Here is a 56709-nt window from a genome sequence, read left to right as displayed (position 1 = left end):
ACGATGTCCAGCGCCGCGGTCTCCGACGCGACGACCCAGCCGCGCTCCAGGCGGCCCAGGACCAGCGGGCGGACGCCGTGGGAGTCGCGGGCGGCGTAGAGGGTGCGCTCGTCGGCGAAGGTCAGCGAGAACGCGCCGCGCAGCCGCGGCAGCAGCCGCATCGCGGCCTCGTAGACGCCGAGGTCCGCGGCGCCCGCGGCCAGCAGCTCGGTGAGCAGGTCGGAGTCGGTGGTCGCGCGCAGCCCGGACCGCTTGCGGTTCTCCAGCTTCGCGACGTCCTCGCGCAGCTCGGCGGTGTTCACCAGGTTGCCGTTGTGACCCAGCGCCAGACCGGAGCCCGCGGCCGTGGTGCGGAACGTCGGCTGGGCGTTCTCCCAGGTCGTCGCGCCGGTCGTCGAGTAGCGGCAGTGGCCGACGGCGAGGTGCCCGCGCAGCGAGGACAGCGTCTGCTCGTCGAACACCTGGCTGACCAGGCCGAGGTCCTTGAACACCACGGTGCGGCGGCCGTCGGACACGGCGATGCCTGCGGCCTCCTGGCCGCGGTGCTGCAGCGCGTAGAGGCCGTAGTAGGTCATCTTCGCGACGTCCTCGCCGGGGGCCCAGACGCCGAACACACCGCACTCCTCGCGGGGTCCTTGCTCGTCGGGCTCGGCGGCGGGGGGTGCGACGGGGGTGAGGGAGAGGGTTCGTTCAGGGCTGACGTGCTCGTTCCGGACGGAACTCAACGCGGCGCTCCTCGGCTGGCGGCGTACCGGGACCAGGGGACGACTGTACGCCCCGAGATCACGTATCCCCAGGTACGGGGACAGGGGTCACGTCGGGGTCGCACACCGCACCCGTCCGGTCACGGCGTGCGGAGCGGCAGGAACGCGGCGATCTCGCCGGCCCGCGACCCGGACGCCGACACCCGCCCGGCGGCGAGCGCGTCGTCCCAGGTCAGGCGGCCGACGGCGAGCGCGATCCAGGTCCGCGGGTCGACCTCGACGACGTTCGGCGGGGTGCCGCGGGTGTGCCGCGGCCCCTCGACGCACTGCACCGCACCGAACGGCGGGACCCGCACCTCGACGCTGCGGCCCGGCGCGCGCCGGGCCAGCTCGTCGAGCGACGCCTTCACCGCCGACTTCCGTGTCGCCCGGTCCGGCTCGACCCCGTCGTCGACCCAGTCCAGGAGGACGTCGGACATCAGACCGAGACGGCGCCGAACCGCGCCGGGAGCGTGCCCTCCCAGGCGGCGCGCAGCTCGTCGAGCGCCAGCGTGCCGAGGGCGTCGCCCAGGTCGAGGACGTCGCCGCCGGTCTCGCCGAGCCGCAGCGCCGGGACACCGGCCTCGGCGGCGCGGGCCAGGAACGCCTCGGCGCCGTCGGCGGGCACGGTGACCAGCACCCGTCCGGCGGACTCGGCGAACAGCGCGGTGAACGAGTCCTCGTGCACCCCGGCCAGGTCGACGCGGGCGCCCCGGCCCCCGGCGAGCGCGGCCTCGACCAGTCCCTGGGCGAGGCCACCGTCGGACAGGTCGTGGCTGCCGGTCAGCGCCCGGTCCGCGGCCGCGGCGGCGAGGAGCTGCGCGAGGCGCCGCTCGTGCTCCAGGTCGACGGCGGGCGGCCGTCCGCCGAGGTGCCCGTGCACCTCGTGCGCCCACTCCGACCCGCCGAACTCGGCGGCGGTGGTGCCGAGCAGGACGACCGTGTCGCCGTCGGCGCCGGCGAACCCGGACCGGACCGCCGTGGTGACGTCGTCGATCACGCCGAGCACGCCGACCACCGGGGTCGGCAGGATCGCCGTCGTCCCGGTCTGGTTGTAGAAGCTGACGTTGCCACCGGTGACCGGGGTGCCCAGCACCGCGCAGCCGTCGGCGAGACCGCGCACGGCCTGCTCGAACTGCCACATGACGTGCGGGTCCTCCGGAGAGCCGAAGTTCAGGCAGTCGGTGACGGCGAGCGGCACGGCGCCGGAGGTCGCGACGTTGCGGTAGGCCTCGGCCAGCGCGAGCTGCGCGCCGAGGTACGGGTCGAGCGCCACGAAGCGGGCGTTGCAGTCGGTGGCGACGGCGATGCCGCGGCCGGTGGACTCGTCGACCTGCACGACCCCGGAGTCGGCGCCGTGCGCGGCGACGGTGTTGCCGCGCACGTAGCGGTCGTACTGGTCGGTGACCCACGAGCGGGACGCGAGGTTCGGGGCGGCGGCCATCCGCAGGATCTCCGCGCGCAGCTCGGACGGGGTCTCCGGGCGGGGCAGCGCCTCCGGCGAGTCCGCGTTCAGCGCGTCCTGCTTCGCGTCGTCGCGGGTGACCGGGCGGGTGTAGACCGGGCCCTCGTGGGCGACCGTGCGCGGCGGCACGTCGACGACGGTCTCGCCCTGGGAGGTGATCACCAGGCGGTCGCCGTCGGTGACCTCGCCGATCACGGTGGCGATGGTGTCCCACTTGCGGCAGACGGCGAGGAAGGCCTCGACGTTCTCCGGGGTGACGACCGCGCACATCCGCTCCTGGGACTCCGAGGAGAGGATCTCGGCGGCGGTCATGCCGGTGGCGCGCAGCGGGACGGCGTCGAGGTCGACGTGCATGCCGCCGTCACCGGCGGAGGCGAGCTCGGAGGTCGCGCAGGACAGCCCGGCGCCGCCGAGGTCCTGGATGCCGACGACGAGCCCGGCCGCGAACAGCTCCAGGCAGCACTCGATGAGGACCTTCTCGGTGAACGGGTCGCCGACCTGGACGCTCGGGAGCTTCTTCCGCCCGGTGCCGCCGCCGGTGGAGTCGAAGGTCTCCGACGCCAGCACGGACACGCCGCCGATGCCGTCGAGCCCGGTCGTCGCACCGAACAGGATGATCTTGTTGCCGGTGCCGGAGGCGAACGCGAGGTGCAGGTCCTCGGTCTTCAGCGCTCCCACACACAGGGCGTTGACCAGCGGGTTCCCCGCGTAGGACGGGTCGAAGACGACCTCGCCGGCGACGTTCGGCAGGCCGAGGCAGTTCCCGTAGCCGCCGACGCCGGCGACGATGCCGGGCAGCACCCGGCCGGTGTCGTCGGCGTCGAGCGGGCCGAAACGCAGCGGGTCGCCGACCGCGATCGGGCGCGCGCCCATCGCCATGATGTCGCGGACGATGCCGCCGACACCGGTCGCCGCGCCCTGGTAGGGCTCGACGTAGGACGGGTGGTTGTGCGACTCGACCTTGAAGGTGACCGCCCAGCCGTCGCCGACGGACACGACGCCCGCGTTCTCGCCGATCCCGGCGAGCATCGTCGAGCGCATCTGCTCGGTGGTGGTCTCACCGAAGTAGCGCAGGTGGACCTTGGAGGACTTGTAGGAGCAGTGCTCGCTCCACATCACCGAGTACATCGCCAGCTCGGCGTCGGTGGGCCGGCGGCCGAGGATCTCCCGGATACGGGCGTACTCGTCGTCCTTGAGCCCCAGCTCCCGGAAGGGCTGCGGCTGCTCCGGAGTGGCCTCGGCGTGCTTGACGGAATCGACCGGCACCTGGGACTGCGTCACGGGACCAGGGTAGACGGGGCTCCCCCGCCCGCGTCCCCGCACGGTGCCGGGGCCCACAGGCGGGGTTCCCCACAGCAGGTCACGGACCGAGGACGACGACGGCCCGGCCCGCGGTCCACGGGGACCGCCGGCCGGGCCGGACGTCGTGCGCGGGTCAGGCGGTGACCCGGGCGAGCACCGAGGTGAATAGGCCGAGCCCGTCGGCCGACGGGCCGGTCAGCGCACTGGTCGCGTGCTCGGGGTGCGGCATGAGACCGACGACGTTCCCGGCCGCGTTGGTGACGCCGGCGATGCCGCGGGTCGAGCCGTTCGGGGCCGGGTCGCGGTAGCGGAACACCACGCGTCCCTCGCCCTCGAGCTCGTCGAGGGTCGCGGCGTCGGCGACGTAGCGGCCCTCCTGCGACTTGAGCGGGATCAGCAGCTCGTCGCCCGCGGCGTAGTCACGGGTCCAGGCCGTGCCGGCCTTCTCCACCGTGAGCACCAGGTCACGGCACAGGAAGTGCATCCCGGCGTTCGCGACCAGGGCGCCCGGGAGCAGGTGCGCCTCGCAGAGGATCTGGAAGCCGTTGCAGATGCCGAGCACCGGCAGGCCGCGCCCGGCGCCCGCCACGACCTCGGTCATGATCGGCGCCAGGCTCGCGATCGCGCCGGCGCGCAGGTAGTCGCCGTAGGAGAACCCGCCCGGCACGACGACGGCGTCCACGCCCTGCAGGTCGTGGTCGCCGTGCCACAGCGGGACGGCCTCGGCGCCGGCGCGGCGCACCGCGCGGGCGGCGTCGACGTCGTCCAGGGTCCCCGGGAAGGTGATCACACCGACGCGGGTGCTCACAGCCGGGTCACCGTCCAGTCCTCGATCACCGGGTTCGCCAGCAGGGAGCCGGCGAGCCGGTGCAGGGTCTCGTCGTCGATGCCGTCCTCGACCTCGAGCTCGAAGTGCTTGCCCTGCCGCACCCCGCTCACGCCGGACACACCGATCCGACCCAGCGCCCGGGTCACGGCCTGACCCTGCACGTCGAGGATCTCGGGCTTGGGCATCACGTCCACCACCACTCTGGCCACGGGGTCAGCCTACGGTGAACAGGGGCGACGGCTCGACGTGCGTGCCCTCACCATCGGCCCATGCGGATCCTCGTCCTGGGTGGCACGGTCTTCCTCTCCCGCGCGGTCGCCGCGGCCGCGCTCGCTGCGGGCCATCCGGTGACCTGCCTGTCCCGTGGTGTCTCCGGGCCGCCGCCGGACGGCGCGGAGGCGGTGACGGCGGACCGGTCCCGGCCCGGGGCGCTGGCCGCGGCGCTGCACGGGCGCACGTTCGACGCCGTCGTGGACGTCGCGACGATGTCCGCGCCGTGGGTCCGCGACGCCCTCGACGCGCTGCACGGCCGGTTCGGGCACTGGACCTTCGTCTCCTCGATCAACGCCTACGCCGACCCGTCGCTGCGCGGCGGGACCGTGACGCAGCCGACCCTGGCACCGCTGCACGACCAGCCCGACCAGGACCTCACGAACCGGGACCCGGGCGTCTACGGCGCCGCGAAGGTCGCGAGCGAACAGGCCGTGCGGGAGCGGGCGGGCGACCGGGCGCACGTGGTGCGCGGCGGGCTGATGTGCGGGCACGGCGACCTGTCCGACCGCTACGGCTACTGGGCGGACCGGTTCGCCCGCGGCGGCCGGGTGGTCGTCCCGGACGTGCCCGCCCAGCCGATGCAGCTCGTCGACGTGGACGACCTCGCCGCCTGGATCGTGGCCGGCGCCGCCGACGGCACCACCGGCACCCACGACGGCGCAGGACAGCGGTCCACCCTGGACCGGGTGCTCACCGGGACCGCCGACGCCGTGGGCGCCGACGACCTGGAGCTCGTCCGGGTCCCGGAGCGGACGCTGGCCGAGCAGGACGTGGCGTTCTGGGCCGGTCCGCGGTCGCTGCCGCTGTGGCTGCCGGAGTCCCTCTGGGGCATGGTCGACCGGGACGTCACCACGACGTCCACCGCCGGTCCGGCGGCTCGCCCACTCGCCGACACCGCCCGCGCCGCGCTGGCGTGGGAGCGCGGGCTCGGCGCCGGCCGGGGGCGCCGGGCCGGGCTCACCGACGCCGAGGAGCAGGCCGTGCTGCGGGCGCTCGGCTGAGCCGGGACGCCCGCCACCCCCGACCGGGCATGCTGGTCCCATGCACCTGACGCACTACGGCCACGCCTGCGTCCTGGTCGACACCGGGTCGGCCCGGCTCCTGTTCGACCCGGGCGCGTTCTCGACCGGCTTCGAGACCCTGGACGGCCTGGACGCGATCCTGGTCACCCATCAGCACTTCGACCACGTCGACGCCGACGCGCTGCGTACCCTGCTGCGCGCCAACCCCGACGCCGCCCTGGTCACCGACGGCCAGACCGCCGGGCAGCTCGACGGCATCGACGCCCGCACCGCCGCGCCCGGCGACGTGCTGGCCCTCGGCGGCGCCGAGGTGTCCGTCGTCGGGTCCGGGGACCACGCGCAGATCCACCCGGACATCCCGCTGGTCGCGAACAACGGCTACCTCGTCGACGGCGCGCTGCTCCACCCCGGCGACGCGTACGTCCCGCCGGGCGTCGACGAGCTGGCGACGCTGCTGCTCCCCACCGGCGCACCCTGGCTGAAGGTGTCCGAGGCCGTCGACTACCTGCGGTCGGTCGCCCCGCGGACGGTGGTGCCGATCCACGAGGGCACCCTCGCCGACCCCACGCTCCACTACCGGTTCTTCGACAACCTGGGGCCCGACGCCACGACGCTCCTGGTCCCCGACCGGGAGACGGCGGTCGACGTCTGATGGCCCTGCAGTGGGAGCAGGTCGTCGTCGACGCCCGGGACCCGGTCCGGCTCGGCCGCTGGTGGGCCGAGGCCCTGGACTGGACGGTCGTGAACGCCTCGGCGTCGGAGTTCGAGATCCAGCCCGCCGAGGGCGTCGTCCCGGGGCTGATCTTCGTGCCGGTCGCGGAGGGGAAGCGGACCAAGAACCGCCTGCACATCGACCTGCGGCCGGACGGCGTCCGCGACTCCGAGGTCGCCCGGCTGCTGATGCTGGGTGCCACCCGGGTCAACGTGGGCCAGCACCGGGCCCCGGCCGACGAGGTGTCCTGGACGGTGCTCGCCGACCCCGAGGGCAACGAGTTCTGCGTGCTCGGCGAACGGCGGGCCTGACACCTGTCCACAGGTGGCACCGGTTGTCCACAGGAGAGCACACACTGTGGACAACCGGGCCGATCGCCGGGGAGCTCCTAGGCGGCCGGGGCCGCGGCGGGGAACAGCGTGCGGTGCACGGCGCCGACGGCGCCCGCCCCGCGCGCCGCGTCGACGGCGGCCAGCGCGGCCTCGACGCGGTGCTCGCGACGCAGGTCCTTGGCCCGCAGCGCGAGCCGGACGAGCCCGCCGCGCTCGGCGGTGCGCACGGCCTGCTGCTCCAGTGCCCGTCCGCGGCGGCGCTCCCCGGCGCGGCGCCCGCCCCGCCAGGGCTCGGACGCCCGGAAGGTCAGCACGCGCGAGCGCAGCACCGGACCGCCGGTCGCGCGGACGGTCGTCTCGTCGGCGCAGAGGCCGAAGCCGAGGTCGGCGAGCGCGTCGAGGGTGCCCTCGGAGGCGATCCAGCCGGGCGGGGCGAAGCCGTCGGTGGACAGCCCGGTCGCGAGCAGGATCCGCCGGGCGCCGGTCAGCCGCAGGCCCGCCTCGTGCCGGGGCAGCGCCCCGAACTCGGTGCGGCGCCCGATCCGCGGCACGGAGCCGTTCTGCCAGGCGCCCACCGGGTCGCTCGTGTGGTCGAAACCGTGCAGGAGCAGGTCGTCCCCGGCGCGGACGCGGCCGGCGATCCAGCGGACCAGGTCGTCGCCGCGGCGCAGCGGCCCGTCGGGCCCCTTGGGCTGCACGAGGTGGGTCAGCGGCACAGCGCGCCGGTCCAGCTCCGCGGCGAACGCGGCGGCGCGGGCGCGGTCGGCGTCGTCGGAGTCGGTCAGGCCGGACAGCGAGACCAGCAGCGTGCTCATGGCCCCCATCCGACCCGACCGAGGTGAACCCCGCGTGGAGCCGCCGGATCGCGCGGACGACGATCGGCGGGCGTTCTCGGCAGCCGACCTCAGCGGGCCGTGAACCCGCCGTCGACCCGCAGCTCGGCGCCGTTGACCATCGCGGCCTCGGCCGAGGCCAGGTAGACCACGGCCGCGGCGATCTCCGACGGCTCCGCGAACCGCCGCGCCGGGATCTCGGCGCGGTGGGCGTCCCCGGCCGGGTTGTCCCACGCCGCCCGACCCAGGTCGGTGAGCACGACCGTCGGCGACACCGCGTTCACCGTCACCCCGTCCGGCCCCCACTCGACGGCGAGGGTGCGGGTCAGCCCGGTGATCCCCGCCTTGGACGCGCAGTAGGCCGCGTGCTGCTCCAGCCCGCTGCTCGCCGCCTGCGAGGCGAGGTTCACGATCCGCCCGTACCCGCGCTCCACCATGACCCGGCCCGCGGCCCGCGCCATCAGCCAGGACCCGGTGAGGTTGACGTCCAGGGTGCGGCGCCAGTCGTCGACCCCCAGCTCCAGCGCCGGGGCGAGCAGCGCGATCCCGGCCGAGTTGACCAGCACGTCGACCCGGCCGTGCCGGGCGACGACCTCGTCGACGCAGGCCTGGGCCGCGTCGGGGTCCGCGACGTCGACGACGTGCGCGGACGCGCAGACCTCCGGGACGCCGTCGGTGCGCAGGTCCGCGCCGGCGACCACGGCGCCCTGCCCGGCGAGTGCCCGGGCCGCCTCGGCGCCGATGCCCGACGCCGCGCCGGTGACCAGTGCGACCGAACCGGTGAGATCGAACATCAGCAGTCCGTCCCGACCGTGCCCGCCTCGGCGAGCCGGTCGTCGTCGCGGCGGTCGTAGGAGTCCAGCGCGGCGACCTTCTCCGCCGAGGCGCTGCCCGGGTCGAAGCGGTGGTCGAGCCAGCCGTCGACGAGCGTGCGGGCCAGCTCCAGCCCGACCACGCGCTGGCCCATGCAGAGGACCTGCGCGTTGTTGGACTTCACCGAGCGCTCGACGGAGAACGGGTCGTGCGCGGTGACCGCGCGGACACCCGGCACCTTGTTCGCCGAGATCGCGACGCCCAGCCCGGTCCCGCAGATGAGCAGGCCGCGGTCGGCCTGCCCGTCGGCGACCCTGCGTGCCGCGGCGACGCCGATGTGCGGGTAGGCGGTGTGCCCGTCCGCGCCGACGCCGACGTCGACGACCTCGGCGACGCGGTCGTCGGCCTCCAGGTCGGCCTTCAGCGCCTCCTTGTACTCGTACCCGGCGTCGTCCGCGCCGACGACGATGCGGAGCTTCTCGCTCACGTCTGCTCCTCCTGCGGTGTCAGGACGTCGGCGACGGCCGTGACGATCAGGCCGAGGCTGACCGCCCCGGCGTCGGGTGTGCCCACGCTCTTCTCGGCCAGCGGGCGGGCCCGGCCGATCCGGGGCCGCAGGTCGGCGGTGTCCCGCGCCCGGGCCGTGGCGACCTCGGCGGCCGCGGCCCACGCCCCGGCGAGCGGATCGCCGTCGCCGACCCGGCGCTCCAGCTCGTCGACGAAGGGCAGCAGCGCGTCGAGCAGGGTCTTGTCCCCCGCCCGTGCGCCGCCGAGCTGCTCGATGGTCGTCGCGAACCCGCGGACGCCGGCGGCGACGGTCGCGGCCGGGTAGCCGTCGGCGGTGTCATCGAGGTGCCGCCCGAACGCCTCGAGCGCGGCGCCCCACAGCACCCCGGAGGTGCCGCCGGCGCGCTCGGCCCAGGCCTGCCCGGCCTGCTGGAGCACCCAGCCGCCGCCGACGTCGTCGCCGAGCTCGCCGGCCCGGGCGGTGGCGGCGGTGATCCCCTTGAGCATGCCGCGGCCGTGGTCGCCGTCGCCCGCGACGGCGTCGATCCGGCCCAGCTCGTGCTCGTGGGAGCGGATCGTCGACTCCGCCGCCGCCAGCGCGGCGCGGACGGTGCCGGCGACGTCCCGGGCCGCGTCGCTCGCCGCGGGCGCGGTGACGACGGCGTCGGCCTCGGCGAGCTCGTCGGCGGTCGGCTCGCGCAGCGCCGCCAGCGGTGCGGCGGTCTTGCGGTAGGCGGGGGTGTAGGCGTCCGCCCGCCACAGCGGTTCCAGCTCGTCGTCGAGCCACATCAGGGTGAGCGAACAGCCACCCATGTCGAGGCTGGTCACGAGCTCGCCGACCTCCGGGTCGACGATCTCGTACCCGGCGTCGCGCAGCCGCGGCGCGACGTGACGCCACAGCAGGAACAGCTCCTCGTACTTCGTGGTGCCCAGCCCGTTGAGGATCGCCCCGACCCGGCCGGGCGCTCCCGTGGGCGCGTGCTTCAGCACGTCGTCGACCAGCAGCTCCGCCAGCTCGCGGGCGGGCAGCATCGGGACGTCGCGGATGCCGGGCTCGCCGTGGATGCCCAGGCCGAGCCCGAGATGTCCCTCGGGCACCGAGAACAGCGGCTCGTCCTCGCCGGGCATCGTGCAGCCGGTGAACGCGACGCCGAGGCTGCGGGTGGCCGCGTTGGCGGCCCGGCCGAGCCGCTCGACCTCGTCGAGGTCCGCACCGCGCGCGGCGGCGGCGCCCATCGCCTTGAACACGGTGAAGTCGCCGGCGATCCCGCGGCGCCGCGACTCCTCGTCGGCGGAGGCGACGTCGTCGGTGACGACCACGATGCGGGTGTCGATGCCCTCCTCGCGCAGCCGGTCGGCCGCGATCCCGAAGTTGATCGTGTCGCCGGCGTAGTTGCCGAAGCTGAAGACCACACCGCGGCCCTGGTCGGCGGCCTTCGCGACCGAGTACGCCTGGGCCGCCGACGGCGAGGTGAAGATGTTGCCGACGACGGCGCCGTGCGCCATCCCCGGCCCGACCGTCCCGCAGAACGCCGGGTAGTGGCCGGACCCGCCCCCGATGACGACGGCGACCTGCGGGCCGCCGTCGCCCCGGTGGGCGACCACGCCGCCGTGCACCCCTCGGACACGGTCGGCGTAGAGGTCGAGGAAGCCGTCGAGCTGGTCGTCGGCGAACGTGGCGGGGTCGTCGTAGATCCTGGTCACGAGGTCTCCTTCACCGGGGTCGCGACGGCGGCGCGCGGCTCGGGGGCGTCCTGCGGGACGTTCAGGAACGAGACCATCACGAAGGCGGCCGCGTAGAGGGCGACGAAGGCCCACACGACACCGACGTTCCCGGCCCCGACCCCGAGCATCAGCGCGACGACACCGGACCCGAGGAACGCGGCCCCGCCCGCGGCGGTCGTGTACATGGCCATCGCGGCGCCCTTGTGGTCGGGTGCGAGCGCGGGCATGATCGCGCCCATCGGGACGAACCCGGCGAGCAGGCAGCCGAACACGCAGCCCGCGGCGACCGAGACCCAGAAGCCCCAGGTCGAGCCGGCCGGGACGAGCTGCGGGACGTACCACCACAGCAGCAGCCCGACGGCGGAGCCGAAGACGCCGAACCACTGCACCGTGCGGCGCCAGCCCCACCGGTCGCCGACGGCCCCGAACACCGCGTTGACCAGGATGTTCGTCGCGTAGACGAACACGGTCATGGTCAGCCAGCGGCTCTGGCCCCAGCCGAGGTCCACCGCGATGACGGTCGGCAGGATGATGAACATGCCGTACTGCGGCGCGGTGTTGATCAGCCGGACCAGGAAGCCCATGAGGATCTTCGGGTTGGCCGCGGTGAGCCGCAGCCCGGCGCTGAGCACCTGGCCCGTGGTCTCCCCCGCCGGCGCGAGCCGACGGGTGGCGTGCGGCTCGTGCACCCCGAAGCGGGCGATCAGGTACCCGGCGACGACGAGCGCGGTCGACCCGACCATCGCGGCGGTCTCGCCGCCGGTGCCCCCGCCGAAGGCCGGGATCATGCCGAGCGCGAACAGCGAGCCCAGGGTGGGCAGGCCGCCGGTGAACATGACGTAGAACCAGCCGACGGCGACGCCGTTGCGCGAGTACGGCGTGACGACGTTGATCCACACCAGGAACGCGAACGCGAAGAGCGGGAAGCCGAAGCCGCGCAGGAAGTAGGTGGCGGCGACCAGCGGGAGGCTGCCGATCTGCAGGCTCAGCAGGAACAGCACCTCGAACACGACCCAGACGGCGACGCCGAGGGTCATGACGCGGCGCGGACCCCACAGGTCGGCCAGCGCGCCGGACAGGTAGCTGGCGACGAGCACGGCCAGGCTGTAGCCGGTGATGATCGTCGCGACGGTCGCCTCGGGCGAGCCGAGCACCGCCTCGATGTGCGGGGAGATGAAGTTGGACTCGGTCCCGTTGCCGGTCATGAAGACCAGCACGCCGAGGAAGCCCCAGCGCAGGGAGTGCGGGATGCCGATGCGGTCGAGGAAGGTCTCGTGCTGCGGAGCGGCGCTGCTCATCGTCGACCCCCTCAGGCGTTCGGGAGGATCGAGACCTTGACCGACGCACCGGAGGTGTCGCCGACGAGGTCGAGGGCCTTCTGGAACTCCGCGAGCGGCACCTGGTGGGTGCAGATGTCGGAGATCGGGAGCTTGCCGTCCTCCAGCATCTTGATCGCGGCGGGCCAGCAGTGCGGGCCGAGGTGGGCGCCGCGGACGTCGAGCTCCTTGTCGTCGGAGATGATCGACCAGTCCACGGTGACCTCGGACCCGAAGACCGAGTACTCGACGTAGGTGCCGAGCTTGCGCAGCAGGTTGAGCCCCTGCGCGACGGCCGGGACGGCGCCGGAGCCCTCCAGGTAGACGTCGGCGCCGTAGCCGTCGGTGAGTTCCTTGACGCGGGCGACCGCGTCCTCGCGGGAGATGTTGATCGTGAGGTCGGCGCCGGTGCGGCGGCCGAGCTCCAGCTTCTCGTCGTCGAGGTCGAGCGCGATCAGCAGCCGCGGGTTCTTCGCGCGGGCGCCGGCGATCAGGCCGAGGCCGATCGGGCCGCACCCGGCGACGACCACGACGTCGTCGAACCCGATGGTGCCCCGCTCGACGGCGTGCAGCGCGCAGGACAGGGGCTCGGCGAACGCGGCGTGCTGCGGTTCCAGGTCCGGCGAGACGCGGTGCACCCGGGCGCGCGTCGGGACCAGCATGTACTGGGCCATCGCGCCGTCGAAGTTCCGGAAGCCGAACATGTCGTGCGGCCCGCACATCCAGTACTGGCCGCGCAGGCAGTAGCGGCACTGCTCGCACGGGACGATCTGCTCGCAGGCGACGCGGTCGCCGACGGACACGCCGTGCAGGGCGAGGCCCTCGTCGTCACCGGAGACGATCCGGCCGACGAACTCGTGACCGGGCGTGACACCGGTCTGGGCCCAGGCGGGCCGGTTGTCGTCGCCCCAGAACTTCGCGGCGCCGTGGTAGCACTTCAGGTCGCTGGCACACACGCCGACGGCCTCGACCTGCATCAGCAGCTCGCCGGGGCCGGGCCGGGGGACGTCCACCTCCTCCAGCCGGTAGTCCTCGGGGCCGTGCACGACGACCGCCTGCATCCGGGTCGGGATGTTCTCTCCCACGGCGAAACCTCCGTTGGTGCCATGCGGGGTGCTGCATGCGACTGGCCTTGAGCATGCGTTCCGGTGTGAACATCCGTCAACACATCGGTTCCGACTTGAACAAACGTGCAGTACGCTTGACTGGTACCGATCCGGACCGGCGGAGGAGGTGGCGATGGCGCCGCACGACGTCTCCCGGCGCGACCTGGGGCTGATGCACCGGGCCGCGCGGCTGTACTACGTCGACGAGCTCAACCAGGCCGCGATCGCCGACCGGCTCACCGTGTCGCGTCCGACCGTCTCCCGGCTGCTCGCCGAGGCCCGCCGGGTCGGGATCGTGCAGATCACCGTGCACGACCCGGACTCGCTGCACACCGGCGGCGACGACGCACCCCGGCTCGCCGCCGCGCTCGGGCTGGACCGCGTGTGGCTGGCCCCGCGCCCCGCCACCGACCTCGGTCAGTCGCTCGCCGAGCCGGTCGGCGAGGCGCTGCGGGAGGCCGGGCTGCGCGCCGGCGACGTCCTGCTCGTCTCCTCCGGGCGCACCGTGTGGGAGCTCAGCCACACCGCGCTGCCCGCGCTGGCCGGCTGCGAGATCGTGCCGACCGTCGGCGGGGTCGCCGAACCCGAGGCGTGGCACCAGACCAACGAGATCGTCCGGTCGGTCGCCGAACGCGGACACGGACGCCCGCACTTCCTGTTCACCCAGGCCATGCCGTCACCGGCGATGAGCCGCACGCTCGCCGAGGACCCGGAGTTCCGGCGGGTCACCGGGTTCTGGATGCGCGCACAGGCCGCGCTGGTCGGCGTCGGCGCCCCGCCCGCCGGCCGCGCGTCGATCTCGACCTCGGTCCCGCTCGACGACGAGGGCCTCCAGGACGGCGTCGGCGACGTCTGCCTGAACTTCTACCGCGCCGACGGCCGCCCGATCGCCTTCCCGGGCAGCGACCGGATGGTGCGGATCTCCCCGGAGCAACTGCGACGGGTGCCGCGGACGATCGCCGTCGCCGTCGGGGAGGAGAAGGTGCCGAGCATCGTCGGCGGGGCGCGGGCGGGCCTGTTCAACCGCCTGGTGACCGACACCCCGACCGCCCAGGCCCTGCTCGACGCCCTCGGCCCCGTCTGACCCACCGACGACGTCGGACGGCGGGGCAGCACATGTTCGTGATCGCAGACCGCGTCATCCACCCGGTTCCGAGTAGGCGTCGCCGGCCGGCTCGGCACACGGGAGCACACTGCGCCGCCACACCGAGCTTTTGCCCGTCCGCCGATCTGCCTACCCGGTAAGCGGATTCCGGAGGGCGGGCGCTCGGGTCGGACCGCCGCCCGGACGACCATTCCACGGTCCGCTGTGGTCGGCCGAGAACTCGCTTACCGGGTAAGCGGGTTCGGCCCAGAAGGGCGTGCCGCACGACCGGTCCCGTCGACGAGCCGATCACACCCGACGTTCACACCCCTTGTCCGACGTCCACACCCGTCGAGAGGGGTGTGAATGCCGGACAAGGGGTGTGGGTGCGGCCGGGGTCAGGCCGTGGGCGACACCCAGGGGGTGCCGGTGATGCGGCGGTAGACCTCGGCGTAGCGGTCGTGGACGACCTTCACGACCTCGTCGGGGACCTCGGGGCCGGGGGCGGTGCGGTCCCAGTCCAGCCCGGCGGACCAGTCGCGGACGTACTGCTTGTCGAAGGAGAACTGGACCCGGCCGGGCTCGTAGGAGTCGGCGGGCCAGAACCGCGACGAGTCCGGGGTGAGCACCTCGTCACCGAGGACGATCTCGCCGGAGGTGTCCCGGCCGAACTCCAGCTTGGTGTCGGCGACGATGATCCCGCCCTCGGCCGCGGACTCGGCGCCGCGCCGGTAGACCTCCAGGGTCAGGTCCCGCAGCCGGGCCGCGGTGTCGACGCCCAGCTGCGCCACGACGTCGTCGAAGGTCATGAACTCGTCGTGCTCACCGACCGGCGCCTTGGTGGTCGGGGTGAAGATCGGCTCGGGGAGCTTCGAGCCCTCGACCAGGCCGGCGGGCAGCGTGACGCCGGAGACGGCGCCGGTGCGCTGGTACTCCTTCAGCCCGAGCCCGGTGAGGTAGCCGCGGGCGATGCACTCGACCGGCAGCATCTCCAGCGGACGGCAGCGGACGGCGCGCCCGGCGAACCCGTCGGGGATGTCGTCGGTGCCGATGACGTGGTTGGGCACGAGGTCGCCGGTGCGCTCGAACCAGTACAGCGACAGCGCGGTGAGGATCGCGCCCTTGTCCGGGACCGGCGTCGGAAGCACGACGTCGTAGATCGACAGCCGGTCCGAGGCCACGAGCAGCAGCTGGGCCGGGTCGCGGGACTCGTCGAGGTAGAGCTCGCGGACCTTGCCGGAGTGGACGAGCCTCACAGGATCCCTCCGGGGGTGTAGGCGGCGGCCTCGGGGTGCTTCGCGGTGATCGCGGCGATCTTCTCCGTCACCGTGGCCACCTGCGCGGACGCGGCGCCGGTGAAGCGCAGCGGGTCCTCCAGCAGCCGGTCCAGCGTGCCGGCGGGCAGGCCGAGCCGGTCGTCGCCGGCCAGCCGCTGGAGCAGGTCGTTGTCGGCCTGGCCCTGCTCGCGCATCGCCAGTGCGACGGCGACCGCATGCTCCTTGATGACCTCGTGCGCGGTCTCCCGGCCGACCCCGGCGCGGACGGCGGCCATCAGCACGGCGGTCGTGGTGAGGAAGGGCAGGTAGCGGTCGAGCTCGCGGGCGATCACGGCCGGGTAGGCGCCGAACTCGTCGAGCACGGTCAGCGTGGTCTCGTAGAGGCCGTCGAGGGCGAAGAACGCGTCCGGCAGCGCGACGCGGCGCACCACCGAGCAGGAGACGTCGCCCTCGTTCCACTGGGAGCCGGCGAGCTCGGCGGTCATGACCGACAGGCCGCGCAGGATCACCATGAGGCCGTTGATGCGTTCCGCGGAACGCGCGTTCATCTTGTGCGGCATGGCGGACGACCCGACCTGGCCGGGGGCGAAGCCCTCGGTGGCGAGCTCGGCACCCGCCATCAGCCGGATCGTCGTGGCCAGCGACGACGGCGCCGCCGCCAGCTGCACCAGTGCGGTGACGACGTCGTGGTCGAGCGAGCGCGGATAGACCTGCCCGACGCTGGTGAACGCCTCGGCGAACCCCAGGTGGGTGGCGATGCGCTGCTCCAGGTCCTCGAGCTTCACCGAGGCTTCAGTGTCGCCGCCCAGTAGATCCAGCATGTCCTGGCTGGTGCCCATCGGGCCCTTGATCCCGCGCAGCGGATAGCGCGAACGCAGGTCCTCCAGCCGGGCGTGCGCGACGAGCAGCTCGTCGGCGGCGGAGGCGAACCGCTTGCCCAGGGTGGTGGTCTGCGCGGCGACGTTGTGGCTGCGCCCGGCCATGACCAGCTCGGCGTACTCCGACGCGCGACGCCCGAGCCGCGCCAGGACCGCGACGGTCCGGTCGGCGACGAGCTCCAGCGACAGCCGGATCTGCAGCTGCTCCACGTTCTCGGTGAGGTCGCGGCTGGTCATGCCCTTGTGCACGTGCTCGTGGCCGGCGAGGGCGTTGAACTCCTCGATGCGGGCCTTCACGTCGTGCCGGGTGACGCGCTCGCGGGCGGCGATCGAGCCCAGGTCGACCTGTTCGACGACGGCCTCGTAGTCGTCGACAACCGACGACGGCACCTCGATGCCGAGGTCGCGCTGGGCGCGGAGCACCGCGATCCACAGCCGTCGCTCCAGCTGGATCTTGTACTCCGGAGACCAGAGGCGGACCAGCTCGGGGCTCGCGTAGCGCGCGGCCAGCACGTTGGGAATCACGTGGCGCGATGATAATGGCTGGTGGGGGCCCTGTGACCGGCGGGAGCGCGGCCTCACACCCGGGGCAGGGACTCCAGCACCTCGCGCAGCGCCTCCCGGCCGACCGCGCGCGGGTCGGGGTCGGCCTCGATCAGCGCGGTGAGCACGACGCCGTCGACGAGCGCGGTGAGCCTGCGGACCTCCCCCGGCCCCGGTCGACGGCCGGTCGCGCGGGTGAGGGCCTCGTCGAGCAGGGCGTCGAACTCGACGCGCTGGGCGCGCAGCAGCCCGGCCAGGAACGGGCGCCGGCCGGACCCGATCAGCCGCTCGAACCGGCCCAGGACGGCGTCGAGGCCGCCGGTGCGCGAGCGCGGCCCGAGGAGCAGGTCGAGCACGATCTCGGCCGGGTCGTCGCGCCGGGCGAGGCAGTCGTGGGCGTCGGCCAGCTCGGTGTGCGCGAGCCGGTCGAGCGCGGCGGACACCAGGTCCTCCAGCGAGGAGAAGTAGTAGGTCGTGGCCGCCAGCGGCACCCCGGCGCGCTCGGCGACGGCACGGTGGCGGATCGCGTCGAACCCGCTCTCGGCGAGCAGCTCCGCGGCCGCCGCGACGAGCAGGGCGCGGCGACGCTCACCCTTCTCGGTCTGCTTCGGGGCCGCCATCGCCACATAGTGCCAAGACGGGACCCGTCCGGACGAGTGAGATACCGGACTCGACGCCCAGGTCGGACGGGGTGACCGTGACCGTTTCGTGACCCTGCCGTTCTCACCGCCGCGGCGATGGAACACACTGGTGGTGTGCGTCCGTCACCCAGAAGCCGCTGGTCACCGCGCGGTGGTGCGCGCGGGGCGGCGGCCGCCCCGGCCCCCGGCGAGCCCGTCGACCTGCGATCGGACACCGTCACGCTGCCGACCGAGGCGATGCGCCGGGCGATGGCCGAGGCCGAGGTCGGCGACGACGTGCTCGACGGCGACCCCACCATGCGCGAGCTGGAGGAACGGGTCGCCGGCCTGCTCGGCGCCGCCGATGCGCTGTGGACGCCCACCGGCTCGATGGCGAACCTGATCGCGCTGATGAGCCGGCTCGGCCGCGGCGACTCCTTCCTCGCCCCCCAGGGCGCGCACGTGCTCGACTTCGAGCTGGGCACGGCCGCGTGGCTGGCCGGCGGGATGCCGCGGCCGCTGCCGCACGACGCGGGACCTGGCAAGGTCACCGCGTCCGCCGTGCGCCGGGCCGCCGCCGACGACGGCTTCTACGCCTCCCTGCGCCCGGTGCTGCTGTGCCTGGAGAACACCCACAACTCCGCGGGCGGCACCGTGACCGCACCGGAGGAGCACGCCTCCGTCGCCGCCGCGGCGCGGGCCGCCCGGCTCTCGGTGCACCTCGACGGCGCCCGGCTGTGGAACGCCGCCGTCGCGCTCGGGGTCCCGCCGGGCGCGCTGACCGTCGGCGCCGACACGGTCGCGGTGTGCCTGTCCAAGGGACTCGGCGCGCCGGTCGGGTCGGTCGTCGCGGGGTCGGCGGAGTTCGTCGAGCACGCCCGGCGGCTGCGCAAGATGCTCGGCGGCGGCGTCCGGCAGGGCGGGGTGCTGGCCGCGGCCGGCCTCGTCGCGCTGGAGGACGTCGACCGGCTCGCCGAGGACCACGACCTCGCGACGCGGCTCGCCGCCGGACTGCGCGAGCGCGGCTGGCGGGTCCGTGAGCCGCAGACCAACATCGTGCTGGTGGACGTGGCCGACGTGCGCGGCACGATCGCCGCGTTCGCCGAGGCCGGTGTCCGCGCCGGCGCCATCGCGGGCAAGCTGCGGCTGATGACCCACCGCGACGTCGGCGACAAGCACATCAGGGCGGCGCTGGACCGGATCGGCGAGGTCGGCCCGTCCAGCACCGGCTCCCCCGGCGGCCCTGCGCCGCTGCCCCGCACCGCCCTCGGCGGCTGAGTCCCCGGTCCCACCCCGCGCCGCCCTCCGCCGGCGCTCCGGGTCGCCTGCGGCCCCGGCGCCGGACGTGCCCGGCGCACCCGGGCCGGGCGCCCCGGGCGTCCCTCGTCGCCGCCGTCACAGTGTCGCGCCGGGTCAACTCACTGTCGTCCGAGGTCAAGTCGGCTCGCACGATCGGGTCCACACTGGGCGACGGCCGGACGCCGGAGCAGGCGTCGGCCTAGGCTTCCGCCGCCGTCGCGCCCGTGCGTACGCACCGCCGGGCGCCGGTGGCTCCGACCCACGACCGGTGCCGGTGAGCTGCGCGGACCCGCGATCGCCGGGTGTCGTGCGGCCCGGGGCGCCCAGGACAGCAGGACCGTCATGACCAGCTCCGCCCCCTCGCCCGCCCCCGATACCGAGACCGCCGTCGTCCCCGGGGCCGCCCTCGTCGCCGAGGGCCTCGCCGTCGACGGCACCCACGGGGTGCTGCTCCCGCCGACCTCGCTGCGCGCCGTCCCCGGCTCGGTGCTGCTGGTCGCGGGCACCCCCGGCTCCGGGCACACCGCGCTGGCGCTGGCGCTGGCCGGGCGGATGCGGCCCGACCACGGCACCGTCACCCTCGACGGCGACGACGACCCGCGCCGCCTGCGCCGCGCCGTCGCCGTCGTCGACACGCCCGGGGTCAGCGAGCCGGAGCCGGTGCTGCCGCTGCGGACCGTCGTCGGCGAGGAGCTGGCGATGGCCGGTCGCGGCACCACCCCGCGGGCGGTGACCGAGTGGCTGGGCGCGCGGGGCGCGCAGAGCTGGGTGCGCTCGCGGTTCGAGGACGTGCCCGCGCCCGTGCGGATCGGGCTGATGACCGCGCTGGCCGCGTCCCGGCCCGGGGTGCGGGTGCTCGTGCTGACCGCGCCGGACCGGCACGGCGGCACCCCGGTGACCTGGTGGCAGGTGGCCTCCGAGCACGCCCGCGCCGGGTTCGCCGTCGTCGTGACCTGCACCGAGGGGTCGGCGACGCTGCTGGGGGTGCCCGCGGTGCGGCTCGGTGGCGGCGACGCCGGCGCGCTGCCGGCGTCCCCCGGGCGGCACAGCAGGCCCGAGGACCCGACGGGGCCGCTGACCGTCGTCGCGCCGCAGGGGGCCGACGACCTGCCCCAGGGCTGGACCCGGCGGCTGCTGCGCCGCCGCCCCGCCGGGACCGCGGACGCTCCGCCGCCCGGCACCGGGCAGCCCCCGCAGGACGCGGGTACGGCGATCCTGCCCGGGCCCGACCCCACCCCCGGGACCACCGACGGCGACGAGAGCACGGAGCGGACCTCATGAGCGCGATCCGGATGGCGATCAGCGAGCTGCGGCGGATCACCGCCGGGCGCCTGCCGGTCCTGGCCGTGCTCGCGCTGCTGATGATCCCGATGCTCTACGCGGGCTTCTACCTCTACGCCAACGGCGACCCCTACTCCCGCCTGGACCAGGTGCCCGCCGCACTCGTCGTCGACGACGCGGGCGGCACCGACGCCGACGGGAAGGCACAGAACGTCGGCCAGGACGTCGCGACGGAGCTGACCGACTCCGGCTCGTTCGACTTCCACCGGGTCTCGGCCGCCGAGGCCGACCGCGGTGTGCGCGACAACGTCTACACCTTCGCCGTGACGATCCCGCGCGACTTCACCGCGGCCCTGCAGTCCTCCGGCGAGTTCACCCCGCGCCAGGGGATCCTCGTGCTCACCACCAACGACGCCAACAACTACCTGGCCCGCACGATCGCCGACACCCTCACCACCCGGGTCCGCGAATCGGTCGCCAAGGAGGTCGGGACGCAGGCCGCGGACCGGTTCCTCACCGGCTTCTCCACCATCCACACGAGGACCCAGGAGGCCGCGGACGGCGCCGGGAGGCTCGCCGACGGCGCGGCCACCGCCCACGACGGGGCCGCCCGGCTGGCGTCCGGCGCCGGTGAGCTGGCGACCGGGCAGCGCACGCTCCTCGACGGCGCCCAGCAGCTCTCCGGCGGCGCGGGCGAGCTCGCGACCGGGGCCGGGACCCTCGCCACCGGGGCGGGCACCGCCGCGTCCGGCGCGGACCGGCTGTCCGCGGGCGCCGGGGAGCTCGCGACCGGGCTGGGCACCCTGCGCCGGGCCACCGCCGACCTGCCCGCGCAGTCGCGGCGCCTCGCCGACGGCGCCCGCCAGGTCGCCGACGGCAACGCGCAGCTGGCCGCGGCCGGGGACCGGGTCGCGCAGGAGAGTGCCCGGCTGGCCGACCAGCTCGACGCCGCCGACGGCACCATCGCGGCGGGCCTGCGCGAGCGCGGGTTCACCGACGAGCAGGTCCAGCAGGCCCTGGCCGCGCTGGCGACCGCGAAGCAGCCGCTGGTCGACGGCAATGCCCGCGTCCAGCAGGTGTCCGGGCAGCTCGACCGCCTCGGTTCCGGCGCGGGGCAGGTCGCCGACGGCGCCGAGCAGCTCGCCGCGTCGGCCCCGCAGCTCAGCCAGGGCATCGCGAGCGCCGCCGACGGCGCCGGGGCCCTGCGCGACGGCGCGACCGAGCTGTCCGGCGGCGTCCGGAGGCTCTCCGACGGCGCCACGCAGCTGTCCACCGGCGCCACGGCGCTGCGGACCGGGGCGGACCGGCTCGCCGACGGGGAGCGCACCGCGGTCGACGGGACCGACCGGCTCGCCGACGGGGCGCGCCGGCTCGACTCGGGCACCGGTGAGCTCGCCACCGGCGCGACGCGGCTGCACGACGGCCTGGCCTCGGGCCTGGACGACATCCCGAACCCGGCCCCGGGCGTCCGGGAGGCCACCGCCGCGAACATCGGCGACCCCGTCGCCACCCGCGACGTCGCCTACTCCCAGGCCGACACCTACGGCGCCGGGCTGGCCCCGTTCTTCATGGCACTCGCCACCTGGATCGGCGGCTACGTGCTGTTCCTGCTGGTCCAGCCCCTGTCCCGACGGGCGATCGCGGCCGGGCAGAGCCCGCTGCGCATCGCGCTGGGCGGCTGGATCCCGGCCGGCCTGCTGGGAGTCGTGCAGGTCACCGGCATGTACGCGGTGGTGTCGCTGCTGCTGGGGATCACCCCGGTGCACCCGTTCGCGACGCTGGCGCTGCTGTGGCTGACCTCGATGACGTTCACCGCGATCGTGCACGCCCTCAACGCCCTGCTCGGCGCGGTCGGGCAGTTCCTCGGGCTCGTCCTGATGGTGCTGCAGCTCGTCTCGGCGGGCGGAACGTTCCCGTGGCAGACCATCCCCGGGCCGCTCTACCCGGTGCACCACGTGATGCCGATGGGCTACGCCGTCGACGCACTGCGCCACCTGATGTACGGCGGTGAGCTGGCCGGTGTCGTCGGGACGGCGGTGCCGGTGCTGCTGGCCTGGTTCGCCGGGGCGCTGGCGCTGGCGACGTTCGCGGCATACCGCAAGCGGGTGTGGACGGCGACGGCGGTGAAGCCCGAGCTGGTGCTCTGAGGCCGGCTCAGACCCAGGCCCGCAGCCGCTCCAGCGCCTCGGTGATGCCCTCGGGCGTCCCGGCGCCGGAGAAGCGGATGTAGGCGCCGCCGTCGACCGGGTCGAAGTCCTGCCCCGGTGCGACGGCGATGCCGGTGTCGGCGAGCAGCCGGTAGGTCAGGGCCATCGAGTCCTCGCCCTCGCGCAGCAGGTGCGCGATGTCGGCGTAGACGTAGAACGCGCCGTCGGCGGGGGCGAGCCGGGTGATCCCGAGCCCGCGCAGGCCGTCGAGCAGCAGGTCCCGGTTACGGCCGTAGCGCACGACGTGGGAGTCGGCCTCGGCGTAGCTCGCCTCGTCGAACGCGGCGAGCGCCGCGTGCTGGGGCAGCGCGGGCGGGCAGACGGTGAAGTTGCCGGCCAGCCCCTCCACGGTGCGGCGCAGCCGCGGCGGGCACACCAGCCAGCCGAGGCGCCAGCCGGTCATCGAGAAGTACTTCGAGAACGAGTTGACCAGCACGGCCTCCCGCGAGGTCTCCCAGGCGCTGCTCGTCGCGGGGCTGCCCGGGAACGTGATGCCGTGGTAGATCTCGTCGCTGACGAGCTGGATGCCGCGCTCCTCGCAGTACGACGCGAGCGCCGCCAGCTCGGCGGGGTCGAGGACGGTTCCGGTGGGGTTCGCCGGGCTGGCCACGATCAGGCCCTTCACCGGCTCGTCGAGCGCCTCCAGCATCTCCACGGTGGGCTGGAACCGGGTCGCCGGCCCGCACGGCAGCTCGACGACCTCGCAGCCCAGCGCGGCGAGGATGTTGCGGTAGCAGGGGTAGCCGGGGCGGGCCATGGCGACGCGGTCACCCGCGTCGAACGCGGCGAGGAAGGCCAGCAGGAACCCGCCGGAGGACCCGGTGGTGAGCACGACGTCGCCCGGGTCGACCTCCAGCTCCCGGGTGCGCCGGTAGTGCCCGGCGACGGCCTCGCGCAGCTCCGCGATGCCGGGGGCGACGGTGTAGCCGAGCACCTCCGACTGCACCGCGGCGACGGCGGCCGCGCGCACGGGTTCCGGCGCCGGGGTCGACGGCTGCCCGGCCGACAGGTTGATCAGGTCGCCGTGGGTGCGGGCCCGTTCGGCGGCGGCCGCCCAGACGTCCATGACGTGGAACGGGGCGACGGCGGCACGGGCGGCGACGGTCAGGCGGGTCACGCCGCCGAGCCTAGGCGGCGGCCCCGCACGGGACCGGACCGCGCGCCCGGGCGGGAGCCCACTCCCGGGCGCGCGGTCGGTCACGAACCGGGGCGGGCGCGGGGCCCGCCCGGTGTCACTCGGCCTCGAAGCCCAGGGCGTCGACGACGGCGCCGATCTGCGCGTCGGTGTCGGCGACGGTGTCGTCGAGGTACTCGGCGACCGGGGTCAGCTCGGCCGCCTGCGCGGTGCCGGTGAGCGCCAGGGCGGCGAGCGGCGCGGCGACGACGCCACCCACGAGGGCGAGGGCGCGACGACGACGGGCCTGCTGGGGAGCGTGGGCCATGGTGATCCTCCTGTGGTTCAGGGACACGGGCTGTGTCCCTGTGTCACAGGACGATTCCTCGACGGACCGGTGGAGATCAAACCCTGGTGTCCGGTTTTACCGGCTCTTCATGATCATCGAACAACCGGGAACGGAGGGCCAGGTCAGGCCATTCGGACTATTGGGGTTACGCCATACGGCGGTAACACCCGCGCAACATCAGGCCTGCGCGACGGGCACGCTGACCTCTCCGCGCTCGGCCTTCAGCCCGATGTCGGTGCGGTGGTGCGAGCCCGCGAGGCGGACCGGCTCCAGCCGGGCGTAGGCCTCGGCCCGGGCGGCGGCGAGGTCGGAGCCGGTGCCCACGACCGACAGGACGCGCCCGCCGGAGGAGACGACCGCGCCGTCCTCGCGGCGACGGGTACCGGCGTGCAGCACGCCCTCCCCCTCGGCACCGGTGATGACGTCACCGAGCCGCGGGGTGGCCGGGTAGCCCTCCGCGGCGACGACGACCGTCACCGCCGACCCGTCGGCCCACTCGATCGCGGGCTGGTCGGCGAGGGTGCCGGTCGCGGTGGCGAGCAGCAGCTGCGACAGCGGGGTGCGCAGCAGCGCCAGCACGGCCTGGGTCTCCGGGTCCCCGAAGCGGCAGTTGAACTCGATGACCGCGGGGCCCTGCGAGGTCAGCGCGAGACCGGCGTAGAGCAGCCCGGCGAACGGGGTGCCGCGGCGCACCATCTCCTCGGCGACCGGCGCGACGACCCGGGCGACCAACTCCTCGGCGAGGTCCTCGCCCGCCCAGGGCAGCGGGCAGTAGGCGCCCATGCCGCCGGTGTTGGGGCCGGAGTCGTCGTCGCCGACGCGCTTGAAGTCCTGCGCGGGCAGCAGCGGCACCACGGTGGCGCCGTCGACGAGGCAGAACAGCGACGCCTCGGGCCCGTCGAGAAAGGACTCCAGCAGCGCCGGGTGGCCGGCGTCGAGCAGCCCGAGGGCGTGCGCGCGGGCCACCTCGATGTCGCCGGACACGACGACGCCCTTGCCCGCGGCCAGCCCGTCGTCCTTGACGACGTAGGGCGGGGTGAACACCGACAGCGCGGTGTCGAGGTGCGCCGGGTTGTCGACGACGACCGACGAGGCCGTCGGCACCCCGGCCGCGCTCATGACGGCCTTCGCGAACGCCTTGGACCCCTCGATCCGAGCCGCCTCGGCGCTCGGACCGAAGCAGGGGATGCCGGCCTCGCGCACCGCGTCGGCCGCACCGTTGACCAGCGGGCCCTCCGGCCCGACCACCACCAGGTCCGCCTGCCAGGTCCGCGCCACGTCGACGACGGCGCCGTTGTCGGTGACGTCGAGCCCGAGCTGCTCGGACACCGCGGCCGTCCCCGCGTTGCCCGGGGCGACAGCGAGCGCCGTCACCTCCGGGTCCTGCGCCAGAGCCACGGCGATGGCGTGCTCACGCGCACCGCTTCCCACGATCAGGATCCGCACGGTGGCCGAGCGTATCCGTGCACGTCGGACAACGGGGAACCGGTGTCCGCTCAGCCGTCGCAGCGTTGCAGGTGGGCCCCGATCAGCGCGGTGACGTGGGTGGGGTGCTCCTGCTGCGGGAAGTGCCCGGTGGCCGGGAGCGTGTGGTGGGTCAGCCCGCCGCCGGCGAACCGCTCGTCGCCGCGCATGGTGGTGTCGAGCACGCACGGGTCGTCGGCGCCGTGCACCTGCAGCACCGGCACCCCGACCGGCCGGGAGAGCTCGCGGGCGAACCGGCGGCCGTCGGGGCGCACCTGGGAACGCATCGACCAGCGGTAGTACTCGAGGCTGCAGTGGGCGACGGTGGAGATCCGCATCGCCTCCGCGTTGCGGGCGACGGCGTCGCCGAAGTCGGTGGTGGCGACCCACTCCGGACCCGCCCACGCCCGCATGATCCGCCCGACCCGGGCGCCGCCGTCGGCACGCAGCGAACGCTCCGGCAGCCGCGGCAGCTGGAACCCGGCCATGTAGCGGCTCGCGCGACCCTGCCCGAGCGGGTCGCGCAGCACCGCGTCACGCATCACGACCGGGTGCGGCGCCCCGAGCCCGGTGAGCGAGACGACCAGCCGCGGGTGCAGCGTCGCCACCGTCCAGCCGATCGCGGCACCCCAGTCGTGCCCGACGACGTGGGCACGCGGCTCCCCCAGCGCCCGGATCAGCCCGGCGCAGTCACCGGCGAGAGTCCACAGGTCGTAGCCGCGGGGGGTCTTGTCGGTGCCGCCGTAGCCGCGCAGGTCGGGCGCGACGACCCGGTAGCCGGCGTCGCCGAGGGCGAGGAGCTGGTGGCGCCAGGTCCACCAGAACTCCGGGAAGCCGTGCAGCAGCACGACCAGCGGGCCGGTCGGCGGGCCGTACTCGGCGAGGTGGATGCGGATGCCGTTGGCCGACACCGCACGGTGCGTCCACGGACCGGGCACCCGGACGACCGAGGGGTCGGGCGGGGTACCGGTCGCCGCGGACACGCCGGATCAGCCCGCGGCGGCGTGCCGCCCGGAGGTGCCGTCGGCGATCTCGCGGACGTTGTCGCGGTCACCGCGGTGACCGCGCTGGGCGAGCACCTGGGCGGAGTCCTTGAGCGAGTCGATGGTGCGCTCGGGCTTGCGGATCTTGCGGACCCGCAGGTAGCCGAGGAAGCCGAACAGGCCGGCGACGAGCAGCATGAACAGGAACGTGATCCCGAAGCCCGCGGCGCGGTTGAGCCACAGCGACAGGAACTCGGCCAGGGTGAAGAACAGGTAGAACAGGCTGAACAGCCCGACCACCGCCGCGATCACGAAGAAGACGCTGCCCTGCACGCCCTTCTTCACCTCGGCCGTGACCTCGGCCTTGGCGAGCTCCACCTCCGACCGGACCAGGGTGGAGAGGTGGGTGGTGACGTCCTTCGCGAGGGCACCGAGGGACGCGTCGCGCGGCCCCGGCTCGTTGGTGAGCGGGATCGAGGGCAGGACCGGCGGAACCTCCGCGTTGCCCGACTGGCTGTTGCTGGCCACCGTCTTCCCTCCTGCTGGTGCACTCGCCTGCCCGGGGCGCTGGGGATCCCCCGGACGGCCGTCGTTCGGTGAGCCGCCATCGTGCCACGGGGCCCGGCGACCCGCTCGGCTGCGCCACGCCGGGGACACGGCCTCACTCGTCCGGGCGGCCGCGCAGTTTCTTGATCTGACCGCGCCGGTTCTTGGCGTCGAGCCTGCGACGCTGCGAACCGCGCGTCGGGCGGGTCGGGCGACGGGTGCGCGGGGCCGCCGCGGTCGCCTCAGCGAGCAGGGTCGCGAGCCGCCCGCGGGCGGCCTCGCGGTTGCGGAGCTGGCTGCGGTGCTCGGAGGCGACGACGGTCAGCACGCCGTCGACGAGCCGGTTCGCCAGCCGTGACAGGGCGCGGTCGCGCAGGTCGTCGGGGACGCTCGGCGAGGCCGCGAGGTCGAAGGACAGCTCCACCCGCGAGTCGGTGGTGTTGACGCCCTGCCCACCGGGCCCCGAGGCACGGGAGAACCGCCAGTGCAGCTCGCGGGCGGGCACGACGAAGCCCCGCCGCACCTCGATCGGGTCGTCCACACCGACCAGTGTCGCCGATCGGCCCCGGGCCCCGTGCGGTGAGCACGGGACCCGGGGCCACCGGGACCGGAGGGTCAGTCCTCCTTGGACTCGCTCATGCCGGACGAGATCAGGTCCATCACCGACGAGTCGGCGAGGGTCGAGACGTCGCCGACGTCCCGGTTCTCGGCGACGTCGCGCAGCAGGCGGCGCATGATCTTGCCGGAGCGGGTCTTCGGCAGCTCCTCCACGACCAGGATCTGGCGCGGCTTGGCGATCGGGCCGATCTCCTTGGAGACGTGGTCGCGGAGCGCCTTGATGGCCTCCTCGCCCTTCGCCTCGTCCTTCGACGCGCTCCCGCGCAGGATCACGAACGCGACGATCCCCTGGCCGGTGGTCTCGTCCGAGGCGCCCACGACCGCGGCCTCGGCGACCGTCGGGTGGCTGACCAGCGCCGACTCCACCTCGGTGGTCGAGATGCGGTGCCCGGAGATGTTCATGACGTCGTCGACGCGGCCGAGCAGCCAGATGGCGCCGTCGTCGTCGTACTTGGCGCCGTCACCGGCGAAGTAGTAGCCCTGCTCGGCGAAGCGGGACCAGTAGGTGTCCTTGTAGCGCTCGGTGTCGCCCCAGATGCCGCGCAGCATCGACGGCCACGGCTTGTCGAGGACCAGGTAGCCGCCCTCGCCGTTGCCGACCGGGGTGCCGGTGTCGTCGACGACCGTGGCGGAGATGCCCGGCAGCGCACGCATGGCCGAGCCCGGCTTGGTCGCGGTGACGCCCGGGAGCGGCGCGATCATCTGCGAGCCGGTCTCGGTCTGCCACCAGGTGTCGACGATCGGGCAGTTCTCCTTGCCGATCTTCTCCCGGAACCACATCCAGGCCTCGGGGTTGATCGGCTCGCCGACCGTGCCGAGCACCTTCAGCGAGGACAAGTCGTACTTCGCGGGGATGTCCTCGCCCCACTTCATGAACGTGCGGATCAGCGTCGGGGCGGTGTAGTAGATCGAGACCTTGTACTTGTCGACGATCTCCCAGTGCCGGCCCTCGTGCGGGGTGTTCGGCGTGCCCTCGTACATCACCTGCGTGGCGCCGTTCGCGAGCGGCCCGTAGACGATGTAGGTGTGCCCGGTGACCCAGCCGATGTCGGCGGTGCACCAGTAGACGCTCTCGCCCGGCTTGTGGTCGAACACCACGTTGTGGGTGTAGGCGGACTGCGTGAGGTAGCCGCCGGAGGTGTGCAGGATGCCCTTCGGCTTCCCGGTGGTGCCCGAGGTGTAGAGGATGAACAGCGGGTGCTCGGAGTCGAAGGACTCCGGGGTGTGCTGGTCGGAGGCACCGTCGACGGCGTCGTGCCACCACACGTCCCGGCCGTCGGTCCACGGCACGTCGGTCTCGGTCCGCTTCACGACGAGGACCTTCTCGATCGAGGTGCCCTCGACCGCCTCGTCGGTGTTCTCCTTCATCGGAGCCGGCTTGCCGCGGCGGTACTGGCCGTCGCTGGTGATCAGCACCTTGGCCTCGGCGTCCTCGATGCGCGCCTTGAGCGCGCCCGGGGAGAACCCGCCGAACACGACGCTGTGCAGCGCACCCAGGCGGGCACAGGCCAGCATCGAGAACACGGCCTCGGGGATCATCGGCAGCTGGATGGCGACCCGGTCGCCCTTGCCGACGCCCAGCTCGGTCAGCGCGTTCGCGGTCTTGGAGACCTCGCGCTGCAGGTCGGCGTAGGTGATCGTGCGGGAGTCGCCGGGCTCACCCTCCCAGTGGATGGCGACGCGGTCGCCGTTGCCCTCCTCGACGTGCCGGTCGGCACAGTTGTAGGCGACGTTGAGCTCGCCGCCGACGAACCACTTCGCGAACGGGGGCTCCCAGTCCAGGACGGTGTCCCACTTCGTCGTCCAGTGCAGACGGTCGGCCTGCTCGGCCCAGAACCCCTCGCGGTCGGAGTCGGCGCGGTCGTACCAGTCGGCGGTGGCGTTCGCCTGCGACGCGAACTCCTCCGACGGCGGGAACGCCCTGCTCTCGGTGGAGAGTGCGCTGAGCGCAGAACTCTTCTCGGACTCGGCCATGTCCTCGTGTCCTCCTCGACGCGGCGGGTCACTTCGGGCCGGCGTGGCGGCCTCGGTCGCACTCGGTGTGCGCACACGTGTGCCGTATGACGCTAGTGAAACGTCGTGGCCCGTGCACCGTCTGTCGGGACAGGTACGGACAGGACACGACGGCTGCACCTGACCGTCCGCGCAGGTCGGGGGCCACTCCCCGGTGCGTCACGGAGGTTCGCGGGACCCCCGGCGGTGGACGGACGGACGTCCGGCGGTCGGTGGATCACCACGACCAGTCGCCGAGCGGTCCGCACCGCAGGGGTACTACCCGACGGTAACCCACGGGTTGGGACGATGACGCCCATGGCCCGCCCCGCAGCAGCCGATCCGCTCGCCCCGCTCGCCGCCCTCCCCGGCGTCCCCGAGGCGGTCTCCCGCGCCCGCGACGCGGCCACCGAGGTGCACAACCAGCCGGTCAACCGGCGCGGCTGGCCCGCGACGGCGGCCGAGGCCGCCCTGCGCGCGGCCCGCTCCTCCGCCGCGGTCGACGGTGCCCCGCTGCGGCCGGTCACCGCCGACCACGTCTCGGACCCGGTCCTCGCCGGCGCCGTCCGGATCGCCGACGAGCGCGCGAAGCTCCTCGACACCTGGGGGCGCGCACCGCTGCAGGGGCTCGCCCGGCTGCACGTGCTGGCCGCGGGCGACCTCGTGCCCGCCGCCGAGCACGAGCAGGTGCTGGGCAGGCCGCGCCCGGCGACGTCGGGACGGCTCGCGGCGCTGGCCGACCTGATCGGCGGGGGCACCTCCGTGCCGGCACCGGTGCTGGTCGCCGTCGTGCACGGCGAGCTGCTGACCCTGGCCCCGTTCGGCACCGCCGACGGCGTCGTGGCCCGGGCCGCGGCCCGGCTGACCGCGATGTCGACCGGGCTGGACCCGCGCGGTCTGTCGGTGCCCGAGGTGGGGTTCCTGCGCCGCACCGCGGAGTACCGGGAGGCCGCGGCGGCGTTCGCGTCCGGGACGCCCGACGGTCTGGCCCGCTGGATCGTCCACACCTGCGCGGAGTGGGAGGCGGGCGGCCGGGAGGGCCTGTCGATCGCCGCCGCGCAGTCCGGCTGAGCCCCGCACTCGGCACGGGCCTCGCGCGCCCTCGGTCGAGCCGCTGCACCCCGGTCGAGGCGCTGCCCCCGGTCGGGCTCCCGCACTCCGGCCGGGCTCGAACACGACAGAGCCGGGTGGCGCCCCGAGGGGCGCCACCCGGCCCGACGTGGGAACCGGCGTCCTGGCGTGCACTACGTGTCGTGTTGTGCGGCCTCGGCGCCCGGCGTCCCGGTTCGCAGGCCCACGACGACATGCCTCCCGCGGCGTGCTCGGCGTGGACGTGATCCGGTTCCCACGTACGGAGCCCGGTCAGGGGAGACGCCTCTTCTCCTCCGAGACGCCCCTGGCCCGGCCGGGGTCCGTGCCTCCTTCGTAGACCCGGAACGTGATGCGGGCAACCCTCGCACCGGGATGCACCGGTTCAGCAGCACAGGGTGACCGTCGACGGCCGCCGGGTGGGTGCACGACGACGCCCGGACGGCGGTCGCGCGCGGCATCCGGGCCGCTTTCCGGCCCGACACTGCCGGCGCCGGGTCGCCGCCCCGCTACCCGCACCGCCACCGCGCTGCCCGCAAGGCCACCCCGCCACCCGCACCGGCACCGCGCTGCCCGCACGGCCACCCCGCCACCCGCACCGGCACGGCCGGCCGGCTCGCACCGGCACGGCCGGCCACGCCGCACCGGCCGGATTCCGCCACCGAGCCGCACGGCTCCGTCGATCAGTGCATCAGCGCTGTCCGACGGCGATCGGGCAGCAGTCGTGTACTGATCGACGGTCGCTCCTCGGGGCGCTCCGCACCGTCCCGCGCCTCGCCCCCCGGCAGTCCGCTCACCGCGTGTCGATCAGTACACGAGCGTGCTCGCAGGCTGCCCGGACAGCATCGGCGTACTGATCGACGGTCGCGACGCGGTCGGGTCCGCGGTGGTCGCGGCGGGGACCCGCGGTAGTCGCGGCGGGGACGGGCGGGGGCGCCGGACGAGCCGGGCAGCGCGCCGCTCGGCGCGGCCGGCGACGCCCTGCCCACAGGTCGGCCGTCGCGTCAGCGGCCACCGCGGGCGGACCGGGCTACGGCCGCCCCCGCCACCAGCGCCGCGAGCACCCCGCCGACCGCCGCCGCACCGAGCAGCGCCGGGTCCCGCCACAGCCCGCCCGCACCGGCCCCACCGGTGTCCTCGCCGGTCCCCTCGGTCGCCCGCCCGGCGTGGACACCACCGCGGGCCCCGGCCGCGAACCGATCGGACAGCCGGTCGCGCAGCCGGAACAGCCGGTCCCGGCGGGAGGCGGCGCGCACGAACGCGAGCACCGGCCACCCCCGCTCACGGGCGATCGCCCGCAGCTCACGGTCCGGGTTCACCACGGACGGCTGCCCGACCGCCTCCAGCAGCGGCAGGTCGGTGATCGAGTCGGTGTAGGCGGCGCACCGCGCGAGGTCGAGTCCCAGCTCCTCGGCGATCTCCCGGGCAGCGACGGCCTTGCCCTCGCCGTAGCAGTAGAACGCGATCTCCCCGACGTAGCGGCCGTCCTCGATGTGCATCCGGGTCGCCCGGAAGCGCGTGATCCCGACCAGCTCGGCGATCGGCTCGACGACCTCCAGCCCCGACGCCGACAGCAGCACGATCTCCGCCCCCTGCGCGCGGTGGTGCTCGATCAGCCGGACCGCCTCGGGGTAGACGAGCGGGCCCACGATCTCCTGCAACGTCTCGGCGACGATCGCACGGACCCGCGCCACCTCCCAGCCCTGGCAGACCAGCACCATCCGCCGGCGCAGGGTGTCCATCGTGGACGCGTCCGCGCCGGCGAGCACGAGCAGCAGCTGGGCCCACGCCCCGCGCAGGACGGTCGCGCGGTCGATCAGACCGGCGCGGGCGAACGGACGCGCGAACGCCAGCGCACTCGACCCGGCGATGATCGTGTTGTCGAGATCGAGGAACACCGCCCGGGGGACGGCGGCACCGGCGGTCCGGTCCGGCGCGACGGGGGCTGTGGAGGACTCGGGCACGACGTCCAGCCTGCCCGAACCGGGACGCGGCTCGTCCGCCGTCCCCGGCTCCGTCCACACCCCGCCGACCGTCGGCCCCACGGTGGGCGCCGCCCGTCCCCGCACCGCCCGGCCGGGGGTACGAGCACGCCGGTGACCGGCAGCGGAGAGTGATCGACCGTACGCGACCGGTCGCCCGGACGCGCTCACCGGTCAGTGGCGCAGTTCACCTCGTCGGGGTCGAGAGCGACATCGCCGCCGGTACCGGTCGGCGCAGGCCACGGCCGGAGTATGGGCGCGACCGGCATGTTCCGGCTACAGTTGACCGAGCTCGGACGTGGTCCGAGCGGGTTCAGCTCGACCCCCCGGGGCTGAACCGCCCGACGGCCCCCGCCAATCCCCCCTGGCGGGGGTCGTCCTACGTCCGGGGTCGGACGACACGGTCGTGTCGGTCGCCCGCCTCCCCGGTGCGCTCCCCGCCGCTCCGGTTCTGCTCCTCCGTGGCGCGCCCGCGAGGGCCCTCCCCCGTGCTCCATCCTCCCGCACGACACCGACGGAACCGGTGGGTTGTCCACAGGTCGGGCCGTTTCCACCACGTTGTCCACAGGCCCGCGATCGGGGCCGGCAGGGCCCTCCCGGGACCGCACGCTCGACACCGGGGCCCGCACCGGCGGGCCGGTGTGGAGGACGACGCGATGGACCGGCGCTGCCTGATCGTGGCCGACGATCCCGAGCTGCTCGACGCGCTGCTGCGGCTCGCCGCGGCAGCCGACATGGACGCCCAGCGCGCGGTCGACGCGGCCGACGCCCGCCGTGCCTGGGCCCGCGCACCGGTCGTGCTGCTCGACCGGGCCGGGGCCCGGCGCTGCGGTGAGGCCGGTTTCCCACGCCGCGACGGCGTCGTGATCACCGTCCCCGGCGAGCCCGCCGCGGAGGACTGGCGGATCGCGGTCACCCTCGGCGCGGACCGGGTCGTGCAGCTCCCCCAGGGCGAGGCCGGGCTGGCCGGGATCCTCGCCGACGCCCGGGAGCGCGCGGCGGGCGACGGGCGGGCCGGCCGGGTGCTGGCCGTGGTCGGCGGCAGCGGTGGGGCGGGCGCCTCGGTGCTCGCCACCGCCGTCGCGCTGACCTCCGCGCGGGCCGGGGAGTCCGCGCTGCTGGTCGACTGCGACCCGCTCGGCGGCGGCCTCGACCTGATGGTCGGTCTGGAGCAGGAGGCCGGGCTGCGCTGGCCGGAGCTGTCGGTCGGCGACGGCCGGGTGCGCGCCGCGTCGCTGCACGCCGCGCTGCCGCGGGCCGGGTCCGGGCGCACCGCGTTGTCGGTGCTGTCCTGCGCGCGCTCCCCGCACGGCCCCGAGCCGGCCGCGGTCACCGCGGTCCTCGACGCCGGGCGTCGCGCGGGCGGCACCGTCGTGTGCGACCTGCCCCGCTACCCCACCGACGCCGCACTCACCGCTCTCGGCACCGCCGACCTGACCGTCCTGGTGGTCCCCGCCGGGCTGCGGTCCTGCGCCGCGGCCGCCCGGGTCGCCGACGTGCTCGCCGAACACGCCCGGGCCGTGGAGCTGGTCGTGCGCGGGCCGTCCCCCGGCGGCATCACCCCCGACGAGGTCGTTGCCTCCCTCGGGCTGGCGCTGCTCACGACCATGCGCCCGGAGCGCGACCTCGCCGGTGCCCTCGAACGGGGGCGGACCCCCGGCTCCGGGCGGGGCCCGCTCGCCACCGCGGCCCGGGCCGTGCACGAGCGCCTCTCCGGCTCGGCCGGCCCCCGGCGGGTGGCGTCGTGAACCCGCTGGTCGACCGGGTGCGGGCCCGGCTGGCCGACGCCGGCGGCGAGACCGGGCCGGCCGCCGTCGCCGCGGCGGTGCGGGCCGAGTCCGGTGGGGTCGCATCCGATCTGGACGTCCTCGCCGCGCTCCGCACCCTGCGCCAGGAGTTCACCGGAGCGGGCCCGCTCGACGCGCTGCTGCGCGACCCGGCGACCACCGACGTGCTGGTCACCGCGCCCGACGCCGTCTGGGTCGACCGCGGCGACGGGCTGCGCCGCACCGGCATCACCTTCACCGACGAGGCCGCGGTCCGGCGGCTCGCCCAGCGCCTGGCGCTCGCCGCGGGCCGCAGGCTCGACGACGCGAGTCCCTGCGTCGACGGCAGACTCCCCGACGCCGGGGTCCGGCTGCATGCCGTCCTCCCACCGGTGGCGGCCGCCGGGACCGCGATCTCGCTGCGGGTGCTGCGCCCCGCCGGACACGACCTGGCCGCCCTCCGGCGGACCGGCACCCTCGACGCGACCGGCGAGGCCCTGCTGCGCGCGATCGTCGCCGCCCGGCTGGCCGTGCTCGTGGCCGGTGGGACGGGCAGTGGCAAGACCACGCTGCTCAATGCGCTGCTGGGCGCGGTCGACCCGGGCGAGCGGCTCATCACCGTCGAGGACGCCGAGGAGCTCTCGCCGCGCCATCCACACGTCGTGCGGCTGGTCGCCCGGCCGTCGAACATCGAGGGCTCGGGTGGCGTGCCGCTGCGCGAGCTGGTGCGTCAGGCGTTGCGGATGCGTCCGGACCGGCTGGTCGTCGGCGAGGTCCGCGGCGCCGAGGTGTGCGACCTGCTGGCCGCGATGAACACCGGTCACGACGGCGGCGGCTGCACCGTGCACGCCAACTCGGTCCGCGAGATCCCGGCCCGGATGCGCGCGCTCGCCGGGCTCGGCGGCATGTCCCCCGCCGCGCTCGACGGGCAGCTGACCGCGGCCGTCCAGGTCGTACTGCACATGCGACGCCGCCCCGGCGCCGGCCGGACGCTCGACGAGATCGGCGTGCTGGGCCGCTCCGACGACGGCACCCCCCGCGTCACCGCCGCCTGGAGCCGCGGCGGCGGGGCCGGACCGGGCCGCGACGAGCTCGCCACGCTGCTGCGCGAGCGCGGGGTCGGTGTGCCGTGCTGAGCACACTGCCCGGGACAGCGCAGGGCGTGGCGGTCCCCACCCTGCTCGCGCTGGCGGTGCTGGCACTGCCTGCGGCCCCGGGCCGGTCCCGGTGGCGGGCCCTGACCGGCACCGCGGCCGGCCTCCCGACGGCCCGGCTGCTCGCCCCGCCGTTGCCCCTGCTCGCCGCGCCGCTGGGGTGGCTGCTCCTGGGCCCCGCCGGTGCGGTGTGCGCAGCGGGGGTGGCCTGGAGTGCGCGGCGCCGGGTCGCCGCACGCCGCGCCGCGGAACGGGCCGGGTCGACGGCGGCCGAGCTCGCCGACGCGCTCGCCCGGATCACCGACGAGCTGCGCACCGGCGCGCACCCCGCGGCCGCACTGGCCGGACACGTGCACGACGGGCCGCTCGCCCGCGTGCTGCTCGAGCCGGCGGCCGTCGCCGCGCGGATCGGTGAACCGGTACCGGAGGCACTGCGCCGGACGGCGCGGGGGCCCGCCCGGCGCGACGTCGAACGGGTCGCAGCGGCCTGGGAGCTCGCCGACACCCACGGCGCCCCGCTCGCCGACCTGCTCACCGGGCTGCTCGACGACATCCGCTGGCGGATCGCGCACGGCGCCCGGGTGCGGGCCCAGCTGGCCGGACCCCGGGCGACGGCGTCGGTGCTGACCGGGTTGCCGTTGGCCGGGATCGGTCTCGGGCAGCTCATGGGTATCGCGCCGCTGACCGTGCTGCGCACCGGCCTGCACGGGCCGGCGCTGCTGCTGACGGGGGCCGTCCTCACGGTCGCCGGGGCGGCGTGGGCCGACCGGATCCTGCGTGCGGCGGTGCCGACGTGACCGCGGCCGCGCTCGGGCTCGCCGCGCTCGCCCTGGCCGTCGGCGGCGGGCGTCCCGGGCCGGGACGGCTGCGCGGGCTGCGTGCCGTCGTCGGCACGGCTGCGGCCGCGGCGCCGCCCCGCACGGCGGTCCTCGCACTGCTGGTCCCCGCCGGGGCCGCACTCGGCGGAGCCCTCGGCGGGGCGGGTGGCGCGGTCGTCGGCGCGGCGACGGGCGGCGGGCTGCTGTGGCTCGCCCGGCGGGCGGCCCGCGGGCCGGCCGCGCCGGTGGACTCCGCGGACCTGGCCGCCGCCTGGGACCTCCTGGCGACGTGTCTGGCCGCCGGTCTCGCCGTCGCGGACGCCGTCGGAGCCGCGGCCCGGCGGCTCGACGGCCCGGCCGGTGAGGCGCTGCGCCGGGTCGCGGGCCTGCTCGCCCTGGGCGCCGACCCCGACGACGCCTGGGCCGCCGCCGCCCCGGTCCCCGAGCTCGCCGGGTTCGCCCGCGCGGCGGGCCGGTCGGCCCGTACCGGTGCCGCCCTCGGACGCTCCGCCGCGGCGGAGGCGGCCCGGCTGCGCGCCGGTCTGGCGGACCTCGCCGAGGAGCGGGCGCAGCGCGCCGCGGTCCGCATCACCGCCCCGCTGGGGCTCTGCTTCCTGCCCGCCTTCCTGGTCCTCGGCATCGTGCCGGTCGTGATCGGGCTGGCCGGGGAGGCGTTCGCGCGGTGGTGACCACCGCCGCGCGGCGACCGGGTCCGCACCCCGCGGGCCCCCGACGAAGGAGACACCGATGACCCCCACCCGTTCCCAGCTGCACCGCCGGCTGCACGCACTCGCCTCCGACGACGACGGCATGTCCACCGTCGAGTACGCCGTCGGCACCGTCGCGGCTGCGGCGTTCGCCGCGCTCCTCTACGCGATCGTCAGCGGCGGCGACGTCCTCGCCGCCCTCACCGGGATCGTGCAACGTGCGCTGTCCACGACGCTCTGACCCCCACCGCACCGGCCGCGGCGGTCGCCGCACCGTCGCCCGGGGTGCAGCCGTCGGCGCCACGAACGGCCTGGCGAGTTCCCCGGCGGAGGACGACGGTGCGGTCACCGTCGAGGCGGCGCTGGCGCTCGGCACCCTGGTCGCGGTCACCGCGGCGGCGGTCGGAGCCGTCGCCGCGGTGGCGGCCGGGGTCCGCTGCACCGACGCCGCCCGCGAGCTGGCCCGCCAGGCCGCACGGGGCGACACCGAACGGGGCCGGGCCGTGGCCGCGCAGCTGGCCCCGGCCGGGGCCGAACCGGAGCTGCGTCTCGACGGCGATCTCGTCGTCGTGACGGTGCGGGTCCGGCCGGTCGGGCTGCTGCCGGTCACGATCAGCGGCACCGCGAGCGCCGCGGTCGAACCCGGCGTCGCGACCGGCGCGGCCCGGTCCGGGGCCCAGGCGGCCCGGTCCGGCGTCACAGCCGGGTCGGCCCCGCCCGGCGGCGCGTCATGAGCCGCCCGGCCCCTCCGCGCCGGGGCGACGATGCGGGCGTCGCCTCGGTGTGGGCCGCGACGGCGGCGGCGGTGCTGCTGCTCGTCGGCATCGTCGGCGTCGACCTGGCCGCCGCCACCCGCGCCCGGCACGTCGCCTCCGCCGCCGCGGACCTGTCCGCGCTCGCGGCCGCCGGCCGGTCGGTGGACGGCACGGCCGCCGCCTGCGCCCGTGCCGCCGACCTGGCCGACCGCAACGGCGCCGAGCTCCTGACCTGCCGCCTCGACGGCTGGGACGCCCTGGTCGAGACCCGGGTCGCCTGGTCGGGACTGCTCCCGCCGCGCGGTCCCGCGCGGGCGAGGGCACGTGCAGGCCCGGCTCCCGTGGACACCGGCCCGCCCCCGGCGAGCGGGACCGTGGACGGTTCCGGCCCCACCGCGGAGCCGTCGTGAACTCCCCCGGACGTGATCACGATCTCGGTGAGCGGTCCACGCCCCCGGATGAACGGACGGCGAACCCCGGAGCACACCGTCATCACGAGTGCTTACGACGAACGTCCCAGCGCGACCGCGTTTCGTCGTGGGGGCCTGACCGATCACCGACGTCGCGCGGCCCGCATCTGGTCACCGTCGCGACACTCGGGCCTACTGGGAGTCGCAGGGACGGGCAGGGTCCGGTCCGCTCCCGCCACGAAGACCACGCTCCCCAGACAGCGACGACGTCGGAGCGCCCCTGGCGCCCCCGTCCGATGTCGTCGCACGTGGTTGCCACCGGCCCGCCCCCGCCCCCGACGGGCGGGCCGGTGGTACCCCGTCCGGTTCCGCGATCATCGCGAACCGGTCGGGGCACCGCCTTCCAGCGCGGCGAGGACCAGGTCCAGCACCTGCACCGCCCCCGTCTTGTCCAGCGGGTTGTTGCCGTTGCCGCACTTCGGGGACTGCACGCAGGACGGGCAGCCCGTGCGGCACTCACAGTCCCGGACCGCGGCGCGGGTCGCCGCCAGCCACCGCCCCAGCACCTCGTGGCCGCGTTCGGCCAGGCCCGCGCCGCCCGGGTGCCCGTCGTGCACGAACACCGTCGGGAGCCCGGTGTCGGGGTGCAGCGCGGTGGACAGGCCGCCGATGTCCCAGCGGTCGCAGATCGCGAACAGCGGGAGCAGACCGATCGCGGCGTGCTCGGCGGCGTGCAGTGCGCCGGGGAGGCGTGCCTCGTCGATGGCGGCGTCGGCGAGCGCGTCGGGGTCGATCGTGTACCAGACCGAGCGGGTGTCCAGGCTCTGCGGCGGCAGGTCCAGCGCCGTCTGGTCGAGCACCGTCCCGTCCGGGGTGCGTCGCCGGTAGGCGACGACCTGGCTGGTCACCGTGGTCGCGCCGAAGCAGACCTGCACCGGTCCGTACCGGCGGTGCTCCATCACCTCGAGCACGGTGACGTCGGAGACCGACTGGGCCTCGGTGCGCCAGTCCGGGTCCTCGGCGTGGACGAGCGCGACGCCGTCGTCGAGGTCGAGCTCGTCGACGACGAAACTGTCGCCGCGGTGCAGGTACACCGCACCGGAGTGGATCGTGCCCGGGGCCGAGCCGCCGTCGACGGTGCCGAGCATCCGCCCGGTCGCCGCCTCCACCACGGCGACCTGCCCGAGCCCGGAGCCCCGGATGTCGACGTGCGCGGCGGGGGCGTCGCCGGTGTCGGGCCAGAACCAGCCGTGCGGTCGTCGGCGCAGCACGCCCTCGTCGACCAGGGCGTCGAGGACCTCCACCGCGGGGGCTCCCCCGAAGATCTCCTCGACGTCGACCGTGGTCAGTGGCATCTCCGCGGCCGCGCACGCCAGCTGCGGCGCGAGCACGTACGGGTTGACCGGATTGAGCACGCAGCTCTCCACGGGCGCCCCGATCAGCGAGCGCGGGTGGTGCACGAGGTAGGTGTCGAGCGGGTCGTCGCGGGCGACGAGCACGACGAGCGCCTCGTCGGCGGCCCGTCCGGCGCGCCCGGCCTGCTGCCAGAACGACGCGCGGGTGCCCGGGAAACCGGCCTGCACCACGGCGTCGAGCCCGGAGATGTCGACGCCGAGCTCGAGCGCGTTGGTGGTCGCGACCCCGAGCAGCTCGCCCGACATCAGGTCGGCCTCCAGCGCGCGGCGTTCCTCGGGCAGGTAGCCGCCGCGGTAGGCGGCCACCCGCGCGGCCAGCTCCGGAGCGATCTCGGCGACCTGGCGCTTCGCACCGAGCGCGGTGAGCTCGGCGGCCCGCCGGGACCGGACGAACGCCAGGGTGCGGGCGTCGGTCAGGACGAGGTCGGCGAGCATCCGGGCGACCTCGGCCCCGGCCGAGCGGCGGACCGGCGCCCCGTTCTCCCCGGTGATCTCGGCGAGCAGCGGCGGCTCCCAGAACGCGACGGTGCGCCCGGCGTGCGGGGACCCGTCCTCGGTGACGGCGACGACGCCGCGTCCGGTCAGCCGGGACGCGAACTCCTCCGGGCGGGCCACCGTCGCCGACGCGAGCACGATCACGGGACGCGCGCCGTAGCGCGCGGCGAGGCGCAGCAGCCGGCGCAGCAGCAGCGCCACGTGCGAGCCGAACACCCCCCGGTAGGTGTGGCACTCGTCGACCACGACGTAGCGCAGCCGGCGGAGGAAGGTCGTCCAGCGTCCGTGCCGGGGAAGGATCGACCGGTGCAGCATGTCCGGGTTGGAGAACACCCACCGGCAGTGCCTGCGGACCCAGTCACGCTGGTCCATGGGGGTGTCGCCGTCGAACGCGGCGGGCCGGACCCCGTCCGGGGCGAGCCCGTCGAGGGACCGCAGCTGGTCGGCCGCGAGTGCCTTGGTCGGGGCGAGGTACAGCGCCGTGGCCCGCGGGTCCTCGGCCAGCCCGGCGAGCACCGGCAGCTGGTAGACCAGCGACTTCCCCGACGCCGTCCCCGTCGCGACGACGACGTCGGCGCCGGAGTGCACCAGCTCCGCACCCTGCGCCTGGTGCGACCACGGGCGGGTCACGCCGCGGGCCGCCCAGGCCGTGCGCAGCGGCTCGGGCGTCCAGCCCGGCCAGTCGACCGGGTTCCCGGCCCGCGCCGGGATCCGCACGACGTGCCGCAGCGGGTCGTCGACGGCGCCGACCCCGTCGTCGACGGAGCCGCGGGATTCGTGAGAACGGTCGGAACCGAGGAGACCGTCAGGACCGTCGAAGCCGTCCTGCGCGGCGAACGTCCCGGCACCCGGCCCCGGCCCCGGCGCGTCCGTGTCGGCGGCACCGGACGCCCACGTGGTGTCGGCACGGGCCGGGTCGAGCCCCGAGCCCGCCAGCACGCGACGCAGCAGCTCCACCCCGCGCTGCGACCCGTCCGGGCCCTGCGTGCTCTCCGCCGTCGCTCCCACGACCGACCACGATGGCACAGATGTTCGAACGCTCCGCCGTCGCTCCCGGTGGCCGACCCGAACCGCCGGCCCGCAGCCGGTCGGATCGCGGAAGTCGTTGCACCGCAGTTGTTCTGCAGGTTCCCCGATTGCGTCGCAACATCGTGTGGGATTGATCACTTTTGCCAGTTCGTTACGTCTTGTGATCCCAATCGCACTGAGGGATGCACCACACTCCTAGACTGCACCAGCCCGGTCACCGGTGGACGCCGCCCGGGCCCAGTCGACGCCGACGAGGCCGTCGCCGCCAGGACGGGTCGAGCCACACCGGCCCGTCCCGGCCGCCGGGGACCTCGCCGGCCGGATCCTTTCCACCGGGAGGACACGGATGTCCCAGCCCACCTACCTCGCCCAGGGCCTCGAGCTCGGCGGCGGGGACCTCGCCATCGTCGGCGTGGTCGCGGTGGTCGCCCTCGTCGCCCTGGTCGTCGGCGGTCTCCTGTTGCGGGAGGTGCTCTCCTACGGCGAGGGCACCCCGAACATGCAGGAGATCGGCCGCGCGGTCCAGGAAGGCGCCACGGCGTACCTCAACCGTCAGTTCCGCACGCTCGCGATCTTCGCCGCGATCGTGTTCGTCCTGCTCTTCGCGCTCCCCGCCGAGGACCTCGGCGAACGCATCGGCCGGTCGATCTTCTTCGTCGTCGGCGCGGTCTTCTCCGCGATCATCGGCTACCTGGGCATGTGGCTCGCGACGCGCGCGAACATCCGGGTCGCAGCCGCCTCGCGCGAGACGGGCGGCCGGGAGAAGGCGACCCGCATCGCGTTCCGCACCGGCGGCGTCGTCGGCATGTTCACCGTCGGCCTCGGCCTCTTCGGGGCCGCGATCGTCGTGCTCGTCTACGCCGGCCAGGCGCCCCGCGTCCTGGAGGGCTTCGGCTTCGGCGCGGCACTGCTCGCGATGTTCATGCGGGTCGGCGGCGGCATCTTCACCAAGGCCGCCGACGTCGGCGCCGACCTGGTCGGCAAGGTCGAGCAGGGCATCCCCGAGGACGACCCCCGCAACGCGGCCACCATCGCCGACAACGTGGGCGACAACGTCGGCGACTGCGCCGGCATGGCCGCCGACCTGTTCGAGTCCTACGCGGTGACCCTGGTCGCCGCGCTGATCCTCGGCACCGCGGCGTTCGGTCTGCAGGGACTGCTGTTCCCGCTGATCGTCCCCGCGATCGGCGTGATCACCGCGATCCTCGGCGTCTACCTGACCAAGGCCCGCGCCGGGGAGAACACCCTGCGCGCGATCAACCGCAGCTTCTACCTCTCGGCGCTGTTCGCCGGGGTGCTGTCGATCGTCGCCGCCTACGTCTACCTCCCGGGCACCTTCGGCGAGCTGCTGAACCCGACCGACACCAGCGTCGTCGGCCTCGCCGGCGACCCGCGCCTGATCGCCTCGATCGCGGTCGTCATCGGCATCGTGCTGGCCGCGGTCATCCTCAAGCTGACCGGCTACTACACCGGCACCGAGGACCGTCCGGTCAAGGACGTCGGCGAGTCCTCGCTGACCGGCGCGGCCACCGTGATCCTGTCCGGCATCTCGATCGGCTTCGAGTCCGCCGTCTACACCGCCCTCGTCATCTCCGCGGCCGTCTACGGCGCGTTCCTGCTGTCCGGCTCGATCGTCGTGTCGCTGTTCGCGGTCGCGCTGGCCGGTACCGGCCTGCTGACCACGGTCGGTGTCATCGTCGCGATGGACACCTTCGGCCCGGTCTCGGACAACGCCCAGGGCATCGCGGAGATGTCCGGTGACGTCGAGGGCGAGGGCGTCGACATCCTCACCGAGCTCGACGCGGTCGGGAACACCACCAAGGCGATCACCAAGGGCATCGCGATCGCCACCGCGGTGCTCGCCGCGACGGCGCTGTTCGGCTCCTACCGCGACGCGATCAGCCAGGCCCTGGCCGGGGTGAACATCGCCGCGCAGGACGCCGGGACGGCCTTCGCCTACGAGGTGTTCAGCCCGAACACCCTGGTCGGTGTGATCATCGGCGCCTCGGTGGTCTTCATGTTCTCCGGCCTCGCGGTGAACGCGGTGACCCGCGCCGCGGGCGCGGTGGTCTACGAGGTGCGCCGCCAGTTCCGCGAGCACCCCGGGATCATGGACCGCACCGAGCGCCCGGAGTACGGCCGCGTCGTCGACATCTGCACCCGGGACTCGCTGCGCGAGCTGGCCACCCCCGGTCTGCTCGCCATCTTCGCCCCGATCGCGGTCGGGTTCGGTCTCGGTGTCGGCCCGCTGGCCGGCTACCTGGCCGGTGCCATCGCGACCGGTGTCCTGATGGCGATCTTCCTGGCCAACTCGGGCGGCGCCTGGGACAACGCCAAGAAGCTCGTCGAGGACGGCAACCACGGCGGCAAGGGTTCCGACGCCCACGAGGCGACGATCATCGGCGACACCGTCGGCGACCCGTTCAAGGACACCGCGGGCCCCGCGATCAACCCGCTGATCAAGGTCATGAACCTGGTCTCGGTGCTGATCGCCCCGGCGGTCGTGGTGCTGTCCACCCCCGACGCCAACCCGGTGATCCGGATCGTCATCGCGATCGTCGCCGTGGTGATCATCGCGGCCGCGGTGGTGGTCTCGAAGCGTCGCACCTCGGCGATCACCGACACCCCGGCCGAGAGCTCGGTCGGCTGACCGACACCTCGCAGGACCACGGCGGCCGCTCGTCCCATCGGGACGGGCGGTCGTCCTGCGTCGCGGGACGATTCGGATACTCTCCGCCGGACGGCAGTGATCACCCCGACGGAGGAGCGATGCGGACATCGCGAGGTCTCGCCGGACTCCTCGTCGCCCCGGCCGTCCTGCTGGCGGGCTGCGGCCCCTCCGGGCCGACCGTCGAGCAGTGGACCGAGTCGATGTGCGCGGCCGTGCTGCCCTTCGTCCGCACCGCCGTCGACACCCCCGGCGAGACCCCGGACCCCGCGCAGCGGCTGCGGGCCCTCTCGGACTACCTGACCCGCACCACCCAGGCCGCCGACGGCGCGCTGGGCGACCTGGACCGGCTCGGCCCGGCCCCCGTCGACGACGGCGAGGCCCTCTCCGCACGGCTCCAGGGCGGGCTCGGCGAGATCCGCTCGGCGTTCTCCGGGGCGCGTTCGCGGGTCGACGCCATCGACCCGGCCGACCCGGCCGCGGTGCAGCGCGACCTGCCCGCCGCGCTGGAGCCGCTCGCCCGCCTCGGCGGCACCACCGGACCCCTCGACGAGGTCACCGGCAACCCGGCGATCGCCTCGGCGTTCCGGGCCTCGACAACCTGCACAGATCTCACCCGGTCGGCGGAGCAGGCCCGCGCCACACCACCGCCCGGCGCACCCGCCGCTGCTCCGAACGGGCCAACCGGGGAGGGTGGAAGCAGCTGACCGGCGACGGCGTCCTACCGTCGACCACTGTCCGTGCCCCGGGCCCCGACGGGCCCCGACCCTGGAGCCCGACGATGGCCACCCCCCGCCCGGCGCGAACCGCCCGGGTCCTGCTCCCCACCCTGCTCGCCGCGCTCCTGGCCGGCGGCTGCGCGTCGAGCGTGGCCGGCACCCCCGCGGCGGACCCGGCTCCGCGGCCGACCGCGGGCGCCGGCGCCGACCCGGTCGCCTGGGGCGACAAGGTCTGCGGCGCGACCCTGGCCTACTACCAGCCGCTCAACACCCCGCCGAACTACGACGGCGCCGACCTCGCCGGCATCAAGACGCGGCTGTCGGAGTACCTCGGCAAGGTCGCGGCCGGCATCGACACCGGCAAGAAGCAGCTGACCGCGGCCGGCGAGTCCCCGGTGAGCGGCGGCGACGCGTGGGCGACCGCGGTGCGCGACATGCTCGACCGGTCCGGCACGACGATCGCCCAGGCCAAGAAGGACGTCGACGCGATCGACCCGAACGACGTCCAGGGCTTCAAGGGCAAGCTCGACGGCGCCCAGCAGAAGCTGCGGACGATCTCCGGTGCCCAGGGCCTGGACAAGATCGGCCCCACCCCGCGGCTGGACAAGGCGTTCGCGACCGCGCCGAAGTGCGTCGCCCTCAAGAAGATCAACGGTCCCGCCTGACCCGCCGCGTCACCCGTCCGGCGCTCCCTGCTGGGCAAGCTCGAACATGCGTTCTATGCTTCGCGGGTGCCGCAGATGTCGCTGTTTTCCGCGGAGGCCCGGCCGGCCGGGCTGACCGACCTGGCCGGGCTGCTCTGCGGGCCCGGGCGGATCGAGCGGTTCGGCGCCGGTGACACGGCCCGGTTCGACGTCCCGCTGCCGATTCAGGGGCGCGAGACGGCGCTGGCCGCGCTGGCGGCGGCCCGCGGCGTCACCCTCGCCCCCGGCGCGTCCGGGATGCGCAGCGCGTTCCGGCGCGACCTGGTCCCGCTGGCCCGCGCCTGGTGCACGCCGGACGGTCGCAAGCGGATCCCGCCGGACTTCCAGCTCGACGGCGCCACACTCCGGCTGTGGGCGCTCTCCGCAGGCACCCCCGACCTGCGGGGCGGGCACCTGCTGCTGCTCGACCCGCAGGCCCCGTGGACGCACGGCCCGCTGATCGCCGCCGCCACCCGGGCCGGCCTTCCCCCGGCACGGCTCGCCCCGGGGGAACACGGCGCGCCCGGCCCGGCGTTGCGTCTGCACGGAGCGCGCCGACTGGCCCGACTGGTGGAACTGGTGGGCCCCGCGCCGCGGATGACGAGCCCGACCGAGTGGCCCCGGCACCACGGCCGACCGGCCGCCTGACCTGCCGAACCACGGCCGGGTCTACGCTGGCGACTCGCCCGCTCCCAGTGGCACGAGCCACGACACGGGGCGACGACGGTGTGAGATCGTGCGATCGTCGACCCCGGAGAAGACGCTCAGCGCAACCGTCCCGGCACGCTCCGGGACCGCACGGTGTAACAGTGCGGGGTCGGGAAACGGCTACGACGTCGCAGGGACCGCGACGCAGCCGAGGAGATGAGGTAGGACCACGTGGCAGCAGCGACAACGGGAACGACGGGTTCGGCACGCACGTCGGGGGGCAGCACGCGCAAGCCGACCTCGACGGCGAACGCATCCGGCCGCCCGACGCGCCGCCTGGTGATCGTCGAGTCCCCCAGCAAGGCGAAGAAGATCCAGCCCTACCTGGGCAACGACTACGTCGTCGAGTCCTCGGTCGGTCACATCCGTGATCTGCCGCGCGGCGCGGCGGACGTCCCGGCCAAGTACAAGGGCGAGTCCTGGGCGCGGCTCGGCGTCGACGTCGACAACCAGTTCAGCCCGCTCTACATCGTCACGCCGGAGAAGCGCAGCACCGTCTCGGAGCTGCGCGAGGCGCTGAAGACCGTCGACGAGCTCCTGCTCGCGACGGACCCCGACCGTGAGGGCGAGGCCATCGCCTGGCACCTGCTGGAGACCCTCCAGCCGAAGGTCCCGGTCCGGCGGATGGTCTTCCACGAGATCACCGAGTCGGCGATCCGCGCGGCCGCCGAGAACACCCGCGAGCTCGACCAGCACCTCGTCGACGCGCAGGAGACCCGTCGCATCCTGGACCGCCTCTACGGCTACGAGGTCTCCCCCGTGCTGTGGAAGAAGGTCATGCCGAAGCTGTCGGCGGGCCGCGTCCAGTCGGTCGCGACCCGGCTGATCGTGCAGCGCGAGCGGGACCGCATCGCGTTCCGCTCCGCGGAGTACTGGGACATCGCCGCGACCCTCGACGCCGGGGAGAAGGCCACCCCGCGCTCATTCGGTGCGCGGCTGCTGCAGGTCGACGACAAGCGCGTCGCCACCGGCCGCGACTTCGACTCGCTCGGGCAGCTGAAGAAGGGCTCCGCGGAGGTCGTCACCCTGAACGAGGCCGAGGCGCGCCGCCTCGCCGAGGGGCTGCAGGACCGTCCGATGGAGGTCGCGTCGGTCGACTCCAAGCCCTACACGCGCAAGCCGTACCCGCCGTTCATGACCTCGACGCTGCAGCAGGAGGCGGGCCGCAAGCTGCGGTTCTCCTCCGAGCGCACGATGCGCAGCGCGCAGCGTCTGTACGAGAACGGCTACATCACCTACATGCGTACGGACTCGACGACGCTGTCGGCGACGGCCATTGAGGCGGCCCGCTCGCAGGCCCGTGAGCTGTACGGCGACGCCTACGTCGCGGACTCGCCGCGCCAGTACACGCGCAAGGTGAAGAACGCCCAGGAGGCCCACGAGGCCATCCGTCCCGCCGGCGAGACCTTCCGGACCCCGGGTGCCATCGCCCGCGAGGTCGACGGCGACGACTTCCGCCTGTACGAGATGATCTGGCAGCGGACCATCGCCTCGCAGATGAACGACGCCCGCGGGACCACCGTGAGCGTCCGGATCGCGGGCACCGCGGGGACCGGCGAGAAGGTCGTGTTCGCGTCCTCCGGCCGCACGATCACCTTCCCCGGCTTCCTCAAGGCCTACGTCGAGACCCTCGACGACGAGGCCTCGGGCCAGCAGGCCGACGACGCCGAGTCCCGGCTGCCCGAGCTGACCGAGGGCCAGCCGCTGACCGCCACCGAGCTGGTGCCCGACGGGCACTCCACCAGCCCGCCGTCGCGGTTCACCGAGCCCGCGCTGGTCAAGGCGATGGAGGAGATGGGGATCGGTCGGCCGTCGACGTACGCGTCGACGATCAAGACGATCCTCGACCGCGGCTACGTCTGGAAGAAGGGCTCCGCACTCGTCCCGTCGTGGGTGGCGTTCGCCGTCGTCGGGCTGATGGAGCAGCACTTCGGCCAGCTCGTCGACTACGACTTCACGGCCGCGATGGAGGACGACCTCGATTCCATCGCCTCCGGTGACGACTCCCGCGTGCACTGGCTGTCCGGGTTCTACTTCGGCACCGACGGCGCGAGCAGCGGCTCGGAGATCGCCCGGGCCGGTGGGCTGAAGAAGCTCGTCGGGTCGAACCTCGAGGAGATCGACGCCCGCACGGTGAACTCGATCCCGATGTTCGCCGACGCGGCGGGCAACGACGTCGTCGTCCGGGTGGGGCGCTACGGCCCGTACCTGGAGCGGATCGTCGACGGCGAGTCCCAGCGCGCGAACCTGCCCGACGACCTGGCCCCGGACGAGCTGTCCGAGGAGATCGCCGAGAAGCTGTTCTCGGTGCCGCAGGAGGGCCGCAAGCTGGGCACCGACCCGGTCACCGGCCACGAGATCGTGGCGAAGGAGGGCCGCTTCGGCCCCTACGTCACCGAGCTCCTGCCCGAGCCCGAGGTGCCCGAGGGCGCCAAGAAGAAGCCGGCCAAGCCGAAGCCGCGCACCGGCTCGCTGTTCAAGTCGATGACGGTCGACACCATCACCCTCGAGGACGCGCTGCGGCTGCTGTCGCTGCCGCGGATCGTCGGCACGGACCCGGACTCCGGTGACGAGATCACCGCGCAGAACGGCCGCTACGGCCCGTACCTGAAGAAGGGCACGGACTCGCGGTCGCTCTCCGGCGAGGAGCAGCTCTTCACGGTCACCCTGGAGGAGGCCCTGGAGATCTACAAGCAGCCCAAGCAGCGGGGCCGCGCCGCCGCGGCGCCGCCGCTGCGCGAGCTGGGCGAGGACGCCTCGACGAAGAAGAAGATGGTGATCAAGGACGGCCGGTTCGGCCCCTACGTCACCGACGGCGAGACCAACGCCAGCCTGCGCAAGGGCGACTCGGTCGAGGAGATCACCGACGAGCGGGCCTCCGAGCTGCTCGCGGAGCGGCGGGCGAAGGCCCCGGCGAAGAAGACGACGACCCGCAAGCCTGCGGCGTCGAAGAGCACGGCGTCGAAGAGCACGGCGGCCAAGGGCACCGCAGCCAAGACCGGGACCCGCACCGCCGCGGCGAAGAAGACGACGACCCGCAGCACCGCGGCCAAGACCACGCCGACGAAGTCGACCGGGACCCGGACGCGCAAGACCCCGACGACCTGAGACCGGTGACGACGACGGGCCCCGATCCGGATGAACCGGTGCGGGACCCGTCGCGTCGGCGGGGCCGGTCAGCCCGCGGCGAGGGCCTTCTTCACGGCGGCGGCGACGCGGCCGCCCTCGGCGCGGCCCGCCGCGGCGGCGTTCGCCTTCTTCATGACCTGGCCCATCTGCTTCATGCCGGGCTTCTCCCCGGTCTCGGACTCCACCTCGGCGACGGCGGCGGTCGCCAGGGCGGCCACCTCGTCGTCGTCGAGCTGGGTCGGCAGATACCGGGCGAGGACCTCGCCCTCGGCGCGCTCACGGTCGGCGGACTCGGGGCGGCCGCCGTCGGCGAAGGCCTGGGCGGACTCGGCGCGCCGCTTGGTCTCCTTGGTGATGACCGCGCGGACCTCGTCATCGGAGAGCTCCCGGGCCGTGTCACCGGCCACCTCGGCGTTGCCGATCGAGGTCAGGACGGATCGCAGGGTCGTCCGGACCAGCTCGTCCCTGGCCTTCATCGCGGTGGTCAGGTCGGCCCGCAGCTGCTCCTTGAGGGTGCTCACGGGTCGCCACGATAGTCCCGCGACGTAGGCTGGATCGCGTGAGTATCGCCGGGACCCTCGCCCGTACCGCCGCCGGCGCCGCCCTGCTCGGAGCGTCGGGCATCGGGTACGCGGCGGGGATCGAGCGGCGGCACTGGACGCTGCGCCGGGTCGAGCTGCCCGTCCTCGACGAGGGTGCGCGGCCGCTGCGGATCCTGCACCTGTCGGACTTCCACCTGACGCCGGGCCAGCGCAGCAAGATCCGGTGGATCGCTGCGCTGGACGAGCTCGACCCGCACCTGGTGATCGACAGCGGGGACAACCTGGCGCACCCCGACGCCGTCCCGGGCGTGCTGACCGCGCTGGGGAGGCTGCTGGAGCGGCCGGGCGCGTTCGTGTTCGGCAGCAACGACTACTACGGCCCCACCCCGAAGAACCCGGCCCGCTACCTGCGCCGCGGGGACACGAAGCGGGTGCACGGGGCGGACCTGCCCTGGACCGACCTGCGCGCCGCGTTCCGCGAGCACGGCTGGGTCGACGCCACCCACGCCCGGCACGTGCTCGAGGTCGACGGCCGGACGGTCCGGATCGCGGGCGTCGACGACCCGCACCTGAACCTGGACCGCTACCCGCGCATCGCCGGCCACGACGCCGACGCCGACCTGCGCATCGGGCTGACCCACTCCCCCGAGCCGCGGGTGCTCGACGGCTTCGCCGCCGACGGCTACGACCTCGTCCTCGCCGGGCACACCCACGGCGGCCAGCTGCGGCTCCCCGGCTACGGCGCGCTCGTCACCAACTGCGGGATCGACCGGTCCCGGGCCCGCGGGGCGAGCCGCTGGGGCAGCCGGATGCGGCTGCACGTGTCGGCCGGGCTGGGCACCTCGCCGTACGCGCCGGTGCGCTTCGCGTGCCCGCCGGAGGCCTCGCTGCTGACCCTCGTCCCCCGCACGACCGGCCCCGATGCGCGGACGGGAACCCCCGCGCAGGCCTCGGAGGGCATCGGGTAGAGTTCTCCACGGCTCACGGGGAGACCCGGGTGTCCATCGGGGTGTGGCGCAGCTTGGTAGCGCGCTTCGTTCGGGACGAAGAGGTCGCAGGTTCAAATCCTGTCACCCCGACAACACGAAGGCCCAGGTCCGGCGGACCTGGGCCTTCGTCGTGTCCCGGTCGGGACTACGCCCCGACGAGCCCCGCGAACCCGTCCAGGGTCCGCGCGAGGCCGTACTCCCACGCCCGGTCCGCGTCCCAGGCGCTCCCCTGGGCCGCGCCCACCGCGGAGCCGACCCGCACCGCCAGCGGGAAGACCTCCGGGTCCAGCACGCGCCCGAGCAGCGGCGCGTTGACCGCCCACCACTGCTCGTCGGTCTGGGACGACAGCAGGGCGGCGTCACGCGCCTCCTGCTCCGCGAGGGCGTGCTGCCGGACGAAGGCCAGCAGGTGCGAGAGCGCGCTGTCCCGGTCCAGGTCCGACAGCCCCAGGCCGTCGAAGGCGTGCAGCTCGTACTCGTACTTCGCCATCTGGCCGGGCCCGAGGGACGGCCGGTGCGTGGAGACGGTCGCCGCCCACCGGTGCGCCCGGTGGAACGCGCGGTTGCCGTCGGCGAGCGAGGTGATGCGGTCACGCCACGGCCGGCCGGTGAGGTCGGGCATCGGCATCCCGCGGTAGGCCGCGTCGAGCATCAGGTCCAGCAGCTCGGCCTTGCCCGGCACGTAGGTGTAGGTCGTCATCGTGGAGACACCGAGCGCATCGGCGACCTTGCGCATGCTGAGGGCGGGCAGACCGTCCCGGTCGGCCAGGGCGACGGCCACCTCCACGACCCGGTCCAGCGAGAGCGACTGCCGCGGTCCGCGGCGCGGGACGGCCGCGGGATCGCGCCAGAGGAGGGCGAGTGTGCGGTCCGGGTCGCCGGCGTTCGTTCGCGTGGGAGCCACGGGACGATTCTCCTCCATCCCTTCGCGTACGCTGTACAATGTACGCCGTACAGAATCGAGGAGCCCCATGCACATCACCGCCTCCGCTGTCTCACTGAACGTCGAGGACGTCGCCGCGTCACGTTCCTTCCTGACCGAGCACTTCGGGTTCGAGGTCGCCATGGCGGCGGACGGGTTCGCCTCGCTCACCCGCGACGACGTCGGCATGAACGTGATCTATCTGCGGCGCGGCCTGGCGACGCTCCCGGACGACCAGCGCGACGTCCACGCGGCCGGCCAGATCCTCGCGTTCACCGTCGACGACCTGGAGGGCGAGCTGTCGCGCCTCGTCGCCGAGGGTGTCGCGATCACCATGCCGCTGACCACCGAGGAGTGGGGCGAACGGGCCTTCCAGGTCCGCGACCCCAACGGTGTCGTCGTCCAGCTCGTCGACTGGAACGGGGCGACCTCCTCCCGGTAGCGGGCGGCCTCCGGGTGCACGATGGACCCGTGATCGGTGACCGCTGGGGCGTGAGCGACGCCGAGACCGCCCGCCCCTACCCGTGCGACGAGTTGGTCCCGGCCCCCACGCTGCAGGCGTGGCGGGGCGTCTCCGTCGCCGCGCCGGCCGCCGCCGTCTGGCCGTGGGTCGCCCAGATCCGGCTCGCCCCGTACTCCTACGACTGGGTCGACAACCTCGGACGCCGATCCCCGCGGGAGCTCGTGGGACTTCCGGAACCGCAGGTCGGGGACACCTTCACCGCGACCGGCGGACGGCGGATCGGCCGGATCCTCTCGGTCGACCCCGGGGTGCAGCTCACCGGCAGCGTCCTGGGCGCCGTCATGTCCTACGTCCTCGCGCCGCAGGGGGCGGACACGACCCGCCTGCTGCTCAAGGCGGCACCCGCGCGCTCGCGCCGCTGGTGTCGGTCGGCGACCTCGTGATGGCCCGGCGGCAGCTGCTGAACCTGGGACGGCTCGCCGAGGACCACAGCCGGCCACCGGGTCGTTGACGACACACCGGGCACGGTGGGGTGCGACGACGGGGTGTGATGCGCGATCCTGACGGGATGAGTGAGAACCCGGTAGCGCTCGATCTCGACGACGCGGGACTGGCCGGTGGCCTCCCCCGCCCGGCGCACCAGCTCGACGGGATCCAGGACGTACCGTTCCGCCCGGTCCAGTTCCGCGACAACGACCTCCCGACCGCACTGGAGCGCGCCGCGCAGTGGCTGCGGGAGACCCAGTCCTGGCTGGGTGAGCCGGTCGACGTGATCGCCATCCACCTCGACTACAACGAGGCGTCCGAGGCGGCGTACTACGAGCTCAAGCTGATGTGCAACGAGGAGGACCTCGCCGGGGCACCCATCGCGGTGCGCCAGCGGGCCGCCGCCGACGCCTGACCACACCCCGACGGGTCGTCGCCCCGGCACCGACCGTGCCGGGGCGGCGCCCGTCCAGTGATCAGAGTCACGCCGAGCATGACGATCAGCAGGTCGTGACCCCCCGGAACGGCCGCGGGAGCGTCTCGGGGCGGACGGCTGTTTGGCCGACACCGGGCCCTGCGGTAGCGTCCTCCTCGGTCACCGTAGTTCTGAGTTTCGTGTCTCAAGCGCGCTCGCAGAATGATGATGCGGGCGGATCCGCTGTCTTTGGTGTAGCTGAAGCTGGCTGCCGTCTGGGAATTCCTCTGACCCGGGCAGCCGCACGACGTGGTTGTTCCGTCCGAAAGCTGCATGACAAGGAGTCACCATGACCAACGGAACCGTGAAGTGGTTCAACGCCGAGAAGGGCTTCGGCTTCATCGCCCCCGAGGACGGCGGCGCCGACGTGTTCGTCCACTACTCGGCCATCGAGGGCTCGGGCTTCAAGGAGCTCCAGGAGAACCAGGCCGTGTCCTACGAGGTCACCCAGGGCGCCAAGGGCCCGCAGGCCTCCTCGGTGTCCCCCCGCTGACACCCCCGCCCGGCCGTGCGGCCGGGCACTGTTCCTCCGTCCGATGGCGGCATCCCCACGCGGGATGCCGCCATCGGCGTCTCCGGGCCGCTAGCGTGGCGGAGTGCCGCTGTCCGCCCGCCAGACCGCGCTGTTGGCGGACCGGTTACCCGGACACGAGGTCGTCGCCGACCACGGCTGGGGTCTGGTCGGGACCACCGTGCTGCAGATCCGCCACGCCGGTGCCGACCTCATCGTGAAGGCCGGCGACGACGCCGACACCCACATCGCCCGTGAGCTGCGCGCCCACCGCGAGTGGCTGGCCCCGCTCGTCGCCCGCGGCCGCGCGCCGGAGCTGCGCCACGCCGACGCCGACGCGAAGCTCCTGGTCACCCGCTACCTGCCCGGGGCCCTGGTGCAGGACACCCCCGCCGAGCACGAGGCGTCGACCTACCGCGGCGCCGGCGAGCTGCTGGCGCTGCTGCACGACCGGCCCGCCGTCGTCGACGAGGGGTACGGCGCCCGGCTGCGCGACACCGTCCTGACCAGGCTCGGGCGTCCGCACCGCATCGCCCCCGGGCTCCTCGCGCGGCTCCGGGCGGAGGTGGCCGGCTGGCCGACACCGGCGGCCCGGCTCGTCCCCACCCACGGCGACTGGCACCCGCGCAACTGGCTGGTGCACGACGGGGTCGTCGCCGTGATCGACCTGGGCCGGGCGGCACTGCGCCCGGCGTCCACCGACCTGGTGCGTCTCGCGGCCTGCCAGTTCCGGTGGGACCCGGCGCTGGAGACGGCCCACCACGACGGCTACGGCGGCGACCCGCGCGAGCCCGGCCCGTGGCGCCGGGAATGGGTCGCCGAGGCCGTCGGCACCGTGACCTGGGCCCTCCAGGTCGGCGACGAGCCGTTCGAGGCCCACGGACACCGGATGCTCGCCGAGGCGTTCCCCGACTAGCCTGCGCCGGTGCCCCTCGTCGTCGGTCCGGCCACCTCGTTCGACGACCTCGCGACCCTGCTGGGTCCGAAGCGCGACCCCGACGCGTCGGTCTGCTGGTGTCTCTCGCACCGCCTGCCCGCGGCGACGCACCGCGCCCTGACCGGCCGGGCCCGGGGCGAGTACGTGCGGGAGCTGACGACCCGCGCGGTCGCACCCGGCGTCGTCGCCCACGACGACGGCGAACCGGTCGGCTGGGCCGCCGTCGCGCCACGCTCCGAGCTGCCGTTCGCCCGCTCCCGCACCATCCCGCACGTCGACGACCTCCCGGTCTGGTCGGTGTGGTGCTTCCGGGTCCGCGCCGGGCACCGGGGCCGCGGCATCGCGCGGGCCCTGCTCGCCGGAGCCGTCGCATACGCCCGGGACCAGGGGGCGCCGGCCGTCGAGGGCTACCCGGTGGACAACCGGGGCGCCCGGGTCGACCTGACGATGGCCTACGTCGGCACCCGCGCGTTGTTCGAGGCGGGCGGGTTCACGTTCGCCGCGGCGACCACCGGGGTGTCCGGCGGGTTCCCGCGGGTGGTCATGCGCCGCGCGCTGACCGGCTGACCCGGCACCGCCCCGGATCGCGCAGATCCGTGACGGCGGACCGCTCCCGTTCCCGGCAGGCTCGCCCACGTCCTGACGAGCCTCCGGTCGCCGCCGGAGGAGCACCGAGACGGAGGAGCGATGATCGTGGTCGTCGTCGTGGTCGGCATCTTCTTCCTGCTCATGGGCGGGTACGCGCTGGCCGCGCCGGCCGCGCTGGTCCGGCCGTTCGGGCTGGTGGCCGACGGCCCGGAGAGCAGGTCGGAGGTGCGCGCCGTCTACGGCGGATTCGGCCTGGCGATCGCGGCCGTGCTCGGGCTGGCCCTCGCCGTCCCCGGGCTCCGCATCGGTGTGGTGCTCACCGTCGCCTTCGCGCTCGGCGGGATGGCCGTCGGGCGCGTGCTGTCCCGGCTGGTCGACCGGCCCACCGCGTTCTACCCGATCTGGTTCTACGGCCTGGTCGAGACGGTCGCGGCCGGGGCGCTGGTCGTCGTCGCCGCGACCTGACCGGGCACGACCCGGATGTCGAGCCCCGACCGGAGGAGCCGCCCGGGCGGCAGGCCGAACATCCGGCGGAACGCCGGCCCGAGGTGCGACGGCGTCGCGAAACCGGCGTCGGCCGCGGCCCGGGTGAGGTCCCCGCCGTCGCGCACGACGCCCGCGACGATCCGCATCCGCGCCCACCTGCGGTAGGCCCGCAGGCCTGCCCCCGTCTGCCGGGTGAACAGGCGCGCGAAGTGGCCCGGCGACAGCCCGGCCGCCGCCGCGAGGTCACCGGTCGGCAGGTCCGGGCCGCCGGGCCGGTGCAGGGCCGCGATCGCCCGCGCGATGCGGGCGTCGGGCTCGGCGCGGGCCCCCGGCGCCGTACCGCTGTCGACCAGGATCCGCCGCAGCCCCGGCCCGTCGCCGTCGACCGCGCAGGCGACGAGGTCGGGCTCGGCCGGGTGCCCGGTCACGATCCCGGCGGGCCCGCGACCGGGCTCGAGGAACACGAAGGCCGCCCGGTGCGCGCCGCCGGTGATGCGGTGGCGCAGTCCGGCCGGGACCAGCAGCGTCCGCGCCGTGCGGTCCGGCGCACCGTCGACCCGCACGGTCAGGTCGTCGTCGACACCGACCGCGAGGCACGCCACCGCACCCCGGTGTGCGTCGAGTCCGAGCATCGGCCCCAGATGGACGGCCCAGCAGGGCCCCACCCACAGCCGCGCCGGGCCCGCCGCCACGGTCACCGGACGCCCGCCCGCCGGCGTCGCCATCCGAACCCGGCGGCCGCCGCGAGCAGCCCAGCGAGCGCCAGACCGTGCTCGAACCACGCCCCCCAGCGGGTCGCGAACGTCAGGTCGGTGCGCAGCGGCACCTGTTCGACCAGGGTGTCCGCGGCGTACAGCCCGGTCTCGGCGACGACGGAGCCGTCGGGCCGGATCACCGCACTCGCCCCGGACAGCGCCGCGACGACCGCGGCCCGCCCGTGCTCGACGGCCCGCAGCCGTGACATCGCGAGGTGCTGCCAGGTCATCTCGCCCCGCCCGTACCAGGCGTTGTTCGTCGGGATGACCAGCAGCGAACCGCCGTCGGCGACGCCGTCGCGCAGCACGTGGTCGTAGGCGGTCTCGTAACAGATCGCCGTCGCCACCCGGGTGCCCGCGACGGGCAGCACCGCGGGCGCCGTACCGGGGGTGAAGTCGGCCAGCGCGACGAACGGGGTCAGGTACTGCGTGACCGCCCGCAGCGGGATGCGCTCGCCGAACGGCACGAGCTCCTGCTTGGCGTAGCGCTCCCCCACCCCGGTCCCCGGGTTCCAGACGGCCACCGCGTTCTCGGTGTCGGTCGCGCCCGCCCTGTAGTTGGTGCCGACCAGGAACGGCACGCCGAGCGCGTCGACGACCCGGTCGACCGCCGGGTCGACACCGTCGGTCGACAGCGAGCTCTCCGGCCACACGACGAGGTCGGGCCGACCGACCGCGCCGGACCGGACGCGGTCGATCAGCACGGAGGTCTCGGCGAGGCTGTTCGCGCGCAGGGTCCGACCGGCGTCGAACAGGCCGAGCCCGATGTCGGGGGCGTTGCCCTGCACGACCGCG

The 56709-nt window shown here is 74.7% G+C and carries 55 protein-coding genes and 1 tRNA gene (2 of these 56 only partly in view); 29 read left to right on the top strand and 27 right to left on the bottom strand.

Annotated features, from left to right (window positions below; translation table 11 throughout):
- From purF to purS, 5 genes are all read right to left on the bottom strand, one after another.
- Positions 1-725, bottom strand: the beginning of a protein-coding gene (purF, locus tag MTO91_RS02005) for an amidophosphoribosyltransferase (protein ID WP_476653525.1). 862 nt of this gene lie to the left of the window's left edge; only the first 725 of its 1587 coding nucleotides appear in the window; it begins with the start codon at positions 723-725; its stop codon lies off the left edge, out of view.
- A gap of 119 nt (positions 726-844) precedes the next feature.
- The gene (locus tag MTO91_RS02000) at positions 845-1183 is read right to left on the bottom strand and encodes a sterol carrier family protein (protein ID WP_476653523.1); all 339 of its coding nucleotides are present in this window, start codon (positions 1181-1183) and stop codon (positions 845-847) included.
- Complete coding sequence (gene purL / locus MTO91_RS01995; protein WP_405420010.1) at positions 1183-3489, bottom strand: phosphoribosylformylglycinamidine synthase subunit PurL; 2307 nt, start codon at positions 3487-3489, stop codon at positions 1183-1185. The genes MTO91_RS02000 and purL overlap by 1 nt, the downstream gene beginning before the upstream one ends.
- 154 nt (positions 3490-3643) lie before the next feature.
- On the bottom strand, positions 3644-4318 hold the full coding sequence (gene purQ / locus MTO91_RS01990; protein ID WP_476653521.1) for a phosphoribosylformylglycinamidine synthase subunit PurQ: 675 nt from the start codon (positions 4316-4318) through the stop codon (positions 3644-3646).
- Positions 4315-4548 carry a phosphoribosylformylglycinamidine synthase subunit PurS gene (gene purS, locus MTO91_RS01985; protein WP_224388682.1) on the bottom strand — a complete coding sequence of 78 codons (234 nt, stop codon included), beginning with the start codon at positions 4546-4548 and terminating at the stop codon, positions 4315-4317. The genes purQ and purS overlap by 4 nt, the downstream gene beginning before the upstream one ends.
- 60 nt (positions 4549-4608) lie before the next feature.
- On the opposite strand from purS, the gene MTO91_RS01980 reads away from it, so the two are divergent.
- Genes MTO91_RS01980 through MTO91_RS01970 form a run of 3 tightly spaced genes read left to right on the top strand, consistent with a single transcriptional unit; the run spans position 4609 to position 6657 of the window.
- Positions 4609-5613: an NAD-dependent epimerase/dehydratase family protein gene (locus MTO91_RS01980; RefSeq protein ID WP_476653519.1), complete on the top strand. Its 1005-nt coding sequence runs from the start codon at positions 4609-4611 to the stop codon at positions 5611-5613.
- Positions 5614-5653: 40 nt separating this feature from the next.
- Positions 5654-6286, top strand: a complete 633-nt coding sequence (locus MTO91_RS01975; protein ID WP_476653518.1) for an MBL fold metallo-hydrolase — start codon at positions 5654-5656, stop codon at positions 6284-6286.
- Entirely contained in the window at positions 6286-6657 is a 372-nt protein-coding gene (locus MTO91_RS01970) for a VOC family protein (protein ID WP_062399659.1), read from the top strand. Before MTO91_RS01975 ends, MTO91_RS01970 begins: the two co-directional genes overlap by 1 nt.
- A gap of 77 nt (positions 6658-6734) precedes the next feature.
- Here MTO91_RS01970 and MTO91_RS01965 read toward each other — a convergent pair whose 3' ends face one another.
- From MTO91_RS01965 to MTO91_RS01940, 6 genes are all read right to left on the bottom strand, one after another.
- Positions 6735-7493, bottom strand: coding sequence for a DUF2334 domain-containing protein (locus MTO91_RS01965; RefSeq protein ID WP_405420037.1), 759 nt, complete (start codon positions 7491-7493; stop codon positions 6735-6737).
- Between the two features lie 89 nt (positions 7494-7582).
- Entirely contained in the window at positions 7583-8305 is a 723-nt protein-coding gene (locus MTO91_RS01960; protein ID WP_476653515.1) for a GolD/DthD family dehydrogenase, read from the bottom strand.
- Positions 8305-8811, bottom strand: coding sequence for a ribose-5-phosphate isomerase (locus tag MTO91_RS01955; RefSeq protein ID WP_476653514.1), 507 nt, complete (start codon positions 8809-8811; stop codon positions 8305-8307). Before MTO91_RS01955 ends, MTO91_RS01960 begins: the two co-directional genes overlap by 1 nt.
- Positions 8808-10535, bottom strand: coding sequence for a dihydroxyacetone kinase family protein (locus tag MTO91_RS01950; RefSeq protein ID WP_476653513.1), 1728 nt, complete (start codon positions 10533-10535; stop codon positions 8808-8810). The genes MTO91_RS01955 and MTO91_RS01950 overlap by 4 nt, the downstream gene beginning before the upstream one ends.
- Positions 10532-11854, bottom strand: coding sequence for an RbtT/DalT/CsbX family MFS transporter (locus tag MTO91_RS01945; protein ID WP_178374790.1), 1323 nt, complete (start codon positions 11852-11854; stop codon positions 10532-10534). Before MTO91_RS01945 ends, MTO91_RS01950 begins: the two co-directional genes overlap by 4 nt.
- An 11-nt stretch (positions 11855-11865) precedes the next feature.
- Positions 11866-12957 carry an alcohol dehydrogenase catalytic domain-containing protein gene (locus MTO91_RS01940; protein ID WP_476653511.1) on the bottom strand — a complete coding sequence of 364 codons (1092 nt, stop codon included), beginning with the start codon at positions 12955-12957 and terminating at the stop codon, positions 11866-11868.
- 154 nt (positions 12958-13111) lie between these two features.
- Here MTO91_RS01940 and MTO91_RS01935 point away from each other — a divergent pair, with 154 nt between their 5' ends.
- On the top strand, positions 13112-14062 hold the full coding sequence (locus MTO91_RS01935; RefSeq protein WP_405420051.1) for a sugar-binding transcriptional regulator: 951 nt from the start codon (positions 13112-13114) through the stop codon (positions 14060-14062).
- Positions 14063-14460: 398 nt separating this feature from the next.
- Here the strand turns inward: MTO91_RS01935 and MTO91_RS01930 are convergent, their stop codons facing one another.
- Genes MTO91_RS01930 through MTO91_RS01920 form a run of 3 tightly spaced genes read right to left on the bottom strand, consistent with a single transcriptional unit; the run spans position 14461 to position 17380 of the window.
- Positions 14461-15318, bottom strand: coding sequence for a phosphoribosylaminoimidazolesuccinocarboxamide synthase (locus MTO91_RS01930; RefSeq protein WP_073575820.1), 858 nt, complete (start codon positions 15316-15318; stop codon positions 14461-14463).
- A complete protein-coding gene (gene purB, locus MTO91_RS01925) occupies positions 15315-16742 on the bottom strand; it encodes an adenylosuccinate lyase (RefSeq protein ID WP_405420054.1) in 1428 nt (475 codons plus the stop codon). The genes MTO91_RS01930 and purB overlap by 4 nt, the downstream gene beginning before the upstream one ends.
- Positions 16743-16795: 53 nt before the next feature.
- Positions 16796-17380: a TetR/AcrR family transcriptional regulator gene (locus MTO91_RS01920; protein WP_251783069.1), complete on the bottom strand. Its 585-nt coding sequence runs from the start codon at positions 17378-17380 to the stop codon at positions 16796-16798.
- A gap of 222 nt (positions 17381-17602) precedes the next feature.
- On the opposite strand from MTO91_RS01920, the gene MTO91_RS01915 reads away from it, so the two are divergent.
- The 3 genes from MTO91_RS01915 (at position 17603) to MTO91_RS01905 (ending at position 22107) form a co-directional block, all read left to right on the top strand.
- Positions 17603-18658 (top strand): threonine aldolase family protein, encoded by a 1056-nt coding sequence (locus MTO91_RS01915; RefSeq protein WP_285898348.1) that lies wholly within the window; start codon positions 17603-17605, stop codon positions 18656-18658.
- A 363-nt stretch (positions 18659-19021) separates the two neighbouring features.
- The gene (locus tag MTO91_RS01910; protein ID WP_476653508.1) at positions 19022-19960 is read left to right on the top strand and encodes an ATP-binding cassette domain-containing protein; all 939 of its coding nucleotides are present in this window, start codon (positions 19022-19024) and stop codon (positions 19958-19960) included.
- Positions 19957-22107 (top strand): YhgE/Pip family protein, encoded by a 2151-nt coding sequence (locus MTO91_RS01905; protein ID WP_476653506.1) that lies wholly within the window; start codon positions 19957-19959, stop codon positions 22105-22107. The genes MTO91_RS01910 and MTO91_RS01905 overlap by 4 nt, the downstream gene beginning before the upstream one ends.
- A gap of 7 nt (positions 22108-22114) precedes the next feature.
- Here MTO91_RS01905 and MTO91_RS01900 read toward each other — a convergent pair whose 3' ends face one another.
- The 7 genes from MTO91_RS01900 to acs all read right to left on the bottom strand — a co-directional run bounded on the left by MTO91_RS01900 (position 22115) and on the right by acs (position 29215).
- Positions 22115-23233 (bottom strand): aminotransferase class I/II-fold pyridoxal phosphate-dependent enzyme, encoded by a 1119-nt coding sequence (locus MTO91_RS01900; RefSeq protein WP_202416648.1) that lies wholly within the window; start codon positions 23231-23233, stop codon positions 22115-22117.
- 166 nt (positions 23234-23399) lie between these two features.
- Positions 23400-23609, bottom strand: coding sequence for a hypothetical protein (locus MTO91_RS01895; RefSeq protein WP_139282823.1), 210 nt, complete (start codon positions 23607-23609; stop codon positions 23400-23402).
- A gap of 198 nt (positions 23610-23807) precedes the next feature.
- Entirely contained in the window at positions 23808-25076 is a 1269-nt protein-coding gene (gene purD / locus MTO91_RS01890; protein ID WP_405420065.1) for a phosphoribosylamine--glycine ligase, read from the bottom strand.
- 50 nt (positions 25077-25126) lie between these two features.
- Positions 25127-26077, bottom strand: coding sequence for an alpha/beta fold hydrolase (locus MTO91_RS01885; RefSeq protein ID WP_476653504.1), 951 nt, complete (start codon positions 26075-26077; stop codon positions 25127-25129).
- A gap of 6 nt (positions 26078-26083) precedes the next feature.
- Positions 26084-26605, bottom strand: coding sequence for a phage holin family protein (locus MTO91_RS01880; protein ID WP_073575814.1), 522 nt, complete (start codon positions 26603-26605; stop codon positions 26084-26086).
- Positions 26606-26738: 133 nt separating this feature from the next.
- Positions 26739-27164, bottom strand: coding sequence for an alternative ribosome rescue aminoacyl-tRNA hydrolase ArfB (arfB, locus tag MTO91_RS01875; RefSeq protein ID WP_476653502.1), 426 nt, complete (start codon positions 27162-27164; stop codon positions 26739-26741).
- A 74-nt stretch (positions 27165-27238) separates the two neighbouring features.
- Positions 27239-29215, bottom strand: a complete 1977-nt coding sequence (gene acs, locus MTO91_RS01870; protein WP_405420072.1) for an acetate--CoA ligase — start codon at positions 29213-29215, stop codon at positions 27239-27241.
- 336 nt (positions 29216-29551) lie between these two features.
- Between acs and MTO91_RS01865 the strand changes: the two genes are divergently transcribed.
- Positions 29552-30304: an oxidoreductase gene (locus tag MTO91_RS01865; protein WP_208823431.1), complete on the top strand. Its 753-nt coding sequence runs from the start codon at positions 29552-29554 to the stop codon at positions 30302-30304.
- A 1022-nt stretch (positions 30305-31326) separates the two neighbouring features.
- Here MTO91_RS01865 and MTO91_RS01860 read toward each other — a convergent pair.
- Positions 31327-32286, bottom strand: coding sequence for an HAD family hydrolase (locus MTO91_RS01860; RefSeq protein ID WP_476653500.1), 960 nt, complete (start codon positions 32284-32286; stop codon positions 31327-31329).
- Between the two features lie 674 nt (positions 32287-32960).
- Between MTO91_RS01860 and ssd the strand changes: the two genes are divergently transcribed.
- Genes ssd through MTO91_RS01825 form a run of 7 tightly spaced genes read left to right on the top strand, consistent with a single transcriptional unit; the run spans position 32961 to position 37914 of the window.
- Complete coding sequence (ssd, locus tag MTO91_RS01855) at positions 32961-34052, top strand: septum site-determining protein Ssd (protein WP_405420078.1); 1092 nt, start codon at positions 32961-32963, stop codon at positions 34050-34052.
- Positions 34049-35206 (top strand): TadA family conjugal transfer-associated ATPase, encoded by a 1158-nt coding sequence (locus MTO91_RS01850; protein WP_476653499.1) that lies wholly within the window; start codon positions 34049-34051, stop codon positions 35204-35206. The genes ssd and MTO91_RS01850 overlap by 4 nt, the downstream gene beginning before the upstream one ends.
- Positions 35200-36021 carry a type II secretion system F family protein gene (locus MTO91_RS01845; protein ID WP_476653497.1) on the top strand — a complete coding sequence of 274 codons (822 nt, stop codon included), beginning with the start codon at positions 35200-35202 and terminating at the stop codon, positions 36019-36021. The genes MTO91_RS01850 and MTO91_RS01845 overlap by 7 nt, the downstream gene beginning before the upstream one ends.
- Positions 36018-36731: a type II secretion system F family protein gene (locus MTO91_RS01840; RefSeq protein WP_476653495.1), complete on the top strand. Its 714-nt coding sequence runs from the start codon at positions 36018-36020 to the stop codon at positions 36729-36731. The genes MTO91_RS01845 and MTO91_RS01840 overlap by 4 nt, the downstream gene beginning before the upstream one ends.
- 58 nt (positions 36732-36789) lie before the next feature.
- Complete coding sequence (locus tag MTO91_RS01835) at positions 36790-36990, top strand: DUF4244 domain-containing protein (protein WP_208823421.1); 201 nt, start codon at positions 36790-36792, stop codon at positions 36988-36990.
- Positions 36968-37483 (top strand): TadE family type IV pilus minor pilin, encoded by a 516-nt coding sequence (locus tag MTO91_RS01830; RefSeq protein WP_476653494.1) that lies wholly within the window; start codon positions 36968-36970, stop codon positions 37481-37483. The genes MTO91_RS01835 and MTO91_RS01830 overlap by 23 nt, the downstream gene beginning before the upstream one ends.
- A complete protein-coding gene (locus MTO91_RS01825) occupies positions 37480-37914 on the top strand; it encodes an Rv3654c family TadE-like protein (protein ID WP_405420092.1) in 435 nt (144 codons plus the stop codon). Before MTO91_RS01830 ends, MTO91_RS01825 begins: the two co-directional genes overlap by 4 nt.
- Before the next feature lie 374 nt (positions 37915-38288).
- Here MTO91_RS01825 and MTO91_RS01820 read toward each other — a convergent pair whose 3' ends face one another.
- The gene (locus tag MTO91_RS01820) at positions 38289-40832 is read right to left on the bottom strand and encodes a DEAD/DEAH box helicase (protein WP_405420095.1); all 2544 of its coding nucleotides are present in this window, start codon (positions 40830-40832) and stop codon (positions 38289-38291) included.
- Positions 40833-41199: 367 nt separating this feature from the next.
- Between MTO91_RS01820 and MTO91_RS01815 the strand changes: the two genes are divergently transcribed.
- From MTO91_RS01815 to topA, 5 genes are all read left to right on the top strand, one after another.
- Complete coding sequence (locus MTO91_RS01815; protein WP_476653493.1) at positions 41200-43503, top strand: sodium-translocating pyrophosphatase; 2304 nt, start codon at positions 41200-41202, stop codon at positions 43501-43503.
- Positions 43504-43622: 119 nt separating this feature from the next.
- Positions 43623-44228, top strand: coding sequence for a hypothetical protein (locus MTO91_RS01810; RefSeq protein ID WP_251783083.1), 606 nt, complete (start codon positions 43623-43625; stop codon positions 44226-44228).
- A 74-nt stretch (positions 44229-44302) separates the two neighbouring features.
- On the top strand, positions 44303-44905 hold the full coding sequence (locus MTO91_RS01805) for a hypothetical protein (RefSeq protein WP_476653491.1): 603 nt from the start codon (positions 44303-44305) through the stop codon (positions 44903-44905).
- Positions 44906-44980: 75 nt separating this feature from the next.
- The gene (locus MTO91_RS01800; RefSeq protein ID WP_357438682.1) at positions 44981-45571 is read left to right on the top strand and encodes a hypothetical protein; all 591 of its coding nucleotides are present in this window, start codon (positions 44981-44983) and stop codon (positions 45569-45571) included.
- Between the two features lie 231 nt (positions 45572-45802).
- Complete coding sequence (topA, locus tag MTO91_RS01795; RefSeq protein ID WP_476653489.1) at positions 45803-48739, top strand: type I DNA topoisomerase; 2937 nt, start codon at positions 45803-45805, stop codon at positions 48737-48739.
- A gap of 68 nt (positions 48740-48807) precedes the next feature.
- Here topA and MTO91_RS01790 read toward each other — a convergent pair whose 3' ends face one another.
- Positions 48808-49281, bottom strand: coding sequence for a GatB/YqeY domain-containing protein (locus tag MTO91_RS01790; RefSeq protein WP_178374803.1), 474 nt, complete (start codon positions 49279-49281; stop codon positions 48808-48810).
- Positions 49282-49319: 38 nt separating this feature from the next.
- Here MTO91_RS01790 and MTO91_RS01785 point away from each other — a divergent pair, with 38 nt between their 5' ends.
- Complete coding sequence (locus tag MTO91_RS01785) at positions 49320-50270, top strand: metallophosphoesterase (RefSeq protein WP_476653488.1); 951 nt, start codon at positions 49320-49322, stop codon at positions 50268-50270.
- Positions 50271-50307: 37 nt separating this feature from the next.
- Positions 50308-50381 (top strand) — tRNA-Pro (locus MTO91_RS01780).
- 55 nt (positions 50382-50436) lie between these two features.
- Here MTO91_RS01780 and MTO91_RS01775 read toward each other — a convergent pair.
- On the bottom strand, positions 50437-51195 hold the full coding sequence (locus MTO91_RS01775) for a TetR/AcrR family transcriptional regulator C-terminal domain-containing protein (protein WP_476653486.1): 759 nt from the start codon (positions 51193-51195) through the stop codon (positions 50437-50439).
- A 67-nt stretch (positions 51196-51262) separates the two neighbouring features.
- Between MTO91_RS01775 and MTO91_RS01770 the strand changes: the two genes are divergently transcribed.
- From MTO91_RS01770 to MTO91_RS01740, 7 genes are all read left to right on the top strand, one after another.
- Positions 51263-51655, top strand: a complete 393-nt coding sequence (locus MTO91_RS01770) for a VOC family protein (RefSeq protein WP_224403785.1) — start codon at positions 51263-51265, stop codon at positions 51653-51655.
- Between the two features lie 29 nt (positions 51656-51684).
- Positions 51685-52119: a polyketide cyclase gene (locus MTO91_RS01765; RefSeq protein ID WP_476653484.1), complete on the top strand. Its 435-nt coding sequence runs from the start codon at positions 51685-51687 to the stop codon at positions 52117-52119.
- A 125-nt stretch (positions 52120-52244) separates the two neighbouring features.
- On the top strand, positions 52245-52577 hold the full coding sequence (locus MTO91_RS01760; RefSeq protein ID WP_073575791.1) for a hypothetical protein: 333 nt from the start codon (positions 52245-52247) through the stop codon (positions 52575-52577).
- 349 nt (positions 52578-52926) lie between these two features.
- A complete protein-coding gene (locus MTO91_RS01755) occupies positions 52927-53130 on the top strand; it encodes a cold-shock protein (protein ID WP_020627798.1) in 204 nt (67 codons plus the stop codon).
- A 103-nt stretch (positions 53131-53233) separates the two neighbouring features.
- Positions 53234-54064 (top strand): phosphotransferase, encoded by an 831-nt coding sequence (locus MTO91_RS01750; protein ID WP_476653482.1) that lies wholly within the window; start codon positions 53234-53236, stop codon positions 54062-54064.
- Positions 54065-54073: 9 nt separating this feature from the next.
- Positions 54074-54652 (top strand): GNAT family N-acetyltransferase, encoded by a 579-nt coding sequence (locus MTO91_RS01745; RefSeq protein ID WP_178374809.1) that lies wholly within the window; start codon positions 54074-54076, stop codon positions 54650-54652.
- Positions 54653-54772: 120 nt separating this feature from the next.
- The gene (locus MTO91_RS01740; protein ID WP_357438601.1) at positions 54773-55138 is read left to right on the top strand and encodes a DUF4345 family protein; all 366 of its coding nucleotides are present in this window, start codon (positions 54773-54775) and stop codon (positions 55136-55138) included.
- Here the strand turns inward: MTO91_RS01740 and MTO91_RS01735 are convergent.
- Both MTO91_RS01735 and lnt read right to left on the bottom strand, forming a co-directional pair.
- Entirely contained in the window at positions 55081-55791 is a 711-nt protein-coding gene (locus MTO91_RS01735) for a helix-turn-helix domain-containing protein (protein ID WP_476653479.1), read from the bottom strand. The genes MTO91_RS01740 and MTO91_RS01735 overlap by 58 nt on opposite strands.
- Before the next feature lie 62 nt (positions 55792-55853).
- On the bottom strand, positions 55854-56709 hold the 3' portion of the coding sequence (gene lnt / locus MTO91_RS01730) for an apolipoprotein N-acyltransferase (protein WP_476653478.1). The gene runs 629 nt beyond the window's last position; the window shows 856 of its 1485 coding nt (coding positions 630-1485); its start codon lies beyond the right edge, outside the window; the stop codon is at positions 55854-55856.

This window comes from Pseudonocardia sp. 2-7 (assembly GCF_056341085.1).
This window is presented reverse-complemented; position numbering and strand designations above follow the sequence as displayed.

Excerpts from the sequence above, each read along its gene's own strand:
- MTO91_RS02000 (WP_476653523.1), bottom strand. The coding sequence starts at position 1,183 with ATGTCCGACGTCCTCCTGGACTGGGTCGACGACGGGGTCGAGCCGGAC.
- MTO91_RS01980 (WP_476653519.1), top strand. The coding sequence starts at position 4,609 with ATGCGGATCCTCGTCCTGGGTGGCACGGTCTTCCTCTCCCGCGCGGTC.
- MTO91_RS01975 (WP_476653518.1), top strand. The coding sequence starts at position 5,654 with ATGCACCTGACGCACTACGGCCACGCCTGCGTCCTGGTCGACACCGGG.
- MTO91_RS01970 (WP_062399659.1), top strand. The coding sequence starts at position 6,286 with ATGGCCCTGCAGTGGGAGCAGGTCGTCGTCGACGCCCGGGACCCGGTC.
- MTO91_RS01965 (WP_405420037.1), bottom strand. The coding sequence starts at position 7,493 with ATGAGCACGCTGCTGGTCTCGCTGTCCGGCCTGACCGACTCCGACGAC.
- MTO91_RS01960 (WP_476653515.1), bottom strand. The coding sequence starts at position 8,305 with ATGTTCGATCTCACCGGTTCGGTCGCACTGGTCACCGGCGCGGCGTCG.
- MTO91_RS01945 (WP_178374790.1), bottom strand. The coding sequence starts at position 11,854 with ATGAGCAGCGCCGCTCCGCAGCACGAGACCTTCCTCGACCGCATCGGC.
- MTO91_RS01935 (WP_405420051.1), top strand. The coding sequence starts at position 13,112 with ATGGCGCCGCACGACGTCTCCCGGCGCGACCTGGGGCTGATGCACCGG.
- MTO91_RS01920 (WP_251783069.1), bottom strand. The coding sequence starts at position 17,380 with ATGGCGGCCCCGAAGCAGACCGAGAAGGGTGAGCGTCGCCGCGCCCTG.
- MTO91_RS01910 (WP_476653508.1), top strand. The coding sequence starts at position 19,022 with ATGACCAGCTCCGCCCCCTCGCCCGCCCCCGATACCGAGACCGCCGTC.
- MTO91_RS01905 (WP_476653506.1), top strand. The coding sequence starts at position 19,957 with ATGAGCGCGATCCGGATGGCGATCAGCGAGCTGCGGCGGATCACCGCC.
- MTO91_RS01900 (WP_202416648.1), bottom strand. The coding sequence starts at position 23,233 with ATGGACGTCTGGGCGGCCGCCGCCGAACGGGCCCGCACCCACGGCGAC.
- MTO91_RS01895 (WP_139282823.1), bottom strand. The coding sequence starts at position 23,609 with ATGGCCCACGCTCCCCAGCAGGCCCGTCGTCGTCGCGCCCTCGCCCTC.
- acs (WP_405420072.1), bottom strand. The coding sequence starts at position 29,215 with ATGGCCGAGTCCGAGAAGAGTTCTGCGCTCAGCGCACTCTCCACCGAG.
- MTO91_RS01865 (WP_208823431.1), top strand. The coding sequence starts at position 29,552 with ATGGCCCGCCCCGCAGCAGCCGATCCGCTCGCCCCGCTCGCCGCCCTC.
- ssd (WP_405420078.1), top strand. The coding sequence starts at position 32,961 with ATGGACCGGCGCTGCCTGATCGTGGCCGACGATCCCGAGCTGCTCGAC.
- MTO91_RS01835 (WP_208823421.1), top strand. The coding sequence starts at position 36,790 with ATGACCCCCACCCGTTCCCAGCTGCACCGCCGGCTGCACGCACTCGCC.
- MTO91_RS01825 (WP_405420092.1), top strand. The coding sequence starts at position 37,480 with ATGAGCCGCCCGGCCCCTCCGCGCCGGGGCGACGATGCGGGCGTCGCC.
- MTO91_RS01815 (WP_476653493.1), top strand. The coding sequence starts at position 41,200 with ATGTCCCAGCCCACCTACCTCGCCCAGGGCCTCGAGCTCGGCGGCGGG.
- MTO91_RS01810 (WP_251783083.1), top strand. The coding sequence starts at position 43,623 with ATGCGGACATCGCGAGGTCTCGCCGGACTCCTCGTCGCCCCGGCCGTC.
- MTO91_RS01805 (WP_476653491.1), top strand. The coding sequence starts at position 44,303 with ATGGCCACCCCCCGCCCGGCGCGAACCGCCCGGGTCCTGCTCCCCACC.
- MTO91_RS01800 (WP_357438682.1), top strand. The coding sequence starts at position 44,981 with ATGTCGCTGTTTTCCGCGGAGGCCCGGCCGGCCGGGCTGACCGACCTG.
- MTO91_RS01770 (WP_224403785.1), top strand. The coding sequence starts at position 51,263 with ATGCACATCACCGCCTCCGCTGTCTCACTGAACGTCGAGGACGTCGCC.
- MTO91_RS01760 (WP_073575791.1), top strand. The coding sequence starts at position 52,245 with ATGAGTGAGAACCCGGTAGCGCTCGATCTCGACGACGCGGGACTGGCC.
- MTO91_RS01755 (WP_020627798.1), top strand. The coding sequence starts at position 52,927 with ATGACCAACGGAACCGTGAAGTGGTTCAACGCCGAGAAGGGCTTCGGC.
- MTO91_RS01740 (WP_357438601.1), top strand. The coding sequence starts at position 54,773 with ATGATCGTGGTCGTCGTCGTGGTCGGCATCTTCTTCCTGCTCATGGGC.
- MTO91_RS01735 (WP_476653479.1), bottom strand. The coding sequence starts at position 55,791 with ATGCTCGGACTCGACGCACACCGGGGTGCGGTGGCGTGCCTCGCGGTC.